General features: G+C 38.1%; 45 protein-coding genes, 4 tRNA genes and 5 pseudogenes (1 of these 54 running past the window's edge). 17 read left to right on the plus strand and 37 right to left on the minus strand.

The window, feature by feature from the left end:
• The 12 genes in view from F991_RS12740 to F991_RS12795 are tightly spaced (at most 40 nt apart) and all read right to left on the minus strand, a layout consistent with a single transcriptional unit that may run on beyond the window.
• Positions 1 to 819, minus strand: the 5' portion of a protein-coding gene (locus F991_RS12740) for an aldehyde dehydrogenase (RefSeq protein WP_004671909.1). The gene continues 648 nt to the left of window position 1, outside the view; only the first 819 of its 1,467 coding nucleotides appear in the window; the start codon lies at positions 817 to 819; its stop codon lies beyond the left edge, outside the window.
• Between the two features lie 12 nt (positions 820 to 831).
• Positions 832 to 1,623, minus strand: a complete 792-nt coding sequence (locus tag F991_RS12745) for an aspartate dehydrogenase (RefSeq protein WP_004671911.1) — start codon at positions 1,621 to 1,623, stop codon at positions 832 to 834.
• A 9-nt stretch (positions 1,624 to 1,632) separates the two neighbouring features.
• On the minus strand, positions 1,633 to 2,427 hold the full coding sequence (locus F991_RS12750) for an SDR family oxidoreductase (protein WP_004671913.1): 795 nt from the start codon (positions 2,425 to 2,427) through the stop codon (positions 1,633 to 1,635).
• 22 nt (positions 2,428 to 2,449) lie between these two features.
• Complete coding sequence (locus tag F991_RS12755; protein WP_034595570.1) at positions 2,450 to 3,265, minus strand: alpha/beta fold hydrolase; 816 nt, start codon at positions 3,263 to 3,265, stop codon at positions 2,450 to 2,452.
• Positions 3,266 to 3,295: 30 nt separating this feature from the next.
• A complete protein-coding gene (locus F991_RS12760) occupies positions 3,296 to 3,817 on the minus strand; it encodes a cupin domain-containing protein (RefSeq protein WP_004671918.1) in 522 nt (173 codons plus the stop codon).
• A 24-nt stretch (positions 3,818 to 3,841) separates the two neighbouring features.
• Positions 3,842 to 5,065: an MFS transporter gene (locus tag F991_RS12765; RefSeq protein WP_004671919.1), complete on the minus strand. Its 1,224-nt coding sequence runs from the start codon at positions 5,063 to 5,065 to the stop codon at positions 3,842 to 3,844.
• 40 nt (positions 5,066 to 5,105) lie between these two features.
• On the minus strand, positions 5,106 to 6,317 hold the full coding sequence (locus tag F991_RS12770; protein WP_004671920.1) for an NAD(P)/FAD-dependent oxidoreductase: 1,212 nt from the start codon (positions 6,315 to 6,317) through the stop codon (positions 5,106 to 5,108).
• A 27-nt stretch (positions 6,318 to 6,344) separates the two neighbouring features.
• Complete coding sequence (locus F991_RS12775) at positions 6,345 to 7,277, minus strand: VOC family protein (protein WP_004671922.1); 933 nt, start codon at positions 7,275 to 7,277, stop codon at positions 6,345 to 6,347.
• 11 nt (positions 7,278 to 7,288) lie between these two features.
• Positions 7,289 to 8,053: an SDR family oxidoreductase gene (locus tag F991_RS12780; RefSeq protein ID WP_004671924.1), complete on the minus strand. Its 765-nt coding sequence runs from the start codon at positions 8,051 to 8,053 to the stop codon at positions 7,289 to 7,291.
• Positions 8,046 to 9,113 (minus strand): aromatic ring-hydroxylating oxygenase subunit alpha, encoded by a 1,068-nt coding sequence (locus F991_RS12785; protein WP_004671927.1) that lies wholly within the window; start codon positions 9,111 to 9,113, stop codon positions 8,046 to 8,048. The genes F991_RS12780 and F991_RS12785 overlap by 8 nt, the downstream gene beginning before the upstream one ends.
• Before the next feature lie 17 nt (positions 9,114 to 9,130).
• A complete protein-coding gene (locus tag F991_RS12790; RefSeq protein ID WP_004671928.1) occupies positions 9,131 to 9,430 on the minus strand; it encodes a recombinase-like helix-turn-helix domain-containing protein in 300 nt (99 codons plus the stop codon).
• Positions 9,431 to 9,455: 25 nt separating this feature from the next.
• Positions 9,456 to 9,761 carry a non-heme iron oxygenase ferredoxin subunit gene (locus F991_RS12795; protein WP_004671931.1) on the minus strand — a complete coding sequence of 102 codons (306 nt, stop codon included), beginning with the start codon at positions 9,759 to 9,761 and terminating at the stop codon, positions 9,456 to 9,458.
• A gap of 267 nt (positions 9,762 to 10,028) precedes the next feature.
• On the opposite strand from F991_RS12795, the gene F991_RS12800 reads away from it, so the two are divergent.
• Positions 10,029 to 10,841: an IclR family transcriptional regulator gene (locus F991_RS12800; protein WP_004671933.1), complete on the plus strand. Its 813-nt coding sequence runs from the start codon at positions 10,029 to 10,031 to the stop codon at positions 10,839 to 10,841.
• Positions 10,842 to 10,987: 146 nt separating this feature from the next.
• Here F991_RS12800 and F991_RS12805 read toward each other — a convergent pair.
• The 6 genes from F991_RS12805 to F991_RS12830 form a co-directional block, all read right to left on the minus strand.
• Positions 10,988 to 11,061: transfer RNA gene (locus F991_RS12805), tRNA-Trp, on the minus strand.
• Between the two features lie 69 nt (positions 11,062 to 11,130).
• Positions 11,131 to 11,215, minus strand: a tRNA-Leu gene (locus F991_RS12810).
• 148 nt (positions 11,216 to 11,363) lie between these two features.
• A tRNA-Trp gene (locus F991_RS12815) sits at positions 11,364 to 11,437 on the minus strand.
• 69 nt (positions 11,438 to 11,506) lie between these two features.
• Positions 11,507 to 11,591 (minus strand) — tRNA-Leu (locus F991_RS12820).
• 100 nt (positions 11,592 to 11,691) lie between these two features.
• The gene (locus tag F991_RS12825; RefSeq protein ID WP_004671935.1) at positions 11,692 to 12,516 is read right to left on the minus strand and encodes a serine/threonine protein kinase; all 825 of its coding nucleotides are present in this window, start codon (positions 12,514 to 12,516) and stop codon (positions 11,692 to 11,694) included.
• Positions 12,491 to 13,999 carry a DUF3336 domain-containing protein gene (locus F991_RS12830; protein WP_004671937.1) on the minus strand — a complete coding sequence of 503 codons (1,509 nt, stop codon included), beginning with the start codon at positions 13,997 to 13,999 and terminating at the stop codon, positions 12,491 to 12,493. The genes F991_RS12825 and F991_RS12830 overlap by 26 nt, the downstream gene beginning before the upstream one ends.
• A gap of 177 nt (positions 14,000 to 14,176) precedes the next feature.
• On the opposite strand from F991_RS12830, the gene F991_RS12835 reads away from it, so the two are divergent.
• Positions 14,177 to 15,067, plus strand: coding sequence for an ATP-binding protein (locus tag F991_RS12835; RefSeq protein WP_034595573.1), 891 nt, complete (start codon positions 14,177 to 14,179; stop codon positions 15,065 to 15,067).
• A gap of 99 nt (positions 15,068 to 15,166) precedes the next feature.
• Positions 15,167 to 16,267, plus strand: coding sequence for a DUF6670 family protein (locus tag F991_RS12840; protein WP_004671941.1), 1,101 nt, complete (start codon positions 15,167 to 15,169; stop codon positions 16,265 to 16,267).
• 130 nt (positions 16,268 to 16,397) lie between these two features.
• Here the strand turns inward: F991_RS12840 and F991_RS12845 are convergent, their stop codons facing one another.
• Positions 16,398 to 16,946: a TetR/AcrR family transcriptional regulator gene (locus tag F991_RS12845; RefSeq protein ID WP_004671943.1), complete on the minus strand. Its 549-nt coding sequence runs from the start codon at positions 16,944 to 16,946 to the stop codon at positions 16,398 to 16,400.
• 92 nt (positions 16,947 to 17,038) lie between these two features.
• Here F991_RS12845 and F991_RS12850 point away from each other — a divergent pair, with 92 nt between their 5' ends.
• The 3 genes from F991_RS12850 to F991_RS12860 all read left to right on the plus strand — a co-directional run bounded on the left by F991_RS12850 (position 17,039) and on the right by F991_RS12860 (position 19,220).
• Positions 17,039 to 17,578: an HPP family protein gene (locus tag F991_RS12850; protein WP_004671946.1), complete on the plus strand. Its 540-nt coding sequence runs from the start codon at positions 17,039 to 17,041 to the stop codon at positions 17,576 to 17,578.
• 152 nt (positions 17,579 to 17,730) lie between these two features.
• Positions 17,731 to 18,309, plus strand: a complete 579-nt coding sequence (locus tag F991_RS12855) for a TetR/AcrR family transcriptional regulator (RefSeq protein ID WP_004671947.1) — start codon at positions 17,731 to 17,733, stop codon at positions 18,307 to 18,309.
• A complete protein-coding gene (locus F991_RS12860; RefSeq protein ID WP_004671949.1) occupies positions 18,306 to 19,220 on the plus strand; it encodes a DMT family transporter in 915 nt (304 codons plus the stop codon). Before F991_RS12855 ends, F991_RS12860 begins: the two co-directional genes overlap by 4 nt.
• A 140-nt stretch (positions 19,221 to 19,360) precedes the next feature.
• On the opposite strand, the gene F991_RS12865 is transcribed toward F991_RS12860, so the two are convergent.
• Positions 19,361 to 19,864, minus strand: a complete 504-nt coding sequence (locus F991_RS12865; RefSeq protein WP_004671951.1) for a hypothetical protein — start codon at positions 19,862 to 19,864, stop codon at positions 19,361 to 19,363.
• Positions 19,865 to 20,043: 179 nt separating this feature from the next.
• A complete protein-coding gene (gene tsaD, locus F991_RS12870; protein ID WP_004671953.1) occupies positions 20,044 to 21,051 on the minus strand; it encodes a tRNA (adenosine(37)-N6)-threonylcarbamoyltransferase complex transferase subunit TsaD in 1,008 nt (335 codons plus the stop codon).
• A 145-nt stretch (positions 21,052 to 21,196) separates the two neighbouring features.
• Here tsaD and rpsU point away from each other — a divergent pair, with 145 nt between their 5' ends.
• Both rpsU and F991_RS12880 read left to right on the plus strand, forming a co-directional pair.
• Positions 21,197 to 21,412 (plus strand): 30S ribosomal protein S21, encoded by a 216-nt coding sequence (rpsU, locus tag F991_RS12875; protein WP_004652785.1) that lies wholly within the window; start codon positions 21,197 to 21,199, stop codon positions 21,410 to 21,412.
• 29 nt (positions 21,413 to 21,441) lie between these two features.
• Complete coding sequence (locus F991_RS12880; RefSeq protein ID WP_004671955.1) at positions 21,442 to 21,888, plus strand: GatB/YqeY domain-containing protein; 447 nt, start codon at positions 21,442 to 21,444, stop codon at positions 21,886 to 21,888.
• Between the two features lie 85 nt (positions 21,889 to 21,973).
• Here F991_RS12880 and F991_RS12885 read toward each other — a convergent pair whose 3' ends face one another.
• The 7 genes from F991_RS12885 to F991_RS12915 all read right to left on the minus strand — a co-directional run bounded on the left by F991_RS12885 (position 21,974) and on the right by F991_RS12915 (position 27,229).
• Positions 21,974 to 22,333 carry a hypothetical protein gene (locus F991_RS12885; protein WP_004671957.1) on the minus strand — a complete coding sequence of 120 codons (360 nt, stop codon included), beginning with the start codon at positions 22,331 to 22,333 and terminating at the stop codon, positions 21,974 to 21,976.
• Between the two features lie 36 nt (positions 22,334 to 22,369).
• Complete coding sequence (locus tag F991_RS12890) at positions 22,370 to 22,735, minus strand: GFA family protein (RefSeq protein WP_004671958.1); 366 nt, start codon at positions 22,733 to 22,735, stop codon at positions 22,370 to 22,372.
• Between the two features lie 76 nt (positions 22,736 to 22,811).
• Complete coding sequence (locus F991_RS12895; protein WP_228127775.1) at positions 22,812 to 23,243, minus strand: GNAT family N-acetyltransferase; 432 nt, start codon at positions 23,241 to 23,243, stop codon at positions 22,812 to 22,814.
• Positions 23,244 to 23,349: 106 nt separating this feature from the next.
• Positions 23,350 to 24,747, minus strand: coding sequence for a M48 family metalloprotease (locus tag F991_RS12900; protein WP_416201917.1), 1,398 nt, complete (start codon positions 24,745 to 24,747; stop codon positions 23,350 to 23,352).
• Between the two features lie 161 nt (positions 24,748 to 24,908).
• Positions 24,909 to 25,496 (minus strand): 1-acyl-sn-glycerol-3-phosphate acyltransferase, encoded by a 588-nt coding sequence (locus F991_RS12905; protein ID WP_034594973.1) that lies wholly within the window; start codon positions 25,494 to 25,496, stop codon positions 24,909 to 24,911.
• Positions 25,497 to 25,597: 101 nt separating this feature from the next.
• Entirely contained in the window at positions 25,598 to 26,563 is a 966-nt protein-coding gene (locus F991_RS12910) for a 2-hydroxyacid dehydrogenase (protein ID WP_004671962.1), read from the minus strand.
• Between the two features lie 18 nt (positions 26,564 to 26,581).
• The gene (locus F991_RS12915; RefSeq protein WP_004671963.1) at positions 26,582 to 27,229 is read right to left on the minus strand and encodes a hypothetical protein; all 648 of its coding nucleotides are present in this window, start codon (positions 27,227 to 27,229) and stop codon (positions 26,582 to 26,584) included.
• 281 nt (positions 27,230 to 27,510) lie between these two features.
• Here F991_RS12915 and F991_RS12920 point away from each other — a divergent pair, with 281 nt between their 5' ends.
• Complete coding sequence (locus F991_RS12920; RefSeq protein ID WP_004671964.1) at positions 27,511 to 28,611, plus strand: MBL fold metallo-hydrolase; 1,101 nt, start codon at positions 27,511 to 27,513, stop codon at positions 28,609 to 28,611.
• Positions 28,612 to 28,687: 76 nt separating this feature from the next.
• Here F991_RS12920 and F991_RS12925 read toward each other — a convergent pair whose 3' ends face one another.
• The gene (locus F991_RS12925) at positions 28,688 to 29,986 is read right to left on the minus strand and encodes a Y-family DNA polymerase (protein WP_004671967.1); all 1,299 of its coding nucleotides are present in this window, start codon (positions 29,984 to 29,986) and stop codon (positions 28,688 to 28,690) included.
• 6 nt (positions 29,987 to 29,992) lie between these two features.
• Positions 29,993 to 30,604: a LexA family protein gene (locus F991_RS12930; RefSeq protein WP_004671968.1), complete on the minus strand. Its 612-nt coding sequence runs from the start codon at positions 30,602 to 30,604 to the stop codon at positions 29,993 to 29,995.
• A 293-nt stretch (positions 30,605 to 30,897) separates the two neighbouring features.
• Between F991_RS12930 and F991_RS12935 the strand changes: the two genes are divergently transcribed.
• Positions 30,898 to 31,128, plus strand: a complete 231-nt coding sequence (locus F991_RS12935) for a hypothetical protein (RefSeq protein WP_004671971.1) — start codon at positions 30,898 to 30,900, stop codon at positions 31,126 to 31,128.
• A 253-nt stretch (positions 31,129 to 31,381) separates the two neighbouring features.
• Here the strand turns inward: F991_RS12935 and F991_RS12940 are convergent, their stop codons facing one another.
• Positions 31,382 to 31,609, minus strand: coding sequence for a hypothetical protein (locus tag F991_RS12940; protein WP_004671973.1), 228 nt, complete (start codon positions 31,607 to 31,609; stop codon positions 31,382 to 31,384).
• A gap of 570 nt (positions 31,610 to 32,179) precedes the next feature.
• On the opposite strand from F991_RS12940, the pseudogene F991_RS12945 reads away from it, so the two are divergent.
• A pseudogene (locus tag F991_RS12945) lies at positions 32,180 to 33,059 on the plus strand (SDR family oxidoreductase).
• Positions 33,060 to 33,110: 51 nt separating this feature from the next.
• A complete protein-coding gene (locus F991_RS12950) occupies positions 33,111 to 34,079 on the plus strand; it encodes a methyltransferase (protein WP_004671977.1) in 969 nt (322 codons plus the stop codon).
• Between the two features lie 106 nt (positions 34,080 to 34,185).
• On the opposite strand, the pseudogene F991_RS12955 reads toward F991_RS12950, so the two are convergent.
• Together F991_RS12955 and F991_RS12960 are read right to left on the minus strand one after the other, a co-directional pair.
• A pseudogene (locus tag F991_RS12955) lies at positions 34,186 to 34,959 on the minus strand (iron-containing redox enzyme family protein); the annotation flags it as partial.
• A 119-nt stretch (positions 34,960 to 35,078) separates the two neighbouring features.
• Positions 35,079 to 35,720: pseudogene (locus F991_RS12960) on the minus strand (iron-containing redox enzyme family protein); the annotation flags it as partial.
• A 233-nt stretch (positions 35,721 to 35,953) separates the two neighbouring features.
• On the opposite strand from F991_RS12960, the pseudogene F991_RS12965 reads away from it, so the two are divergent.
• Positions 35,954 to 36,304 (plus strand): annotated as a pseudogene (locus F991_RS12965) (CinA family protein); the annotation flags it as partial.
• A 57-nt stretch (positions 36,305 to 36,361) separates the two neighbouring features.
• Here F991_RS12965 and F991_RS12970 read toward each other — a convergent pair.
• Positions 36,362 to 37,294, minus strand: a complete 933-nt coding sequence (locus F991_RS12970) for an IS5 family transposase (protein WP_004669181.1) — start codon at positions 37,292 to 37,294, stop codon at positions 36,362 to 36,364.
• Between the two features lie 413 nt (positions 37,295 to 37,707).
• Between F991_RS12970 and F991_RS12975 the strand changes: the two genes are divergently transcribed.
• Together F991_RS12975 and F991_RS12980 are read left to right on the plus strand one after the other, a co-directional pair.
• Positions 37,708 to 37,890, plus strand: coding sequence for a hypothetical protein (locus F991_RS12975; RefSeq protein WP_004671984.1), 183 nt, complete (start codon positions 37,708 to 37,710; stop codon positions 37,888 to 37,890).
• A 95-nt stretch (positions 37,891 to 37,985) separates the two neighbouring features.
• Complete coding sequence (locus F991_RS12980; protein WP_004671985.1) at positions 37,986 to 38,306, plus strand: hypothetical protein; 321 nt, start codon at positions 37,986 to 37,988, stop codon at positions 38,304 to 38,306.
• Between the two features lie 244 nt (positions 38,307 to 38,550).
• Here F991_RS12980 and F991_RS12985 read toward each other — a convergent pair whose 3' ends face one another.
• Complete coding sequence (locus F991_RS12985; RefSeq protein ID WP_004671986.1) at positions 38,551 to 38,982, minus strand: hypothetical protein; 432 nt, start codon at positions 38,980 to 38,982, stop codon at positions 38,551 to 38,553.
• Positions 38,983 to 39,136: 154 nt separating this feature from the next.
• On the opposite strand from F991_RS12985, the gene F991_RS12990 reads away from it, so the two are divergent.
• Together F991_RS12990 and F991_RS17265 are read left to right on the plus strand one after the other, a co-directional pair.
• Positions 39,137 to 39,541: a transposase family protein gene (locus tag F991_RS12990; RefSeq protein WP_000669095.1), complete on the plus strand. Its 405-nt coding sequence runs from the start codon at positions 39,137 to 39,139 to the stop codon at positions 39,539 to 39,541.
• Positions 39,542 to 39,578: 37 nt separating this feature from the next.
• A pseudogene (locus F991_RS17265) lies at positions 39,579 to 39,971 on the plus strand (transposase family protein); the annotation flags it as partial.
• A gap of 254 nt (positions 39,972 to 40,225) precedes the next feature.
• On the opposite strand, the gene F991_RS13005 reads toward F991_RS17265, so the two are convergent.
• The gene (locus F991_RS13005) at positions 40,226 to 40,504 is read right to left on the minus strand and encodes a hypothetical protein (protein ID WP_004668746.1); all 279 of its coding nucleotides are present in this window, start codon (positions 40,502 to 40,504) and stop codon (positions 40,226 to 40,228) included.
• 377 nt (positions 40,505 to 40,881) lie between these two features.
• Positions 40,882 to 41,043, minus strand: coding sequence for a hypothetical protein (locus tag F991_RS17695; protein ID WP_004668748.1), 162 nt, complete (start codon positions 41,041 to 41,043; stop codon positions 40,882 to 40,884).
• Positions 41,044 to 41,665: the final 622 nt, after the last annotated feature.

Consider the following 41,665-nt stretch of genomic DNA (forward strand, 5'->3'; position numbering starts at 1 on the left):
GCCATAAGCCACACCTTTCGCAGCAAGCTCAATATCCGCATCTGCTAGTACAATCGTTGGTGATTTTCCGCCAAGTTCTAAAGACGTTGTAATGAGTTTATCTGCTGCGATATGTGCCAAATGGCGACCTGTACTGGTTCCACCTGTAAATGAAATTTTGCGTATCAATGGATGCTTCGCAATTGCATCACCAATCACAGAACCACGACCAACCAACACGCTGAGTAAGCCTTTAGGCAAACCTGCTTCTTCAAAGATTTTGGCAAGTTCTAAAGCAACCAAAGAAGTCACTTCTGCTGGTTTTAAAATCACAGCATTTCCGCCCGCAATGGCTGGTGCAAGTTTTTGTACTTCACTGGCAATCGGTGAATTCCATGGGGTAATTGCCGCAACTACCCCCACAGGTTCATGCACACTCATCGTCATGAAATCTGCTGCACGTTGCGTGGTCAATTCATCATTCATCGTTTCACAAGCTGCTGCGACATAACGTGCAGTTGCTGCGGCACTCATGGTCAAGGCACGTGTTTCCATCAATGGTTTACCATTATCACGGGTTTGTAGTTTTGAAAGTTCATCCACACGCGCTTCAATGATGTCTGCCACTTTATATAAAATCCGCGCACGCTCATGCGGTAAACTGTTGCGCCACTCTGCTTTTCGCCATGCCAAATCCGCTTTTTCAATCGCTTCATTGACATCATCTAAACTCGCAGTTGAAATCTCAGCATTCACAGATTGATCTGCTGGAAACAGACTTTGAATCGTACCGCCCTTGCCTAATCGCCATTCACCTGCGATATAAATTTCTTTTATCATGATCAAATCCTTTTAAATCTGAATCGCTTGAACACTATTGCGACACGCCCGTATCACACTCAGCGCTGCCAAAGTTGAGGTTTTGGGATTGCTCGCCAAAGGCACACCAACTAATTCAATGGTCATTTCACCAAACACACCTTCTGCCACGATGGTGTGTTTGTTTTTATTGATGTTTGGATCAACCGTCAGTTCAACCATCGTTTCATCCATACCTAAACCTGCAAGGGCAATGGTTGCCGCAACATTGGCATTGGCTGGAAACTTCAGTGCAGCTTCACGCGCTGTACCACGAAAGAAAACGGTTGCTTCACTGACTTGATCAAGATCTACCAATTGTTCGGCATAGCTGCCACTCCAACTCTTTGGGCTTTTACAACCTTTATAGGTGACTCTTTCTAAACCACCTTCTTTCGCCGCTGAGATTCCATCAATTCCTGCAATCGCACCTGCTAAAAGGTGCAGATGTGCATCATGTTGTTCCGCTGTATTTTTCAATTGAATAAAAAAGTCGTTGTCCGCAAGAGTCCCCACAGAAATCAGACCAATCGTCCAACCTTTTGCCAATACCTTTTGCGCGTGCTCTTTCACCGCGGCTTGGCCAGCAACTTCAATCACATAATCAGGTGTGCCCTGACACTCATCAATTGATGAAATGACCTGAACATCTGGAGCAACTTGTGCCTGAACTTTTTCAACACTCCGTGCGGGTACCACAATCCATTTAAGTTGTAGGTCATGTGGCATATGCGTATAAACCTCTGCTGCCATCGCGCCAAAACCGATCATCATCAACTGTTTCATGTGCACACCTTATAAATGTTTATTAAATCCACCAGAGACATCTAATGTTGAACCTGTGGTATAGGATGCCAATGGCGATGCCAAGAACACCAAAGCACGTGCAGGTTCTTCAGGCTTACCTAAACGTTGCATCGGAATACCGCGACTCTTTGCAATATTTCCCGTCCACTGCTCCCACGACAAATTTGGGTCTGAACGTGTTTCAAAACGGCGTTTCCATTGTGCTGACTCCACCATACCCAGCAAAATCGAGTTCACTCGGACACCATATTGGGTAAATTCATGTGCCAGTGAATGGGTAAGATTCAATAATGCCGCACGTGCAGATGAGGTTGCGATCATGTGCGGCTCAGGTTGCAATGCTAATAATGAGTTCACATTGGTGATTGAGCCACAAGCTGATTGCTTTAAATCATTTAAAAATGCACGGATGGGATGCAATACACTGAAATACTTGAGTTCAATTTCTTTCATCCAATCTTCGTCTTGGGTATTTTCAAAATTCGACACACGACCTTGACCCGCGTTATTGATCAACATGTCGACATTGCCTAAATTTTGATTCACTTGTTGTGCGAATCGTTTTACATCTTCTTTGTCTAAGACATTGCAAATACTGGTGTAAATATTGGCGTGCGGATATTTCTCTAAAATATAAAGTTTCGATGCCGCTAAACGCTGCTCATCTCGACCACACCACGCAACCTTGGCACCTTCTGCAACTAAAATTTCAACAGCAGCCAAACCAATGCCTGACGAGCCACCTGTTACCACTGCTACTTTTCCTTCAACTTGGAAGCTCATATCCATATCTCTCGTTTAAATCTTAATTTGCCGATAAAACAATGTCGTTAAACTGTTCAGGTTGATCGACATAACTCAGATGACCTGCATCTGTGATGAGATGACATCGGCTCAATTGCATTTCGATAGCAAGTTCCTTGATTGCTTGCGCAGGGGTGATTTCATCCTTGTCACCTGCAATCACCACACAAGAAACGTTAATATTCTTTAAATAATTTCTGATTTCGTCATACGCCAGCAAATATGATGCTCGGGTAAAACCGTCTAAAGTTAAATGGCTCATGACCTCGTTCACCAAAGCAAGGGCCTGAGCTTCTTGTTTATAAATTAAATGTGGACCACGGCTTGCCGCCATGCCCGCATTGCCCAAGCTTTTCAGCATATGTGGACGTTTTTGATAGACCTGTGCTTTGGTTTCATCATCTGCACGCTGGTAACCTTGTGCCACATTGGCAATGATTAAGGTCTGAACACGTTCAGGATAAAGATGGGCAAAGGCACTGGCTTGTAATGCGCCGAGCGAATGTCCCACTACAATGGCTTTTTGAATCGCTAAAGCGTCCATTAAACCCAATACACGTTGTGCATAATCTGCTGCATTGGGCTGTTCCATATTTAAGCCAGTTGATATGCCATAACCCGGTGCATCCCAAGCAATGACATGAAAATGATGACTGAGCATATCTAACTGATTCACCCAAGAGGCTGAACCTGAGCTAATCCCATGTAAAAGGATCAGTGCTTGTCCCTGCCCAGCTTCACGGTAGGCTTGCACTTGACCATTGACCTCAATAGTTTTCACTGGATATTTGGCTAATGTGTCGATCAAAGTCATCATTTCACTCCTCAAATACTTTTATCCATCGAATTAACGTTTAATTTGAGACAATGGATGCTCAGGTGGATAGTTCGGAATGGTTGGTTTTCCAGCACCTAACATCACACACATCAATGCATCTTCTTGACCAGGGTTAAACAAACCACGATAGATACCCGGTGGAATTGAAATCAGATCGCGCTCTTTGAGTTTGGTTTGGAATTTTTCACCGTTATGCTCAATGAATAATTCAATCTCACCACGTAACATGAAAAACACTTCTTCCACATCGTGATGAATATGCAAAGGACCTTCACACTGTGCAGGCAGTACCATGGTTGAAAAAGTGAAGTTTTCTGCTGGTACAGTGTTGCCATCATTGACTACCCCAGTTGCCCCAGTTCCCATATAACGCATTTGAGCACGACGATATTTCGGGTCATAATCTGCTTGGAACTTCAACGCATCAAAGTCATATTTACGTGTTTCAAAACGTGCGATACGTGTGTTTAACCAATCATTTAAACTCATGCCTTCTGGCTGTTTCCATGATTCAAATTGTTGAGTAGTCATGTTTTAACTCCTAGATCTCTTTGATTAATAGCGTTTCAATAAAGGAAGCAAGAAGAACGACCCAATAACGGCGACTGCTGCCAAGAAGGTAATTCCTAGATTAAAACTATGTGTTTGCATTACGATGTAACCGATCAAAACAGGTGCGATTGCACTGGCGAAATTACCCATTCCATTAAAGATCCCACCTGCTGTTGCACCGACGTCAGCAGTAGTCACTCGGGCGAGCAAAGCGAATACGGATGCCACACCAAAGCCCCAAGCCATTGCACTGAAAGACATCGCAGCAATTACCAAAATTGGATCAGTCATGAGTACCATCACATACATGAAAATACCTGCGACCAATAAACCACCAAAAACTTGAATTGCACGTCGCCCTGTCTTATCAGAAAGGAATGCACCGACGATTTCACCAATCAACATGGCAATGAATGGCAAGCTTGAATACATTCCAAACTCTTTAAGATTGAAGCCTTTGTCTTGGATTAAATAAGAAGGTACCCAACTGTTTAATCCCCACAAATACGTCATCAAAGCAATGTTGAAGATACAGACCAACCAAAATGAACGGTTCTGCAATAACACTTTGGTGTTCTGAAGATGACCTTTAAAATTGACGCGTTTACTGGTGGATTGCAGTTCAATGGTTTTCTTAAGCTTTAAATCACGTAAACCAATGATGATCGCAAACAAAGCAACAAGCGTTAGAGCGGCCATCACAAAGAATGTGGTATGCCAATCGTATTTTGCTAATACCGCAGCAGTGATCGGAAAGCCAAGAAAAGCCCCAATCGGTGTTCCTAACAAAAACATGGTCGAAGCACGTGCTTGTTGACGATCGGTATAGGTTTGTTTCACGATGGTATAAGCCAAAGCGAATAAAGGCCCTTCAGCCAAACCGAGCAAAATACGTAAGAACAACATCCCTGCATAACTGGTGGTAAAGCCCATGCACAACATCAGCACACCCCAAGATGCAACACTCCAAAACAGCATTTTCTTTGGGTCGAAAATATCGCCTAGGAAACTGAGGAATACAGATGAAAAACCGTAAGCCAGCAAGAAACTGGTCATTAACCATCCGAGTTTGGCTTTGTTCTCAGCAATCTCCATTGCACCTTGGAAGGTTGGATCCGCAAACAAAACTGCAATACTGATTTTGTCGAAAAATGCGAGAACAACACATACCATCAGAACGAAAGCAGGAACCCAATGCTTCCATCCACTTTTCACTTCATTACTCATACTTCATTCCTTCGATTGAGTCATGAACCGGATTTAATGTTTATGGTTTTAATTTCATGACATTAAATTCAGGGTCTGCTAATAATTTTGGGTCTAAAATGGTATTGGACTGCATCCAACGTTTAGCCAATTTGACCAGTTTCGAATCATTGATTGCGATCATATTGATTAAGCAATTTTGATTATCTAAATAAAGATAGCTACATTGATCATCTGTACTTTTACGTACGACGATCTGTTTGGTTCTTTCAGGTTGATAAGTTCCTAATATTTGAATATTGAAGTGGTATTGATCGGACCAGAGCCAAGGAATATCGGCATATTCGGTATCCATACCTAACATCGACTTTGCTGCTGCAATCGCTTGGTTCTGCGCATTTGCCCAAGACTGAATGCAATATCCAAGCATCGGATGAGTTGCAACATCGCCTGCTGCATAAATATCTTGGTCAGAGGTTTGCCCAAAACAATTCACCACGATGCCATCTTTGACATCCAAGCCTGCATTGACACCTAGTTCTTTGGCAATATCAGCCCCAGCACCCACCACCACACAATCAAACAATACACTTACATTTGGATGATTCACCACTTCAACTTTCTGATGACCAGCTTCAATCAAATGCAAATTTTTACTATTCAAATGAATCTGAGTGCCTTGTTGTTCATGCATCTGTTTCAAGAAATCAGATACATCAGGACTTACACTACGGGCACAGAGCCGATCACCATATTCAAAAATATGAACCTCTTTGCCTTGTTTCCGTGCCGTTGCTGCAATTTCAAGACCAATCCAGCCACCGCCAATCACCGCTAGTTTTTGCGCATGCTGTAAGATTTCAGCAAGACGCTCACAATCTTGCACATTACGTAAAGTCACCACATTCGGGATAAATTGCCATGTATTGACTGGAATACGGGCACGACTTCCGGTTGCGATCAACAACTTGTCATAAGGTAAAATTTGACCGCTTGCTAAGACCACATGTTTCAGCTGGCGATCGACTTGAGTCGCCACAGCAGGCTTATGCCACTGAATATTAAATTCTTGCACTTGCTCTGGAGAAAACAGATGCAAACTTTCATAACTGGCTTCTTTTGATAGCACCTGTTTAGAAAGTGGTGGACGCTCGTAAAACACTTGATCTTCATTGGATACCACATGAATCTCACCTAAGTATCCATTTTGACGTAGCGTGCTTACCGCCCAACCTGCTGCCTGACCTGCACCAACAATTACGATTCTTTCCATAGCTTGATCTCCCTGCCCGATTGAGTCTTACGCAGGTTTGACTTGACGACGGGTATGATCATCTAGACCGCCTTCAATCGCCCATTCAGTGAATAGTTCTAAACAGTGTTCTTCAACACGTGGCTGCCATTCCTCAGTCAAATAATCATCATTGGTGTAATACTCAAATGCACCGCCTAATGGCGAGTTGACATACCAAAAGTAAGCTGAAGAAATTGGATGCCGACCTGGACCGATAAAAGTCGACCATTCGGAACGATTCATATTTAATCCACCACCAATGACTTCATGAATATCACGCACCACAAAGGCAACATGGTTTAGACCTGCGGGTTTATTGGGTACTGAAAGTAAGAACAAATCATGATGATAACCCTTGCCTCGGCAGCGCAAAAATGCACCACGATTACGATAAGCATCTGATAAGTAGAACCCCAGTTTTTCAATATAGAACTGTTCGGTTTTTTCCAAATCTGGGGTGAAGAACACCACATGACCAATCGCAACAGGTTGACCTTTCTCATAAACAGGACTGGCAGCATTGATACGATTGACTGTTCCGTACTGATTGATCCCTTCGGTTCTTAACGCAGGTATTTCGTGGGTAAAACTTTTCTGAAAGCGAATGGTCATCCTATTAGGATCAATACATTGCACACTTTCTTCTGTTGCCTCAAAACCATTTACATCTTGCAATCGAACAGCTAAATCCGGTAAATCATGTGCTATATCATCTAAACCCCATATGACTTCGCGTAAAGTCGAACCTGATTCGATTGCTTGAGGTAAACGCGCATCATCACAATCAAATAAATAAATTTTGCTGCCGTTTTGGGTTTGATAGAGATCAGCACCTTCAATGTCTGAATGAGTGTGCGTTAATCCGAAGTCTGCTAAAAACTTATTTGAAGCAGCTCTGTCCTCGACGCCAAACTTTAAAATCTCAATCCCTGTAATCATGTGATCACTCCTTAATTAAAGACAAAACCACCATTTACGGGAATATTTTGACCCGTCACAAATGAGGACAATTCCGACAGTAAATACAAGGCTGTTCCGTTTAAATCCTGAGGTAACTGCTGCCGTTGAATCGCACGACCATTGACATATAAATCATGGCGTTCTTGCGGTACATATTCGGTTGCTTCGACCAGAGTCAATCCTGGTGAAAGCGTATTGATACAAATATTGAACGGCCCTAACTCTCTCGCCATTGAACGCGTCATCGCCAACAAAGCACCTTTACTTGCCACATAAGCCATCAGATTTGGGGCGCCCCAAAGTGCTGTATCCGATGCCACATTAATGACTTTTGCTGCCTCAGACTCTTTAAGATAAGGCACACAGGCCTTTGTCACTAACCACGTCCCTTTGACATTGATGTTCATCACACGATCCCAAAGATCAGCGTCATAATCCATCATGCTTTTGCCACCAACATTGGTTGCAAGGGCCGCACAATTCACCAAGCCATCGATCCCACCCAAGTATTCAACGGTTTGCTGAACAGCTAGTTCAATCGAATCTGCATTCGCCAAGTCGATCGTTACCGCCTCAACATTTAGACCTTGCGCCTGTAAGGCAACTATTTCTTGCTGCACCAGATCAGTTAAAATATCCGCCATGACAACGTGCGCACCTGCTTCTGCAATTGCTTGTGCAAAATCGCGTCCCAAGCCTCTTGCCGCGCCTGTGACAAGGACTTTTTTACCTTGTAACAATGCGACATTAGCCATGCGCTTCTTCCTGCATTTCAATCCGGTTTGAGCTATTCAACGCTGCAATTTTCTTTAATTGCTTTTCTGCCTCTTTTTTCATTAAACGACGTAAACGAGACAAACCGACATCATGTTGATAGAGGAATTCTTGTTGACGTGCATTCGGAGCAAGGTTTTCTAAAATAATGCGATCTTGTTCCAATACATCCCAATGCAATTTTTCCAAGTGATTACGATAGAGGAAACGCCACACATTACGCTGCCAGCCGCTGACTTTACGACAACGCCAGAAAAACACACGAGTGTTATTGGCATCAATCGGTGTTGCATAACCCACAATCCAGAACTCACCACCCGGTCCAAAATCTTTACGATATGGGATCGAAAGACGCAACCAGCTTGCACCCGTATTGGCATATTCAACCCAGTCAAAGTTGACACCGATTTGACCTTCTTTTTCAAAAACAAAACCATGCTCAGTTGAACGATGTTTCATTTCCGCGGTGCGATCACCTTCTGCCATTGAGTGAGATGTGCAATGCAAATAACTACCATGCATTGGGTCCATCACATTATCGATCGCATATTGATGATTCACTTTCCAATCCGCTTGGCAAAGGAATGAACTCCAGTCTTCACTCGCAAGTTGTTCAGGAAACTCAAGTGCTTTAGGCTCTTCACTTGGATCAATCCCAAACCACATGAAAATCGCACCGTGCGCTTCGATCACTGGATAACTTTTTATACATTTTGTGCCTTTCATTGGGCAGTCATGTACAGCGGGTACATCTTCAACCACACCATCGTGGCGAACTTCTACACCGTGATACCAACAAGCAACGCGATTTCCAAGATTCCAACCCAAAGAAAGACGTGCGCCACGATGCGGGCAGCGATCTTCTAAGGCATGGACTTGACCTTGGTCATCACGCCAAACCACAATATTTTCACCTAAACGAGTGATCCCCACTGGATTTGCTGCAACTTCCCAGCTTGCAAGCACTGGATGCCATTGATCACGTAAACCTAAATCTAAATACTCTTCGACACTTGGCGTGGCTAATACTGCTGCGTTCATCACTATTCTTCCTTGAATCAATAACCTAAACGTTGCATTTCTTCTGAGAACGACTCAGAAGTCCAAAGTTCACCAGACTCACAACGAAAACCTTGTTGGTTTAAAGACTGAACTAAATCTGCAAGCTCAGTTACACCTGATGAAAATGCGCTGATTAAGTGCTGAACAAAGTCTTGCTCATAAACCGTTGGCGCTTTATAACGCGTTTGCCAAACCAAAAGTTCTGGCTGTCCTGGAACCTGAATATTGTTAATCCCTGCTTCTTTCGCTGGCGTGGCGTGAATCCAGTTCGCGAGCTTCTCATTAAATGTTTTCATGAGATTCCATCCTTATAAATTTGACTTATAGTTGAATTTGAACGTCCTGCCCTTCAACACGTACGGGATAAGTACACAGATTTCGGCATCCCGGACCACTTTTCAATTCACCTGTTTGAATATCAAAAATTGCTTCATGCAATGGGCATTCCACGGTTTGATCTTCAATAAAACCTTCTGTTAATAAGGCGTAGGCGTGTGGGCATACATTTTCAATAGCGAAGTAATTTTCATCGATGAAAAATACTCCAATTTTCTTACCGTCGACTTCTATGGCTTTCGGCTCATCTTCGGTGATGTCGTCTTGCTGACAAACTGAGATCCAACTCATCCTTGCATCCTCATTTGTTTTATATATAAAACATAATTTGATATAACAAACTTTAATTAAGAATACTCCTATGATGTTTTCCATGTCAAACTATATATATTATTAAAATTCATACACTTGATATTTATTACACATTCTTTTACGTTTTACTTAAAAAATATAGTTTCATATATAAAACTATATTCCATAAATCTATTTGCAGTTACAATAGGATTCAAATAAAGCTGAATGTACTGATTTGTGCTTTTAAATAGGAAAATTGAACAGATGAACTCAACACTTGAAACAGACTCTCAAGAATCTGACGTAATAAAAAATGATGACCGTTATTTAGTCCCTGGCTTAGTTCGTGGTTTGGCAATTTTGCAGGCCTTTAATCAGCAAACCCAAGAAATGACCATCACTGAAATTGCAGAGATTTTAGACGTGAATCGCTCAAGCGCATTTCGACTGATTTACACCTTAGAATCCTGTGGTTTTCTCAGAAAAGCTTCACAAAAGACCTATGCTTTAGATTCAAAAGTAATGGAACTCGGTTTCAATAGCTTATCCAAACAATCTTTATTGGATTTAGCTACACCGTTGATGAAAGAACTCCGCGATCAAACCCAGTTGGCAGTCCATTTATCAATCCTAGAAGGTACGCATATTGTCTTTATCAATAACATTCAATCCAATGGAACATTTAGCAGTAATATTGGTTTAGGTACACGATGGCCTGCCCATGCAACAGTCATCGGGCAAATGTTACTGGCAGATTTATCCGAAACAGAAATCCGAGAACGATATAAAAACTTTAATAAGTGGGAAACTTTTTCAGAGCTGACGCCGAAAAGTCTTAAAGAGTTATTACAACGTTTAAGCTATGTCAAAACACAACGATCTATGGTGAGCTGGGGTCATTACAATCACGATATGGCCGCCTGTGCTGTGCCCATTTTTAAACAATCCACGGGTAAAGTAACAGCCGTATTATCCGTCAGCTGCCCATTAGGTACGTATGAGGAAGATTATTTTAGAAATGAAATTGCAGATGCAGTTCTTGAAAGTGCGGAGAAAATTTCAAAATTTATTTATTAAATAGAAGCCATATCCACTACTTTTAGGTCTTGCTCTTTAGTGAATTAAAACCTTATATCTTGAGCAAGATTCAAATGTTGCAACCTATCTACATAAAATTTAGGCAATAAAAAGCCCTTGTAAAAACAAGGGCTTTTTAAGATATTTGGCAGAGGATCAAGGACTCGAACCTTGACGAACGGTTTTGGAGACCGTCATGCTACCATTACACCAATCCTCTAGAACATGCATGATTAAATCATATCAGACTTAACCATAAAAAAAGCAAGATACGCTTGCTCTTTAAATTTGGTGGGGGCGAAGAGACTCGAACTCTTACACCTTGCGGCGCTGGAACCTAAATCCAGTGCGTCTACCAATTTCGCCACGCCCCCGATGGATGTGTATATTAGTGATAAACCTTTCTGCTGACAAGCCCTTTTTATAAAAAAACCATGCATCTGAAAGCTAATGCTTTTTTAATATACAGATAAAAACAACAGAAATAAAAAAAGGGACTTTGAATAAGTCCCTTTTCTAATTTGGCAGAGGATCAAGGACTCGAACCTTGACGAACGGTTTTGGAGACCGTCATGCTACCATTACACCAATCCTCTAGAACATGCATGATTAAATCATATCAGACCTAACCATAAAAAAAGCAAGACATGCTTGCTTTTTAAATTTGGTGGGGGCGAAGAGACTCGAACTCTTACACCTTGCGGCGCTGGAACCTAAATCCAGTGCGTCTACCAATTTCGCCACGCCCCCGATGGGTATGCATATTAGTGAGAAACACTAATTCTGACAAGTCTTTCTGATAAAAAAACCATTCAAATGAACATATAATATTCAAATCAAGTATTTATATTTACAACAAGCCAATCGCGTTTAGACAACCTTTGGCATCAAGAACTGACCTAAATCGCTGTTCAACTCGCTTTTGCAGTAAACCATTTAAAAGTGGAAAAAAACATTCAAGCGCTTTAGGCAGCTGAATGTGCAGTTGTTGGCAATGCAGTACTGCCCAATCATAATAAGTATCAGCGTTTAATTTAGTGTTCGTTAACCATTCATACAAAATAATGCCCAAAGCATATAAATCACTTTGAATACTTTTCGCTTCACCATGAAAAAGCTCAGGCGCCATATAATGTGGTGTCGCATTCATGCGCGTAATTGAACATTGAGACTTAAAACTTTGCTCAAAATCGATCAGCCGACAAGACCCATGATATAAACGGAAATGTGCTGGCTTTAGATCACCATGAACCCAACCCATTTCGTGCATGTAGTCGAGTGTTTCCAAGGCATCTAAGATTTTTTTTTGAATAATCTCAAGATCGGTGGTGGGTAAAATATCCGTGAAGAACTTTTCTGCATCAAACAATATCAAGCCTCTACCCTTCGCTTCAAGGTGAAGGCACTGCGGTGTCTGTTCTAAGATAATGATATGATGCGGCAATAGAAAATGCTGAGAATGTATTGATTCAAGCTGATAAAAATCCAATTCACCTTGAAAAGCTGGCTCTATCACCGGATCTGTATCGGCAACATGAAATTTAAGCCAATACTTCTGATTTTCAACTTGAAACGTATATAAACGCCGCCCAAAATCATAACTTCGCTTTTTCGTTTCTAACGACCAATTATTCCATTGAACAGTTGGATCAGAGATCCACGTAATAAAACTCATTCTGCTGCTTTTCTTCCTGCTTACGTAATGATGCTAAACAATGTTCAATGGTTTTACCAATACGTGCATGTGTTTCAATCGAAGCAATTTTAGACCAAGTTGCTCGCTCACCTTCTTGTTGCAATATTTTAAATAATTTTGGACGTGGGTTTTTCAACATGTAGCTATAATGTTTTAAACCATATTTCGCAATGATATTCACATCACCATAATACCGCTGCCCTAAAATTCCATAACCATGATCGAGCGCACGTCGAATCGGGAAGAAACCGCCCATTGAATTGCGAATTAAATCCATGACATCCATTGCAATCGCTTTTCCTTGATGACGCACAACCCGTTCTGGCCAACTCAATACATCACGGCGGAATCGCTTATTATCACTTTGCATAAATGGGACGATATGCGGATTCACCTGACTGGCAATGGTGTAATTAATATTATAAAGCCTTGCCATTTTTTCCTGAGGAAAATCACTGCGCATACTGCCATCCACCCATTTCGTGTTGGCAAGATACGGCGTATGCTGACCATCATAACGTTTACTGGTTAATTTCACTGGCGGAAATAACACCGGGACGGCACATGAAGCCAGCACAGCACTCCAAACCAAAACATTTGGCGCAGTTAAAGCATTTAATACTCGAGGGTTTTGTGCGGTGTTATAGGGTGCAACCGCAATATTAATATGCAATCCTGAACGTTGGAAGGCTTCAGCAAAAGTGACATCGCCCATATTACGTATCAAGAACTTTTTAAGATACATCACATCAGCAATGCCACCATGCCCTTTAATCAACTCCATGACACGTCTAAAGCGAAAGGCTTCATGGAAAAAGTGCTCACCAGAAAGTAAGCCAGGAATCTGATCAGCAGATGAAACGCCGAGCATCCCTGTCATGATGGCACCTGCACTCGAACCTGAAATTACCTTTGGTAATAGATCACGTTCCAACAATGCCTTGCATACTCCAGTATGAAACAAGCCCAATGTCGCACCACCTGATAGCATTAAAGCAGGTTGTCCATAAGCCTTTTGACATTCTTCAAAAAACTTTATTTTTTCTTTCAATTGGAAAGTAATACATTCACTGGAAGCTAAATAACCAAAACACTCACTGACTTCTTCAACATAATTTTCTATAATTTTTTTAGTGCCGCAGTAGGTCTCAGCAAACAACATGGGATGGCCAATATTGGCAAAATCATAAGATAAACCTTCTCTTAATACATAGATCAAATCTAGAGTTCGATGTTGTGTACGATATTTTTTTAATAAGTTATGCCGTTTAGATAAAATTTCAGCATCAAAATAAGGCGAATCATTGTCATATTTCCATGCTTCAGTACCTGCTTCTTGGTCTAGTTTGAGTGCAATGGACTTCCATTCAGCATACCCATTTGCATGGCGTAAGTGCTCTTGTAACACACCGACCCTATATGCCTGATATGTATTCTTTTTTTCTTGAAGTCTATTTGACATTCGTGTTTCCAGTTTTGATGATTTTTTTCTCATTCTGCACCTATACAATGCAAAAAGTGGCTGCAACAATCAAGGGGAAAATCGACATATTACAATCTTTTTAATGAGATCTTCTTTATTTCAACAACAGCAATGATAGTATCCCTATTCATTGATCACTGTGTTTGGTTTGTATTTATGGCTCTCATTGATTTACCGGAATCTATTCTCCATTCATTATCCAGTGTTTTGACACAATTACAGCAAGTTCTCCCTGCACCAAAACAACCCACTGATTTTTCAGCTATCGCTTTTCGATGGGAAAATCAACAACTGCTCGCCATTCAACAACCCAAAAAAATGCATTTGGAAGACCTAAAAGGGATTGAGCGTCAAAAAGATAAAATTATTCAAAATACCTTACAGTTCTTAAATGGCTTGCCTGCCAATGATGTTTTGCTCACTGGTTCACGGGGTACTGGAAAATCATCGATAGTCCGCGCCCTACTGACGGAATATTCATCACAAGGTTTACGTCTCATAGAAATCGAACGGGATGATTTATCTGATTTACCCAAGATTCAAAAGATAATTGAAAACCGCCCTGAGAAATTTATTGTTTATTGTGACGATTTAGCCTTTAACGCAGAAGATGAAAATTATCGTAGCTTGAAAAGTGTATTAGATGGTTCACTACAGTCTGGTTCAAGCAATTTCATTATCTATGCCACCAGTAACCGCCGCCATTTATTGCCAGAATTTATGCACGAAAATACGCCTGTTCGTAAAGTTGATGTTCCGCAATATACTGAGCTACACCCACAAGAAGCCATTGAAGAAAAGATTTCCCTTTCTGATCGTTTTGGTCTGTGGCTGTCATTCTATCCGATGGATCAACAGCTTTATTTAGAAATTGTGGAACACTATATCGTTCAAGCAGGTTTGCAATATAACGATCTGGTTCGTGGTGAAAGTTTGAAATGGTGTCAGGCACGCGGTCAACGCTCTGGTCGAGCGGCCTATCAGTTTTCAAAACATTGGATTGGTTCGCAAAACCTAGAGAAATTGTCAAACACTATAAAAGGGTAAATGTCCTCAAAAGCCGTGGCATTGTCCTTATTTAGGCTTAGCACGGGCAGTTGTTTTTCTTAATCTAAGATCTAGCATAGACTGAGTTTAGGGAAAAAGATGAAAAAACAACTGCCGCCAATCTCTCTGACGAGCAAAATTTTGGGTAAAAGCTTATTGCTCGCACAAAGCACACTAGATCAGGCTATAAAATATTCAACCATTCCTTTTTCTGAACCAGAGATCATCCGTCCAAGAACAACAGAAAAATTTTATACGTGGACACATTATGGAATCTTTTTTCCACTGCTGCCTGAACCACATCGTTATCTAAATATCATGATTTTGTTAGGTACCCCTGGGGCGCTTGCCTTCGATCATGATGACATAACACTGAGTGACCCAAGACATACTGCAACATTGTTCTCTAGTACAGCCGCATTAGACCAACACTTATTAAAAGCTTACATCATCCCAGATGAGACAAATATTCAAGAAAATGGCACACAAATTGAATTAGGCGAAGACGTTTCCATTACAGGCACTTTGCCCAATATTCATTTGAAAGGTGCTTATCATGGTTTAAATTTTGAATTTGATTTAGATGTGACCGATCAAGTTTCATGGTTTATCAAAACTCCGATCTATGATCATTTTAGTCTATTAGCCACATTCAAAGGTCAACTTGAATATCAAGGTCAAGCTACGCCAGCGGAAGGTTTATGCACCTATGAATATGCGCGTGCAACAGGTGCGCATGGTGTGGTAAAAAAACTCCTCGCCGAATCTTATAAATTACCGCTTGATTTCTTCACCTATCAAATTATTAATCTGACTGAAACAACGCAACTATTGTTAACCAAAGCCGATATTTTAGGTCAACCCGTAGCTTATTCTCTGCATATTAGACATACCGACAAACCTGCTGAAATCTATGCCAATGTTGAGTTTAAGGTGATAGCGCATCAAATCGATGATTATATTTCGCCAAGTGGAAAGAAAATGCGCTTGCCACAATTCTTTTCTTGGACGGTGAAAGATGATACGGGTCAAAAAGTATTAGAAATCTTTGCTGAAATTGATAGTCCATTCCGCTACGGTCATGGAATTGGTTATGCCAGCGCCTATACTTTCACAGGTGAATATTTGAATAATGAAGTTCAAGGGCGTGGTTATATTGAGTATATCGATGTAGAAAACCAAAACTATTTTATAGATTAAGCCTATTCACTTCACTGTTGAAATAAAAACATTTTTATTTTTCCAATCAAGCATAAGCCGTTGATATATTTTCAACGGCTTAATTATTTAGAAGCTTGCTTCATCGCCCCCTATCCTTTCAATGAAACTCCTAACTAAAAATCTCAACCATACGGTTCATCGATTTTTTAATCTCATCTGCAACTTTTGCATCATATCCTTCTACCAAAAAGCGGCTAATCAACCCTTCAATCAAGGTATAAATAATTTCAACCAATGCATCTGCATGGGGGGCTGATTCAAGACATTTTGCAATTAATGCGCGAATCCAAATCTTATGTTCTTTAGAGACTGTAATGATGTCTTGATCACCACAATGAGATTCAGCAACCGCTCTGACAAATAAGCATCCTTTAAAATTGTCTTCTTGAAACCACAACAAATGCCAATCAATGAGCTGATTGAGTGCCTGTGCTCCTGTTGCATTGCCAATATAAGCAATTAGACTCTGTCTAAACTTCGTATCTCTGGCCTCAAGCACCGATCTCACTAACTGATTTTTATTTTTAAAATGAGTGTACATTGTTGTTTTTGAACAGCCGGACTCATCTCGAATTAAATCAACACCAACACCGACAAAACTATTTTCATAAAATAATTTTTCTGCGGTATTCAAAATTTTATTTGCTGACTTTGACATACAAGTTTACTCAATTAAAAACAATACAGATCTGTACTATTTTTAATTTTAGTCTTATTATTGACTGAATACAATGATCCTGTGAGATTAAAATGTTATCGCTATTTCATGGCAAAGAGCATCTTGCTCCACGCCCCCAATCCATTGATATTTTCAGAAGCTTAATTGGCGGGACATTCAGTATTCTGATCTTAGTTCTCTTGAGCAAATGGACCCAAAATTTATTTATCATGGCACCTTTCGGCGCAAGTTGTGTCATATTATATGCCGTTGCTCAATCCCCTTTAGCCCAACCTCGTAATGTGATTCTTGGGCACTTTGTTTCAGCTTTGATTGGCTTAGTCTTTCTTAAAACTTTAGGAACTTCAGCATTGAGTATTGCGCTTTCCGTGGGTTGCGCTATTGCGGCAATGCAACTGTTACGTTGTGTTCATCCACCTGCTGGGGCAAATCCATTAGTCATCTTGCTCACAGTAAATACCATTCAATACCATTGGAGCTTTTTATTTTTTCCTGTGTTATTGGGATCAATCGCGCTGGTACTTGTGGCTTGGTTGGTCAATAACATTAAGACCGATAAGAAATGGCCTACTTATGGACTCGCCTTGGTCCACAGCAAAAAAACCAAATAAGCGATTTGATTAAAGAGAACATCCACTCTCTTTAATCATATTTACACCTAAATAAAAACTTATGCTCAATGAATAAAAACAGCGTCTCCTATTGCGAATTTCCTTAATCCACCCTAATATTAGGTAGAACAGTTTACCCAATATTTTTCATTATGAGCACTAAATCTGCAAAACAAAGAATTTTAGAAACCGCTTCAATGCTGTTTTATCAAGATGGAATCAACAGTACAGGGATCAATAGCATCATTGATCAAGCCAACGTTGCAAAAATGTCCTTATACAATAACTTTCGGACTAAATCTGAATTGGTCACTTGTTATATCGAAGCACGTCATCAAGAGTGGTTAGGCTTATACCAAAATAGAAAAGCCCAAATCCAAACACCAATTGATGGCGTATTGGCTGTTTTCGATGCTTATCAAGATCATGCCGAGTTTGCCTATGAAAATGGTTTCCGCGGTTGCGGACTCCTCAATGCAGCAGCAGAATTTCCTGCGCATAGTCCAGAACGTTTGGCGGTGAAAAAACATAAAGATGAAGTTGAAAACATTTTGGCAGATCATTTAAATCAGCTGATAAATGATCCTGAAAAAGTTAAACAACTCGCGCTGCTGCTCTCTTTTATTTTGGAAGGTTCTATCGTTCGAGCAGGTTTAGAAAGTTCAAGTGCTAAAGTTTTTGCTGCCAGACAAATGGCTCAGTCCTTATTAGAACAAGAGATTAGGAATTGAATAACACGATCAAACTCAGTCCACATTATGGGTTTATTGCGGTTTTAGTTGCATCAGTTCTTTGGGGTACGACTGGTACTGCGGCTTCTTATGCCCCAAATTTAAGTCCATTAGCCATAGGTGCGATTGCGATGGGTGGCGGTGGGCTTTTACAAGCGTTACTCGCTCATAAAAACATCCTCAGTCATTTACCGCAGATCCGTTCATATTTCCCTTTACTGTTGGTTGGGATGATTTCTGTTGCCATATATCCACTGGCCTTCTACTCGTCTATGCGAATGGCAGGGATCACCATTGGCACTGTGGTTTCTATTGGTTCAGCACCATTATTTACAGCGCTACTTGAAAAGTTTTTTGATCAAAAAGCACTCTCGCTAAAATGGTTTATCAGTTTTATTTTTGGTGTTGCTGGAGTATTACTTTTATCCATCGGTGAGTCACACTCTCAAGGCTCGTCATCAGCAATAAGTGCTGATCAGAAAAGCATAGGAATTATTCTTGGGCTTATTGCAGCCTTAACCTACTCGTTATATTCATGGGCTGCCAAGAAAATGATTGATCAGGGTGTCGACTCTAGAGCCTCGATGGGTTTAATTTTTGGATTCGGCGCTTTAATTTTATTGCCAACTTTATTTTTTACTGGTTCGAATTTATTTGATGAACCCGTCAACCTATATGTTGTCGGCTATATGATGCTGATCCCGATGTTTCTCGGTTATCTGTTATTTGGTTATGCTTTAAAAACAATTTCTGCCAGTACCGCCACGACCCTCACTTTATTTGAACCATTAGTTGCCGCACTTTTTGCGGTATTGCTGGTGGGTGAGAGATTAGCGCCGATTGGTTGGATCGGTATGGTTTTGATTTTTGTCTGTTTGGCTGTGCTATCCAAAGCAGATAAGTCAAATTAATTTTTGAACCTGAAATGTATTTCAATATGCTTCATCACAAGCGAAATAATTATCTAATTTTTATTTATTCAGAAAAATGGAATCGATGCAGAAAATAGATTTCCTCTGCATCGTTTTCGCTCTGCTATAGAACGTTAATATCAATACTCTTTTGCTAATTTTTCCAGTGTGGATAGCATTTTTTTCACCACACTTCTTTTATGATTTAACATATTCTTAATGTTGGTCGGATTAAAACCCGTCAGTTTAGCAATACCTCGACTGGTCATATATTCACCTGTCTTTTCAAAGTGCTTTTGACTCAAAGCTGTTTTAGCATCAGAAAATCTAATGGCTAACTTATAATCACTAAATTCAGACCATGCACCCGTCTTATATTCATCCAAATCAAATTTGTTTTGATGTGGTGGTTTATCTCGAAGAATATTATTCAAGCGATTAATGACGATTTTTTCCTCACTCTTTTCTATCCGCTGATAAAGTTCAGTTTCCTCAAAAGTTCGCCCTAAAGTAATATCCTTTCTGAATTGCTCAATTATTTTTTTATCTTCAGATGTGTCATGCCCCTCACCCTGTTGGATGAGACATAGAATCTTAAATAAAGACTCTAATCTGCCACATGTAAAAACATAAGAAATTTTCAACTTCTGTACTCCGCTATGAGCCTTAGCTCATCAAAATAAATAATTTATCCGACACTTTAACACGATAGGGTTGACTCCAACCCCTCGCCATGCATATAAATGAATCATTTGATTTTTAAATAAAATAATAATGTAGCTTCGCAGAAGCTTAGCATCCCATAAAAATGATCAGTTTCATTCTAGGTCGGTTCTAATTCCGTCATCGGCCATCTTGGTGTCGTGGTTACTGCGAGACCATCCTGCTGCCCAGCTTTTAAACGTTGATAGCCTGCAAACGCAATCATGGCACCATTATCTGTACATAAAGCTAGTTCAGCATAATAGACTTGTGCATTGATCTTTTTCAGCGATGTCTCTAATTGCTCACGTAAGCGGAGATTGGCACTGACACCACCAGCAATGACCAAGCGTTTTAAACCTGTTTGTTTTAAAGCCTTTACTGATTTTTTAGCCAGTGTATCAACCACTGCTTCTTGGAAAGAAGCTGCAATATCCGCATCACGATTTTCTTCGCCAAGTTTTTTCAGTTGAACAGAAACCGCTGTTTTCAAACCGCTAAACGAAAAATCTAAGCCTTGATGCAAGATTGGCCTTGGAAAAGCAAATGCTTGAGCATCACCTTGTAGCGCCAGTTTTGCGATATTCGGCCCACCGGGATAAGGAAGTTTCATCATTTTTGCGACTTTATCGAACGCCTCGCCAGCCGCATCATCAATCGACTCACCGAGTAACTCATACTGACCAATACCATGTGCAGCCATCAGTTGCGTATGTCCACCTGAAACCAACAAAGCGACAAACGGAAACTCCGGTGGCGTATCTGAAAGTAATGGCGCAAGCATATGACCTTCCATATGATGCACACCAATCGCAGGTTTATTGAACGCAAACGCCAAAGTACGACCAAATAATGCACCTGTCATCAATGCACCCATCAAACCCGGACCGCGTGTATAAGCAACTGCATCGATTTCGTGTTTTTTCACACCGCTTTGTTCAAGCAATTGATTAATTAAAGGAATCATTTTACGAACATGATCCCGTGACGCCAGTTCAGGTACGACACCACCATATTCTGCATGCAGTTTGATCTGACTATATAGAACCTGCCCCCGTAAGCCGAGCTCGCTATCATAGAGTGCTAACCCAGTTTCATCACACGAAGTTTCTAAGCCCAAAACAATCATTAAACTGCCTTTACAACGATCAAAAATAGTATCAGCGCTATTATAGACTTGTGATCTGAGTTGTAAATGAGTAAAATACTGACCTTCACTTGCGATCTAGTGCAATCGTGCGTTAGATCTTATCCATCATCTTAGAGGATTTTACATGCCACAAGTTAAGTTGAAAGAAGGCGAACCAGTAGACGTAGCTATCCGCCGTTTCAAACGTTCATGCGAAAAAGCTGGTGTTTTAGCTGACGTTCGTAAGCGCGAATTCTATGAAAAACCAACTCAAGAACGTAAGCGTAAAAAAGCTGCAGCAGTTAAGCGTTATCAAAAGAAATTGACTCGCGAATCTGTACGTACTACTCGCCTTTACTAATTAATTTGTGATTGACTGCTGAAAAGACTATGACGACTTTAAAAAACCAAATTACTGACGTGTTAAAAAATTCTATGCGTGCCAAAGAAATGGCAACAGTAACGGTTATTCGTGGTCTACAGGCAGCAATTAAGCAAATCGAAATTGATGAGCGCATTGAGCTTGACGATGCTCAGGTTCTTGCGGTCATTGAAAAGCAAATTAAACAACGTAAAGAATCGATCAAGGCCTTTTCAGGTGCTGGTCGAGAAGATTTAGCTAGTAAAGAACAAGCCGAAGTTGAGGTTATCTCTCAATTTCTACCAGCCGCTATGACTGAGGAAGAACTTGATTCTCTCATTGAGCAAACGATTTCTGCTCAAGGAGCTACTAGCATGAAAGATATGGGTAAGGTGATGAATTCTCTACGTCCGATCATAGCCGGGCGTGCCGATCCTGCACAAGTTTCTTCTAAAATTAAAGCAAAATTAAGCTAATCAGCTCAGTTCGGCTTTATACCTCTCTTTTTATATATTTAATAATAAATTGGATTCATCTCAACAATGAACCCACGCATATTATTTATTTAAAATCACACTGAATATTATATTTAGTCAGCATTTGCATTTCTTTTGACTCAGTCACTTGATGAATTACATCTTGCTTGGTCATCGTGGCGTATTGTCCTGTTAAATGAGATCTATTCTTTTCGATCGCCCCATAAGAGTCCTGCACATATTGATTTACAATAGCGCAATATTTTGCCTGCTGCTCAGGTGTGAAATGTGAGAGTTGCGGGTCTAAACTACGTAAAAAACTGCGCATGTCTTGCGCATAGGTTGCTGTTATCTTTTCTACAGCACGTACATATTGCTCAACTGAAGCCGCTGAACTCGCCCCCACAAACCCAACCGCAAAAATAAAACCAATAATTTTCTTCATCAATTTTTAACTTCTTTACTACTCAAGCCAGCCATCTTATCTTAATTCAATAAATTTTGGTTTATGCTCGGTAAAAAATTCTTCTGTAGGTGCAGGAATCAGTCCTTCAGTCACCGTACCCAAACGTAAGCGAATGATATTTGGCAAATCTGTACGATATGAATAAATCGGGCTTGCACAATGTTGACAGAATACTCGTGCTTTATTGGGTGTATGAAAATATTCGTTTAGTTGATCTTGCCCTGAGATAAATTCAAATTTTGTTTGATCAAGTGGACTATTCCAACCCGCGATTGTACCTTGTGCCTGCTGACAGTGTTGGCAATAACATAGAATACTATTTTCAATTTCACCATGATATTGATATTGCACAGCCCCACATAAACATTGTCCCTTGATCATAATAAACCCTCCTCTCAATTAATTTTTATTTATGCTACAGCAATTATACTTACTCTTTTATTATTGATGACTTAAATTAATTTTTTAATTCCAGTATTTCACCTGCTAATCCATCGTAGTCTTTAAATGCTTTATGTTTAAAACCCTGACGCGTTAGAATCTTGCGTGAGGCAAGATTTTTAGGATCAATAATCGCAAATATTTGATTAATTGAATTCTCTTTTTTTGAAATATTAAGCAAAAGTTCACTGACTCTACTCGCAATACCTCTACCCCAATAATTTGGCAAAAGCATATAACCTAATTCAAGCTCGTCAGCATCTATTTCTTTAATTTCTAGCTTTGCCAAACCAATAAATTCATTCGTATCAGCATCAAGAATTTTAAAATTACCAAAATTTTCACATAACTGATTACTTATTATAAGTTGCTGAAAATTATGTTCTGCTTCATCTAAAGGAATAGCTCTTTCTGTAATCATAGCCATTACCTCTGTATTACTAACCAATTGAAAATATTAATCAAAATCTTGTATGTTGAATTTTTCTAATTTAATTTCCATGTAATTACTCTCAAATTTTCAGCAAGCTAATTCCACCACATCAAATTAAGAATTAAATTTTCCTACGGTAGTCATCTTGCATTTGCTTTAAACGAGATTCAATTTTCGCTGACATTGCCATATTCCCTTTTGCAAGTCGTTGCGCATGTAACATCGATTTAATCGCGTTTTCTTCATAGCCTGACCAATACTCAACCTCTGCACGATAGCATAAGACATTCACAGCTTGTAATGGTGAGCTTTTGTCTAAGTTTGCTGCTTGTTGCAACAGTTGCCATCCTCGAATATCACGTTGGTTCTTATGAATAAATCGTTGAACTAAGGTTTGCGCTTGTGCAACTTGTCCTTGTCGAATTAAGACTTCAGCGAATTTATAAGATAAGGCGCGATTTTCAGGCATCGTTCTTTGAATCGGTGCAATCGCATTCTCTGCCAACTCAAGTTTATTTTGTCCCAAATAAATATCCGTTTGAATGAGTGGAACCAATATATGAGATTTTAATTTTACTTTCACCAAATCAAGATTTGACTGTGCTTGAGCATAATCACCTTGCTCTAAATAAAACTTACTGAGCGCCAGTTGTGCTGCAACATTCTTCTGCGAGGCAAGAGATTGTATTTGGATTTCTGTGGCTTGATTTGAAGTGACGTAGGTATACCATTTCAATATGTCAAAATTGAGATCATAAATCTTTGATTTCACTTTAGGCAGTTGATTGGCACGTAATCTTGCCTCACTCATCCGTTCAGTGGTTAATGGATGAGTTAACCAAAAATCTGGTAAAAAGCTGACTCGACTGGTCGCCCGATGCATGGTTTCAAAATAATCCGCCATACTTTGCGGATTGTACCCTGCTGAATACATAAACTGCATGCCGATACGATCTGCTTCACGCTCTTGATTACGACTATAGCTCAGTTGTTTATCAATTAAAGCAGCTTGCGTTCCCAACATTACCGCTGAGCCGACATCACCATCTGCCTGTGAAGCAATCGCAGCACCGACGAGGATCCCAGCCAAAGCCAATAATCCTTGCCCCTTAAATGCTTCTTGTGATCGGCTGTAATGTCGTTGCGTGACATGGGCGATTTCATGCGCCATCACCCCAGCGATTTCATCTAAATTTTTAGCGGACGTAATCAAACCTGTATTTATTGCAAATAAACCGCCAGGAACAGCAAAGGCATTAATTTGGGGATCTTTGATCACGATCAAACCAATCGGCTGCCCCAGTTGGGTTTGACTTAAAATGCCTGAGAAAACTTGTAAAAATTGATCTTCCAACCAAGCGTCTTGCACAGTAGGCATTTGTCGATGAACTTGACGATAAACTTTTTCACCGATGAATTTTTCTTTTTGTTGATCAAGCAACCCTATTCCACCGCCAATTTCAGGGACTTCAGTTGCCCCCATCACCTGTGTAGGCAAAAGGACTTGAGTATGACTCAGTTGGGTCGTGGCAAATAAGCCACATGCAAGCAGCAGCGGTCTCAAGGGGGTTTCTCTATGATTCTAATGGAGAAATTTAATATAGCACTGAAAATGAGAGGAATTTGCAACAAAGTGTTATAGAAGACAGCTTTTACTGTCTTCTTTTATATTTTTTGAGGTTATTTCTTCGCGCTGTAGCGTTGGTCTACGCTAAATTTTTCTGGAAACTTTGCATGAATCTCTGCATAAAAAGCCATGATTTCAGTCATATCTTTTTCATAGTCGCCTGATGGATAAATAATCTTACCTACGCCTGTTTTTTTCTTGGCATAGTCCATATACGCCAATGCAATTGGCACGCCTGCCGCAACCGCTATATGGTAAAAACCTGTTTTCCATTGTTCTTGTTTGGCGCGCGTTCCTTCTGGGGTCACCAACATCACCAGTTTCGGATGAGTTTTAAACAAGTCACTCATCAATTGAACCATACTTGGTCGCTCCTGACCTTCTTGTTTCGCACCACGATCGATACCAATACCGCCCATCGCACGTACAAAAGGCCCAAAAGGAAGTTTCATATAGCTGTCTTTAATGGTGAGGCGAACATTTACCCCCAACGCTTTCAAAGCCAAACGGGCATATAAAGCATCCCAGTTACTGGTATGTGGTGCGGCAATCATCACACATTGGTCAATATCTAAATCCCAATGATTATCGATTTCCCACCCCATCAAGCCCAAACTTTGCTCAGCTAATTTCTCGAACACAAACACCCCAAGTCCAAATTACAAAGGGCGCAAGTGTAGCAATATTAATCAGCGTTAAAACATAGATTAGAGCAATTATTCAGCAATCAACATGTAAGAATTTATTCAAATTTTGGATTGACCAAATAACGTGGCGTTCGATCTTCTAAGGCATCAATCAGGTTTTGATAAGCGAGATTGGCCATTTTATTCCGTGTTTCAGCCGTTGCTGAACCAATATGAGGTGCTGTCACCACATTTGGCAGCTCAAATAAGGGAGATGCCTGTAATGGCTCTTTGGCATAAACATCTAAACCCGCAGCAAAGATTTTATTTTGTTGTAATGCCTCAAGCAGTGCATTCTCATCAACAACAGAACCACGTGCGATATTGATAAATACAGCATGTTTCTGCATGAGCTCAAATTGAGCCTCTCCGATCAGCGCCTGTGACTGGCTATTTAAATCAACAGCAACCACAATGAAGTCAGATTGCTGTAATAACTGATCGAGGTCACGATATTGGGCATTGAATGCTTGTGCGACCTCTATTTTTTCACGGCGATTATGGTACAAGATATTCATATTGAAGCCATAAAAAGCTCGACGAGCGATTGCTGCGCCAATATGACCTAGACCAATAATCCCCAAAGTCTTACCAAACACATCTACGCCAAATTGCTCAGTCGAAACTGTTCGCTTCCATTGACCTTGTTTAGTCCAAGCATCCAGTTGTGGAATTTTTCGTGCTGCGCTCAGCAATAAACTAAAAGCTAAATCCGCTGTGGTTTCTGTTAATACATGTGGCGTGTTCGCGAGCCAAATTTTTCTTTGATTCAGATAACCGATATCGTAATTATCATAGCCCACTGAAACAGTAGAAATAATTTTAAGTTTTTGTGCAGGTGCTAAGTTACTTTGATTGAGTAAACGCCCAGCACCAATCATGGCATCTGCATCCACAACTTCAGCTCGGATTTGCGCATTGATATCACCCAACTTTGGGTTGAGTACCACTACCTGATAATCTTGCTGTAACCGTGCTAAAACGTCTTGATTAATTTGACTAAATACAACAACTTTCTTCATTATGAAACATCCACTCTTTTATTGCATCAATTGCCACAATCGTCTTTTTAATAAGGGTTGAGCAATCATTTCTTCTAAACTGGCTAAATGCAATATATTAGAATGCTGAATAAAATCTAGATGACCTAAGCATAAAATCTTTTTATTGGTAGCGGTCGCATCCAAGAAACCTTGAATATATGAAGACAATCCACGGCTTTCCTGAAAAGCTGCCAATGGAAATGGCCATTTCAACTCAGCATATTGTCCCAATCTGGCTTTCTGAATATTCTGCCACAACTGTCTTTGAGCATCGCTCAGTTGACTGCTTTCTAGCAAAATTGCACAGCTTTCTAAAACGTACATTTGCAACTCAAACGCTTGAACTTGTGTCGTTATAACGACCTGCTCTTTTTCAACAACAACGTCTTTTTCAATAGGATTTACGACAACTTCAGTTGCTTGAGGAACGTCTGTTTCAATTATCGGCGGCGTTACTACTGGTGCGACTTGGATGTTTTCAGAAATTGGCGCTGTATCAAATGTAAGCATAGGAGATTGCGGGGTTTCTTCGACAACTTGATCTCGCCATAGATTCGGTGCAGTATTTTTTTGACATACAACCTCTCTAGGAATCCAAATATCTATTCCTAAAGTTGCTAATATGTTTCTCTGCTGCCCAATCATTTTACCTACTCGTTCTGCTAACGCACAGCCATTTTCAATACTGTTATTTGCCTATAGTCTAGCATAAACCACAGCCCTCTAAATGGCTTCCTTTTGCTCAATCACACCAATACCAACACGATCGCTTGATCAAAATACCTTTCTCCTTCGCTTAGACAAATATTAAATAAGAATAGATGATTTTTCATTCGTCGACTTTAGACAATATTTCATCATTTTGTCGCTTTTACTTTTTATTAATGTTGACTATCAACTGCCCAAATAAAAAGGGAATGCGATTTATGCTTATTGTTTTCACCCTCACTCTCGTCCTGCTTATTTTTATCTGCGTCTTATATTTACAGCATCCTCTTTTTGGCAAAAGCCCCTCTGGTGAACGACTGCAACGTATCAAAAACTCTCCCAACTACCAACAAGGTCAATTTCGCAATCTCACTGAAAAATTAGGCATGGCTGATTGCTCTCATACTTTTCTTGAACTTTATAGAACATTTATCAAAACCATCCCTCATCGTAGACCCAAAGATATTATTCCCTCGATTAAAACTAATCTCAAAACACTAGATCCTCAGCAAGATGTCATGATCTGGTTCGGACATTCTTCCGTATTTATGCAACTACACGGCAAAAAATTTTTAATCGATCCTGTCATGAGTGGCAAGGTTTCTCCCTTGCCGTGGGGAACACGCGCTTATCGAGGAACCGATATATACACCGTCGAAGAATTACCGGAGATTGATTATTTACTGATTTCACATGATCACTATGATCATTTGGATTATAAAACCATTCTTAAATTAAAGAACAAAGTAAAATATGTGATCACGGGCTTAGGTGTTGGCGAACACTTTGAATATTGGGGCTATCCCAAAAGCATGCTGATTGAAAAAGATTGGGGAGATCGCATTGAGTTTGACGATGGCATTACCATTATCACCGAAACCACCCATCATGATTCAAGACGTGCTTTCGATGGCGGAAAAAATTTGTGGATTTCATTCATTATTCAATCACCAAACAAAAAGATTTTTTATACAGGCGACGGCGGTTACAACAAGCACTTTGTCGAAATCGGTCAAAAATACGGGCCTTTTGATTGGGCATTGATGGAAAATGGGCAATATGATGCCGCTTGGCATGCTGTACATTGTCATCCAAATGAAGTGGCACAAGCGACTGAAGAACTAAAAGCGCGCAATATGATTCCCGTTCATCATTCCAAATTTAGTTTAGCTAAACACCCTTGGTATGAACCGATCACAAGAATTGCTGAGTATTCAAAATCGAGGAAGTATCGTCTTGCAACTCCGATGATTGGTGAATTAGTGGAACTGGATAATGATCGGCAAAGCTTTAAGCAATGGTGGGAAAATATTCGATAAGCTGTACTAGCTCAACAATCAGAGCACATCGTACATATTCCACGCGAATGCCTTTGGTAATGCTGATTTAAAAAATCTACCCAACTCTCAATACTTCATCCCACTTGGTCAGATAACTGGGTGATTTATGATTTTGAGTCATTCCCCAAGTTCGTCCTTGCGGAGTAATCAATCGCCCGAATGTCATCATATCTCGCCCAAATCGTTCATTAATTTCATCAAAAGCGACCGAAAGATTCTGACGAGCAATCAGTTCATCCGTATCATGGAATAAATCAACCGCATGGCTGTGTCGCGGAATGATGTCTAACAAAATGACCTCTGCTTTTTTATAACGATGCCCTGCTAGATAGATTCGGTCTAAGCCTTGTTGTACCGCTTTTATAATTTCCAAACGATCATCACTATAATCAGCCAAATACACCATGGTAAATGGACGATAATATTGTTGTTTATTAAATCGATTGGTTCGGATACTGACGCCAACCGCCTTGCATAATAAGTTTTGTTTGCGAAGCCGCTCTACTGCCCGCAAGCTAAACTCAGTTAAAGCACCACTTAGGCTATTTTTATCTTCAATTGGCTGACCAAATGAACGACTGCTTAACACTTGCCGACGATCTGAAATCACATCTTCAATTTCCAAACATGCCATTCCTTGTAGTTCTTTGACTGTATTTTCCATCACTACAGAAAATTGCTTCCCAATCATTTTAGGATCTGCTTGAACTAAATCCATCACTGAACAAATATTCATTTTTTCTAAGCGCTGTCGAATCTTTCGTCCGACACCCCACACCTCTCCTACGGGTGTATAAAGAAGTAAGTCTTCAATAATACAAGGATCTTCATCAACGATATTACAAACACTATCGAAACAGGCATGCGTTTTAGCTAAGTTATTCGCAAGTTTTGCTTGTGTTTTGGAGTATCCGATACCAATACAGCATGGCAACCCCAACCAGTTTTTGACTGTCGCTAAAATCTGACGTGCATATTCACTCAAATCATAACTTTGTTGATGGGCAGTCAACTCTAAAAAGCATTCATCAATCGAATAGACTTCTTGCTCACAAGGATCAACAAAACTCCCCAGTATATTCATGAAACGCCGCGACATTTCTGCATACAAGGCATAATTGCTTGAAAGTACTTCGACCTGATGCTGGCGAATAATCTCTTCAATTTGAAACAATGGAACAGCCATTTTTATGCCAAGTTTTTTTGCTTCATAAGAACGAGAAACCACACAGCCGTCATTATTTGAAAGCACCACCACAGGACGTTTTTCTAACTTTGGATTAAATACACGCTCACAACTGACATAAGCGTTATTTACATCGATCAAAGCAAAAATACGTTGTGGTACATTCATTTACAACTACCTCATCGGCTTCAAGTTATATGTCACCACCCCCCAAATCACCAATTCTTGCCCCTCATGAATATAGATATTCTGAAAATCAGGGTTTTCAGCCTTTAGCCAGACTTTTGGTGGGTTAAAATGATGATCAATCATCAAGCGTTTCACGGTAAAATCATTGTCAATCAATGCAATCACAATATCACCCGACTTCGCTGGAATACTCCGATCAACGACCAAGGGATCATCAATGTCAATTCCGACATCTAACATCGACAGTGAATTGGCTTTCACAATAAAAGTAGAGTTTTCATTTCGAATTAAAAACTGATTTAAATCCAATGCTTGCTCTACATGATCTTGTGCAGGTGATGGAAATCCCGCAGCAACACGTTCCGTTGCCAGTGGAATGTGGTAAATTCGATCATTGTTCGCTTGAACATTCTGAATTTTCATTGAAGAGGTCAAATCTGTATGCGTGCCCGTTTTGACATTATTCAGTAACCAATTTTTGATGAAATCCACTTGGGATTCAGGAACACGAATCACTTTGGTCGGTTCACTGAATTGCGCCTTTCGCCCAGCATTTGCTCTCGCACCGCCATGCTCAAATTCATTTTTTTTGGACATCATTCCCCCCAACCCAAGTGATTAACAACAGTAATTCAATTTAACTTGAAAAAGTTACAAATTCAAGTTGACGTGCAATTAATTTTGCATAACAATAAATTTCATAGATCAGACCCTCATTTGTTTAACTTGGACAAGGATGTAAAACAAAGTGAGATTAATGTTTGAAATGAATCACTTATGATGCTTTCCACTTCTATATGGCATTTAAGTTATTGATCTCATTCACGAATAAATCTGATCTATCAGCCGTTAGGTTTTATTCAAATATTTTTGATGTGGAGACATGAAAAATGGACAGTCGACGTGATGCAATTCTTGGCTATGCTGATGAACAACATGCTTACTTTATTCGTCTTATTGAAAACAACACTGTACTAGGCAATAGCTATGGACTGTTTTGTGAAAGCCAGAATAGTGAAGCAGCAGAAAGTATTATGACTACCCTCTTCTTAAAGAAATCTTTTTGGTTAAATGGTTCTGAATTTAATGATATTGTTAAAGGTCTCAACCCAATTACTTGATAGCGATAAACAATAAATATAATTCCATTACAAAGAGCTTGCTTACATACAATCAGCAAGTTCTTTTCTTGATTTTTAATATTTTAACTGAATAAACTGAGATTCATACAATATTTTGATTACTTCTCCATACTTTTAAATCGTTATTTTATTATTTAATCTTTTAAAATATTTATCTTTATAAAACAAAGCCCACTTAATGGATTTAAATAAGTGGGCTATTTATTTACAATAATTTAAGCACCTGAATAATTTAAATAAATCTTTTATCATTAACAAGAGAAATTATTTTATAGGTTTTTCCATCTAATTCATCTTCAAAAATAAAATCCATATTCGGAAAAATATCCCGCCCCTCAACCTCAATATGTTCTATTCTTTTAAAGATGGGAACTTCGTGATCCTCTATGTCATTCAGCTGCGCAACGACTATAGATTCATTTTCTTCCTGATCTTTAATCATCACAGTGATCTTGTTCATGATAATTCTCCCAAATAATATAGCCTACTATGTAAAAAATTTGTGGCGTTGTCGACTAAATGGTTGTAACAAGAGTTATAAGTATTATATTTTTTTTAATTCAATAGTTAAGTATTTGAAATAACCCACCTATTTAGTAATTTTATATACATATTTTTAACCATTAGGTTACAAAGTACCTAGAAAGATTTCAAGACAATTCAAAAAGTACGCTGTTCCATAAAATATCAACATCCCACAACACCCTTCTTTTTAAGCATCCCAAGCTTAGAAAATGCTTTTTTATAAGTATACCGCTTAAAATTAACACGAGGTATAAATTCTTATTGATTGAAGTTGTTGATGAGCACACAGCATTTTTAGCTACACTTCAATCTGAATTATTTATTTTAGAACAACTCTATTTAAAACTTACTTATCAGACAGCATTAATTCTATAAATTTAATTTATATTTAATCACCGCTCTCTACGCAATAAATACAAATACAACCAATCTAAATATAGTCTTTACTCAAAATAACATTTTTTTAAAAGATTATAGAATGTATCTATTTTAAGGACGTCCAAAGATGAACAATACATCCCATGAATATCCTGCTTCAGCCCCCCGCACAAGAGCAACAGCATCAACCTGGTAAACAAACACTGATGCACCCTATCCCAGAGGTTATCAAAGCAACACATCAGGGAAGTGATAAGCTTAAAGACAAGGTCGCTTTAATTAGCGGTGGAGATAGTGGCATAGGTCGCTCTATTGCTGTTTTATTTGCAAGAGAAGGTGCAGACGTTGCTATTGTTTACTTAGAGGAACAAGAGGATGCAGAGGAGACAAAGCAGTTAGTAGAAAAAGAAGGTCAACAATGTTTGTTAATTAAAGCGGATATCACCGATCCAAATGTTGCCATTGAGAGTGTCGACAAAGTGATCAATGAGTTCGGCAAAATAAATATTTTAATCAATAATGCAGCGGTACAATTTCAACAAAGCGATATAGTGAATATCAGCGATGAACAACTAGAAACAACTTTTAGAACCAATATTTTTTCCATGTTTTATTTCACCAAAGCGGTACTTCCTCATTTAAATGAAGGAGATAGCATCATTAACACCACCAGTATTACCAGTTATCAGGGTCATGATGAATTAATTGATTACGCCAGCACCAAAGGTGCGATTACAACCTTTACTCGGAGCTTATCCAATAACTTGATGAAACAGAAAAAAGGAATTCGCGTAAATGGGGTTGCACCTGGTCCGATTTGGACACCATTGATCCCGAGTAGTTTTGACTCAGAAACTGTGGCAGAGTTTGGTAAAAATACGCCAATGGGAAGAATGGGACAACCCAGTGAAGTCGCCCCTGCTTTTCTATTTCTAGCTTCAGATGATGCCAGCTATATTACGGGACAAGTGATCCACGTCAATGGTGGTGAAATCGTCAATGGTTAAGTAAACAATCAACCTCGGCTCAGAAGTTTTTATAAAAATAAGAGACCTACAATGAAACAACACCTTGATACATCGCTTCTCCAGCAACATGCTTTGCTCTTTTTATTAAAATTTTTAAAAGAGCAAAATTATCGATTTACAGTAATTACTCCACTAACCCATGAACGTATTATAAAAAGAAAGGAAGGGTTAACATCAAGGTTTACAACACTTAGAGATATTTTTGGATGGAATCTGCCTTTCGCTCATGAAGATTTAGACCCTCAACTCTTTGTCCTCTTAGAAAAAGCAGATCTTATCCGCATTGAGAACAACCAGTGTTTCAGTAAAATCCGTGTTGCATCATTAGAAGATGAATTATTTATTCATTCTGCTTTTCCAACCGTAGAAAATGATGCCGTGTTTTTTGGCCCTGACACCTATCGATTTTATTATCATCTTAAGCAATATTTACTCACTCAATCTCCATCCTGCCAACGAGCTGTGGAGTTATGCTGTGGAACATCAGCTGTCGCGATTTCAATTGCAAAACGCTTTCCCTCAATTTCTGAGATATTTACTGCGGACATTAACCCTAAGGCCTTGTTTTATAGTCAGCTAAACCAACAATTTAATGGCTTAGAAAATATTTATCCTATTCATAGCAATTTATTTTCTAATTTAGAGGGGAATTTTGATCTTATATTTGCCAATCCCCCTTATTTGATGGATATCCAAGAACGGCAGTATCGGCATGGTGGAAACAATTTAGATGGCACAGAATTGTCCTTCAACATTCTAAGGGAGGCAGTAAAAAGGCTTGCCCCGAATGGTAGCATTTTTCTATATACAGGAATTTCAATCAGCCAATACGGCAATAAATTTTTGGAAGCCATTCAAAGTTGGATCATCAATTATCCAACTTTGAAATGTACCTATGAGGAAATCGATCCTGATGTATTTGGCGAAGAGTTAGAACAACCGAACTACCAACACATCGAAAGGATTGCAGTCGTTCTAGTCAAAATAACTGCAACCTAGTGTTTGTCCATGCTAAATCCAAAAAAGTATATGTTCAATCGCACTTATTGGAATTTTTGGCGATCTACTTACGGTCGGCTAGAAAATAAAAAGTTTTGATGAATCGTTATCGGTTAAGTGAACTTGTTAAATAAGGAAATAAAAGTTCCGTATATTTTTGCGTACTCCATAACCCAATAGTTTTGTGATGAGTATCTGGAGCTAAAAAAGGTGTCAACTTTGAAAGCTTAAGGGCCAGATTACTGGTCTGACTGACTCTTGTTTGCAAGTTTTCCAGTTCACCATCTGAGATATAACTAAACAAAAAATCATGGATCGGCTGTTCTTTATCAACATGTTGGTGATAAGAAAGAAAAGTAGACGCGTACTGTTCTCCTGCAATCCAATCATGAATAATTTGTTTTTCTGTAGGATTAAATACCCCATACATCTTGCCATCTTCATGACTAATCAATTTCCAGAACAAACTTTCTTCAGGGACTCTATTAAGTTTAATCCATTTTTTATCAATCAATTGATTGATAAAACTTCCAATTTCAGCAGGATTAGAAAGCCATTGATTGATAGATTTACACCCGATTTGCTGCTTCTCGTTATGCACTAACTGCCCAATCAAAGCTTTCCGCTTTAAAATTTTATGAACAAAATCTTCTAAGTTGAGATTGTTGATAATTTGCAGTGAGGTAATTCCATGTTGATTTAGCGCATAACCACGTTTTAACTTATTGATAAAGACTTCTTTATCTTTGTACTTTTTATAAAAATTTTCCAAAGATTTTAAAGATTTATGAGCATGTCCATTATCCAGATTATCAATCGTAATATGTAAGTTAAAATATTTTGAATCAATCCCTAATTCTTTAAGCTCATAATTAGTGATGGCTTTGTTGCATAAATATATAAGACTATGATTTTATTTAATTTATTTTTGGATTGAAATTTAAACAAATCCTTAAAAATCAGTATCTTGAAGAATTTTTATGCAACAAAGCCATTAGTGATCAGAAGATGCAAAGGCAATTTCTCATAACCGAAGTTAAATCCTACGATTTCTGGAATAAAATCTGGGGGTGCATACCCTAAAGCCAATTGAATTGCGGCATGGTGATAGTATTCATCATCGAGAAAAAGCTCAAAATCATCTAAACCTAGAACTCTTAAAAGATCATCATAAATACATACGTGATTGGATTTAGCTGAACCCAGCCCCAATTCCTCCAAATAAATCAAAATAAGATCATGAAATGCAGGATCATTCCAATAATTCACAATACTATATAACCAAGAGCCATCAACTTTTTTTATCGGTGAGACTTTAATCAGAAATTCAAAGGCTTGACCTATATTTTTAAAATATTCTCGCTGACCACTTAATTGTCTTCGGCTTATATAATCTTGATAGGCATTACCTGTTTTTTTATTTTCCTCTAAATACCAGTGCTTTATATCACCAATTTGATCGGGAAAATCAACATCATCTAAACATACTTGTTCAAGTTCCTTTTTTAATAAATTGATAGACTTCTTCTCTTTTTCAATGTTAGCAATATTCCCGTCAAGGAAAAAAGAAACTAACTCATAATAATTTTGATGATCATCCTGTATCAAATCAAGTAACCTTTTTTTGACGACAACTGGCATTTTCACTCTCCAAGTTGAAAATATAAAACAAGCTTACGACTATCAAACTTTATTCATACCAACTTTTTGTTAAAGCACGTTAACAGGAAAACATATTATTTTAAAAAATGCCTTTTATTCAAACATATATAAAATGAAAGAATTACAATCCAATATCTTGAATTATTTAAAATGAAAACAAATAAACTAAATACTCAATAATTTAATCAATCGTTAAAAAAGATGATCGAATAATGTTAAAAACTACATGTAACATATTGGCTAAGAAAAAATTAACAATATTTTTCCTTGAGAGTGCTTCTGCCGGTTATTTGTCTTACAAGTTCTCACTCAACCCACTTTCTGGAAATATCTTAGTAGGCAGCTTGGTCTGCTATGATTTAAGTGTAAAAGAAGACTTACTTAAAATTTCATCCAAGTTAATTCAAAGGCATACCGCTGAATCAATGCAAGTAAGTAAAGAAATGATTAAAAAAGGGAAGAAAAAAATTAAAGCCGACATTTATGTTTCATGTACGGGCTTATTGAAAAAAGGTGGATCTGAATCAAAGGAAAAACCTGTAGGTACATTCTTCTATTGCATTGATTAGGCTTTGTTGCACAAAGATTTGAAATGCAAAGCGCCCCTAATTGAGCCAAATTTAAGGCGTAACTTGGGTAAGTGGGCGACCTAATTCCGTAAATCTGTTAAGGACTGCTACACGTGCATGGATCTCATTCACTTGGCTATCAAAACTCCTTGCACTGAGTTTATCTCCTAATAATTTGATGCAATGCATCTTAGTTTCAACCAAACTTCGCCGATGATAGCCTGACCATTTTTTCCATAGTGTCCTGCCTAAACGTTTAATTGCTCGAAGTAATTCATTTCGCTCTAGCGAGCTACTCTTTGTATCTTTCCATGGTTTCGCATTTTTTCTAGGTGGAATCACCGCATGCGCTTGCCGATCTGCAATGACCTGACGGCATTGCTTGGTGTCATAAGCTCCATCGGTATAAACAGAGTTAATCTGCTCATCTTGTGGAATCTGATTAAGTAAATCACCAAGCACCTGTGAATCACTGACATTATTGGTTGTAAGCTGAACTGCTCGTATTTGTAGGGTTTTAGCATCTATACCAATATGAAGTTTACGCCATTGGCGACGATATTCAGGTCTATGTTTCTTGCGTTTCCATTCGCCCTCACCTAGAAACTTCATGCCTGTAGAGTCCATGAGTAGATGCAGCCCATCGCTACTTTTTTGGTAGCTGATTACAATATCAATATGCTTTTGTCTTCTACAAAGCGTACTGTAATCTGGTGCGGTCCAATTTAATCCGCAAAGTTTAATCAGACTTTGCACAAAGCCAGTGACCATACGTAAAGATAGACGGAATAAGGATTTAATCATTAAGCAGCATTGGATGGCTGCGTCGGAGTAGGTTTGATTTCGCCCTTGTTTGCCTTTTGATGGAGCATACCATTGCGTAGCAGGATCAAACCAAAGGGCAATATTTCCGCGATTAATGAGTGCTCGGTTATATGCGGGCCAATTGGTTGTGCGGTAGATTTTGTGTGTAGGCTTCTTCATTTGAAAATTATATCGCTGAAAAAGCCTTTACAGATAGGTTTGTGCAACAAAGCCCATTGATTATAAAAACAAGATTTATAGTTTTAGAGCTGAATATAAAGGAAAACCAGAAATAAAACTACAGAAACTTTTGATAGATATATGTAAAAAAATTGAAAATATCATAAGCTGAGAATATATTTTTTGGTTTGTTTCATCCTGTAGTACATACATGAACTTATATTAAATAATGTTTTTGTATCTAAGACTGTTATATCTACAAGTCCCTATTAATTAATTAGTTAATATAAAAAAACAATTACATTTAAATATAGTGAAACATGCTACTCAACCTCAAAATAAAAAAATATGTTTTACTAAAACCATCTGATGTACTCAGATAATTTTATTATAGTTAAATGAGGTATACGATCATGAGTAATACAAATAATCAACCGAATGAAGAACGTAACAATCAGCAAAGAAAACAACCAAATGATGATAATCGCCAGCAACAACATCAGCAACAGCAAGACAAGCGCGATTCTCAACAACAAGGTTCAAACCAAAAAGACGCTAATCGTCAAGGATCGAATCAAAATAATCAACAAAAGTAATATTTGATTATTTTTAGATCCGAAGAGATTTAGGAGAATAGTTAAATATTCTCCTAAATTTTATATTCATTCGATTAGTGATTCGGAGAATTCTAATGAAAGAAGTAGATATTACAAATCAAAATCAGCAAAATCCACGTGTTACTATTGATCCAAATGATCATTGGCGTAATAGCTATGTCACCCGTCCCTATTATCAAGAAGCTCAACTTGATACACCAGATTTAGATTATGACCGAGATTTTTCAAAAGCTTATGAACTTGGTAGTCGAGCACGCTCTGAATACGACCGTGATACTCAGTTCGAAGATGTCGAAGGTAGTTTAGAGAAATCATGGGAAGAGCTAAAAGCTGAATCTAGACTAAAATGGGAACATGCTAAACAAGCAGTTAAAGATGCTTGGGATAAATTATAAAACTGACATGCTGTAAAAAATGAGCTTATTTTTTAATAAGCTCATTTTTTTATGTAATATAATAATATCTATAATAAGAATGGTAATTAAAAATGGACGCAGCCTATCCATAACGGGAAATCTACAGCGAGTCGCTTTAGCATATTGTTTGGAGTTCGACTGGCTAATTATATAAGATAATTTACACAAAGTTATTACAAGCCTGGCTAATTCCTTATCTACATCCCATCTTCATTAACCCATTTTATGTTGTAGTTTCTTTATATTTAAAATATAAAACTATCGCATCTTCATCTGTTTTTGTTTTATCTACAATATTCCCTAAGTCATCATAGCAATAGCTAGGTTGAATAACTTTATCCTTTATAGGTTGTTTTATTTTTTTAGTGGGGATCGTGACTTTTTCTACAAAACTCGCAAGCCACAATATATATTCATCTTTATTTTTACTCTTTGGTAAAATACTTATATCAATATTAATAGGCGCATTCTGTGAGTTCATTAATAATTCTTCAAAATCGATATAATGATGAAGCATCTTAAAATTTGTATCTTTTACTGTATTTCTTAACTCAATCATCAAATTATTAAGATCCTCAACTGGATCATCAGAGAATCCTTTTGATATTTTTAAATTACTATAAATTTTCTCTGCTAATTTTAAGTACTGAGGCATTTGTTAATTCCTTTATTTTATCCTTCAGAAATTTTCGCAGAAATAAAAGTAACCCATTGTTAATATTAGACTTCCGTCATAAATCAAAAAACGTACAATTTATTTGATCTTAAATTAATCAGCAAAATTATTTAATTCAAGAGATAATCCTTGGATGAAATTCAAAGATATTCAAAAATTATCAAACGTTAAGTTTCGTAGGCTTACCGGTGTTAGTTGGGCTACATTTAACCTCATGTTGGCCGAGCTAAATAAGCATTTACCTCGTCATATTGGTAAAGGACGACCGCATAAATTACCGTTGGAAGATCGTTTGCTCTTATGTATAGAATATTGGAGAGAATATCGAACATTTTTCCATCTTGGTATGAGTTACGGTGTATCTGAAACGAGTGCAATTCGTATCACACGTGTTATTGAAGATACCTTAATCCGTTCTGGAAAATTCAACTTGCCAAAACAACTTCCTAATCGAGATGAAGTGGATTGGGAAGTTGTTGTGATTGATGCCACTGAAATATTAGTTCAACGTCCAAAAAAAACAGAAGAAATGGTATAGCGGTAAAAAAAAGCGACATACCTTTAAATTTCAGCTATCTATGCACTATATAACAGGTGAAATACTGAGTGTATGTGGAAGTCATGGAAGCATGCATGATTTTAAAATATTTAAAAAAAGCATGAGGAAATTAAAATTTAAGCCCTTTTTTATCGTTGATAAGGGTTATTTAGGGATAAAGAAATTGGGTTTTGGATGCCTCATGCCATCTAAAGCAAAGAAAACTGAAAAACTAGATTCTGAATTAAAAAAGTTAAATAAAGAGATTGGTCGTAGACGAATTCAAGTAGAGCATGTATTTGGAAGGATGAAATGTTTTAAGATTTTATCTTGTGTATATAGAAATCGTCGTAAAAGATTAAACCTGCGGTTTAATTTACTTGCTGGCATATACAATTTAGATTGGGTGAAAGATAAACAATTAAATTGATTGAAAAATGATTTATGAAGGAAGTCTATTGTTTTAAATTATGAAATTAAATCTCGTAAAAAAAACATAGAAAGTACATTAGAAAAAATTCTAGGTATCACAAATAAGGTTTTTTGTGACAAAGTTCACAAGTTATAAATTTATATAAAGATATTGAATTAATTTTTATCTCCAAGCACAAAGATCATAAATTAATTGTGGTTAAAAACTTCATAGAAAATTCTTAACCACAACATCCTTAAAATTCTTAGTTTTTAATTAGAAGGAGTTCTACTTGATAAGTTTGTTTGAGTATTATCATTTGTTAAACCTGCCTCATCATTTTCATTCATAACAGGAGCAGAACTACCATGTTGTAAATCATCATGTAACTGAGCCTCTCTAGAATGATCTATTTCTACTGGTTCCGTTTCTAAAGCATGGGGAGTCGTTGTCTCCTCTCGACTCATTGTATCAGCGTCTTTATTTTTTTCGCATCCAGCTACACTGAATACAAAACATAATGTTAAAATTTTTAATAATAGATTATTCATCACTTTGTACCTCTATTTTTTCTTAGTTAATAGATAATAGGTTCTATACTTTTATAACCCTGACTATTTTCCATAACCTGAGCTGGTATATTGTTTTACTTCACAAATAAAAACTTTAGCCAGTTTATTTCAAGCTATCTTATTCTGGAGTTACTTTTATCATCTACCATCACCTCCAACTTTTGCCGATAAGAACCCTCGTCATCAGTAATTTTAATATGTTTTTGAAGGTTCTTGACCTACGCTCTATGAAATGAACCATTTTTAATTCTGTTACTTCATATAACTTAAAAAAGTATATGTCTATATCCGAAAATCACCAAGATAGGAATTCATTAAAAAAGAAGCTTGATTTAAGCTTCTTTTTTAATCTATATTTATTTCATAAATTTACTCAAAACTTTTTTCCCTTTAACCTCTTCATTTAAACCATGAGCATCACTTTTTTTATCATCAGACAATCTACTCTTATCCTTGTGAGATTTATAATAACAACCCAAAGCGACACCTGTACCCAAAGTAATAATCGTTTTTAACATGAGATACCTCTTTAATGTATTTGAACACTTATATTAGTAGCATTTTTATTGTAATCTTTAAGCCCTTCTTCTATAGCTTTTCTTTAAATAATGAAAACTTATGTAAAAAGCATTATTATTAAAAATAAATATTAATACAAATCAAAATCTTAAATTTAATTTAAATTATTTCTAAACATTACTAAACACTTTTTTATATTAAAAAATTTACAAATAAAAAGTATTACAAAAATTTAACGATCTAATCTATTTATCAGACAGGTGAGCTTAGTAAATTTCCAAAATAAAATTTTTTAAAGCTAAATCAATTCAAGATTTAAAAGACTCCATTAACAAATGGCTAAGAGAAGAGATCACCAACTATAATCATAAAGTAAATATTAAGAATATAAGTCATTGTCACAGCAACAATTCATTAAACCCTCTCTTTACTACGCTGATTGTCTATAAATATGAATAGTTTATTTTAAATTAAATAGTTATTAAATCAGAGAACAGAAACACAACATTATATTTTATAATTATATAATAGACTTCCTTCATAAATCATTTTTCAATCAATTTAATTGTTTATCTTTCACCCAATCTAAATTGTATATGCCAGCAAGTAAATTAAACCGCA

It is taken from the genome of Acinetobacter sp. CIP-A165 (assembly GCF_000367985.1).
Classification (GTDB): Bacteria; Pseudomonadota; Gammaproteobacteria; order Pseudomonadales; family Moraxellaceae; genus Acinetobacter.

Bases quoted from the DNA above. Each gene is read 5' to 3' on its own strand.
- F991_RS12780 (WP_004671924.1), bottom strand. From the start codon at position 8,053: ATGGCTAATGTCGCATTGTTACAAGGTAAAAAAGTCCTTGTCACAGGC.
- F991_RS12845 (WP_004671943.1), bottom strand. From the start codon at position 16,946: ATGTCAAAGTCAGCAAATAAAATTTTGAATACCGCAGAAAAATTATTT.
- F991_RS12970 (WP_004669181.1), bottom strand. From the start codon at position 37,294: ATGAAGAAGCCTACACACAAAATCTACCGCACAACCAATTGGCCCGCA.
- F991_RS13005 (WP_004668746.1), bottom strand. From the start codon at position 40,504: ATGAATAATCTATTATTAAAAATTTTAACATTATGTTTTGTATTCAGT.
- F991_RS12855 (WP_004671947.1), top strand. From the start codon at position 17,731: ATGAGCACTAAATCTGCAAAACAAAGAATTTTAGAAACCGCTTCAATG.
- F991_RS12750 (WP_004671913.1), bottom strand. From the start codon at position 2,427: ATGAGCTTCCAAGTTGAAGGAAAAGTAGCAGTGGTAACAGGTGGCTCG.
- F991_RS12760 (WP_004671918.1), bottom strand. From the start codon at position 3,817: ATGACTACTCAACAATTTGAATCATGGAAACAGCCAGAAGGCATGAGT.
- F991_RS12880 (WP_004671955.1), top strand. From the start codon at position 21,442: ATGACGACTTTAAAAAACCAAATTACTGACGTGTTAAAAAATTCTATG.
- F991_RS12800 (WP_004671933.1), top strand. From the start codon at position 10,029: ATGAACTCAACACTTGAAACAGACTCTCAAGAATCTGACGTAATAAAA.
- F991_RS12850 (WP_004671946.1), top strand. From the start codon at position 17,039: ATGTTATCGCTATTTCATGGCAAAGAGCATCTTGCTCCACGCCCCCAA.
- F991_RS12915 (WP_004671963.1), bottom strand. From the start codon at position 27,229: ATGATTGGGCAGCAGAGAAACATATTAGCAACTTTAGGAATAGATATT.
- F991_RS12785 (WP_004671927.1), bottom strand. From the start codon at position 9,113: ATGAACGCAGCAGTATTAGCCACGCCAAGTGTCGAAGAGTATTTAGAT.
- tsaD (WP_004671953.1), bottom strand. From the start codon at position 21,051: ATGATTGTTTTGGGCTTAGAAACTTCGTGTGATGAAACTGGGTTAGCA.
- F991_RS12840 (WP_004671941.1), top strand. From the start codon at position 15,167: ATGAAAAAACAACTGCCGCCAATCTCTCTGACGAGCAAAATTTTGGGT.
- F991_RS12775 (WP_004671922.1), bottom strand. From the start codon at position 7,277: ATGATTACAGGGATTGAGATTTTAAAGTTTGGCGTCGAGGACAGAGCT.
- F991_RS12910 (WP_004671962.1), bottom strand. From the start codon at position 26,563: ATGAAGAAAGTTGTTGTATTTAGTCAAATTAATCAAGACGTTTTAGCA.
- F991_RS12885 (WP_004671957.1), bottom strand. From the start codon at position 22,333: ATGAAGAAAATTATTGGTTTTATTTTTGCGGTTGGGTTTGTGGGGGCG.
- F991_RS12765 (WP_004671919.1), bottom strand. From the start codon at position 5,065: ATGAGTAATGAAGTGAAAAGTGGATGGAAGCATTGGGTTCCTGCTTTC.
- F991_RS12745 (WP_004671911.1), bottom strand. From the start codon at position 1,623: ATGAAACAGTTGATGATGATCGGTTTTGGCGCGATGGCAGCAGAGGTT.
- F991_RS12980 (WP_004671985.1), top strand. From the start codon at position 37,986: ATGAAAGAAGTAGATATTACAAATCAAAATCAGCAAAATCCACGTGTT.
- F991_RS12755 (WP_034595570.1), bottom strand. From the start codon at position 3,265: ATGATGACTTTGATCGACACATTAGCCAAATATCCAGTGAAAACTATT.
- F991_RS12950 (WP_004671977.1), top strand. From the start codon at position 33,111: ATGAAACAACACCTTGATACATCGCTTCTCCAGCAACATGCTTTGCTC.
- F991_RS12925 (WP_004671967.1), bottom strand. From the start codon at position 29,986: ATGAATGTACCACAACGTATTTTTGCTTTGATCGATGTAAATAACGCT.
- F991_RS12790 (WP_004671928.1), bottom strand. From the start codon at position 9,430: ATGAAAACATTTAATGAGAAGCTCGCGAACTGGATTCACGCCACGCCA.
- F991_RS12920 (WP_004671964.1), top strand. From the start codon at position 27,511: ATGCTTATTGTTTTCACCCTCACTCTCGTCCTGCTTATTTTTATCTGC.
- F991_RS17695 (WP_004668748.1), bottom strand. From the start codon at position 41,043: ATGTTAAAAACGATTATTACTTTGGGTACAGGTGTCGCTTTGGGTTGT.
- F991_RS12940 (WP_004671973.1), bottom strand. From the start codon at position 31,609: ATGAACAAGATCACTGTGATGATTAAAGATCAGGAAGAAAATGAATCT.
- F991_RS12975 (WP_004671984.1), top strand. From the start codon at position 37,708: ATGAGTAATACAAATAATCAACCGAATGAAGAACGTAACAATCAGCAA.
- F991_RS12825 (WP_004671935.1), bottom strand. From the start codon at position 12,516: ATGAGTTTTATTACGTGGATCTCTGATCCAACTGTTCAATGGAATAAT.
- F991_RS12930 (WP_004671968.1), bottom strand. From the start codon at position 30,604: ATGTCCAAAAAAAATGAATTTGAGCATGGCGGTGCGAGAGCAAATGCT.
- rpsU (WP_004652785.1), top strand. From the start codon at position 21,197: ATGCCACAAGTTAAGTTGAAAGAAGGCGAACCAGTAGACGTAGCTATC.
- F991_RS12985 (WP_004671986.1), bottom strand. From the start codon at position 38,982: ATGCCTCAGTACTTAAAATTAGCAGAGAAAATTTATAGTAATTTAAAA.
- F991_RS12795 (WP_004671931.1), bottom strand. From the start codon at position 9,761: ATGAGTTGGATCTCAGTTTGTCAGCAAGACGACATCACCGAAGATGAG.
- F991_RS12830 (WP_004671937.1), bottom strand. From the start codon at position 13,999: ATGTCAAATAGACTTCAAGAAAAAAAGAATACATATCAGGCATATAGG.
- F991_RS12835 (WP_034595573.1), top strand. From the start codon at position 14,177: ATGGCTCTCATTGATTTACCGGAATCTATTCTCCATTCATTATCCAGT.
- F991_RS12890 (WP_004671958.1), bottom strand. From the start codon at position 22,735: ATGATCAAGGGACAATGTTTATGTGGGGCTGTGCAATATCAATATCAT.
- F991_RS12990 (WP_000669095.1), top strand. From the start codon at position 39,137: ATGAAATTCAAAGATATTCAAAAATTATCAAACGTTAAGTTTCGTAGG.
- F991_RS12935 (WP_004671971.1), top strand. From the start codon at position 30,898: ATGGACAGTCGACGTGATGCAATTCTTGGCTATGCTGATGAACAACAT.
- F991_RS12770 (WP_004671920.1), bottom strand. From the start codon at position 6,317: ATGGAAAGAATCGTAATTGTTGGTGCAGGTCAGGCAGCAGGTTGGGCG.